The sequence below is a fragment of the Acinetobacter sp. RW6 genome, from assembly GCF_041956835.1.
Classification (GTDB): domain Bacteria; phylum Pseudomonadota; class Gammaproteobacteria; order Pseudomonadales; family Moraxellaceae; genus Acinetobacter; species Acinetobacter calcoaceticus.
Map to the genome: position 1 here is coordinate 1441785 of NZ_CP167121.1, position 57671 is coordinate 1499455.

The 57671-nt window shown below is 38.7% G+C and carries 47 protein-coding genes and 2 pseudogenes (2 of these 49 cut by a window edge); 17 read left to right on the forward strand and 32 right to left on the reverse strand.

Features of this window, described 5'->3' with window-relative positions:
- Positions 1 to 847, reverse strand: partial view of a phage capsid protein gene (locus ACB088_RS06730; protein WP_375038418.1) — the 5' portion only. Its footprint begins 1025 nt before the window's first position; only the first 847 of its 1872 coding nucleotides appear in the window; its start codon is at positions 845 to 847; its stop codon lies off the left edge, out of view.
- A gap of 183 nt (positions 848 to 1030) precedes the next feature.
- Here ACB088_RS06730 and ACB088_RS06735 point away from each other — a divergent pair, with 183 nt between their 5' ends.
- The gene (locus ACB088_RS06735; RefSeq protein ID WP_375038419.1) at positions 1031 to 2188 is read left to right on the forward strand and encodes a catalase family protein; all 1158 of its coding nucleotides are present in this window, start codon (positions 1031 to 1033) and stop codon (positions 2186 to 2188) included.
- A gap of 61 nt (positions 2189 to 2249) precedes the next feature.
- Here the strand turns inward: ACB088_RS06735 and ACB088_RS06740 are convergent, their stop codons facing one another.
- The 3 genes and pseudogenes from ACB088_RS06740 to ACB088_RS06750 form a co-directional block, all read right to left on the reverse strand.
- Positions 2250 to 2558 (reverse strand): hypothetical protein, encoded by a 309-nt coding sequence (locus ACB088_RS06740; protein ID WP_375038420.1) that lies wholly within the window; start codon positions 2556 to 2558, stop codon positions 2250 to 2252.
- 347 nt (positions 2559 to 2905) lie between these two features.
- Positions 2906 to 3361 (reverse strand): hypothetical protein, encoded by a 456-nt coding sequence (locus ACB088_RS06745; protein ID WP_375038421.1) that lies wholly within the window; start codon positions 3359 to 3361, stop codon positions 2906 to 2908.
- 193 nt (positions 3362 to 3554) lie between these two features.
- Positions 3555 to 3988 (reverse strand): annotated as a pseudogene (locus ACB088_RS06750) (GFA family protein).
- A gap of 223 nt (positions 3989 to 4211) precedes the next feature.
- Between ACB088_RS06750 and ACB088_RS06755 the strand changes: the two are divergent.
- Positions 4212 to 5777: a phospholipase D family protein gene (locus tag ACB088_RS06755; protein WP_375038422.1), complete on the forward strand. Its 1566-nt coding sequence runs from the start codon at positions 4212 to 4214 to the stop codon at positions 5775 to 5777.
- Between the two features lie 17 nt (positions 5778 to 5794).
- Here ACB088_RS06755 and ACB088_RS06760 read toward each other — a convergent pair whose 3' ends face one another.
- The 3 genes from ACB088_RS06760 to adeR all read right to left on the reverse strand — a co-directional run bounded on the left by ACB088_RS06760 (position 5795) and on the right by adeR (position 8288).
- Positions 5795 to 6382 (reverse strand): uracil-DNA glycosylase family protein, encoded by a 588-nt coding sequence (locus ACB088_RS06760; protein ID WP_375038423.1) that lies wholly within the window; start codon positions 6380 to 6382, stop codon positions 5795 to 5797.
- A 117-nt stretch (positions 6383 to 6499) separates the two neighbouring features.
- Positions 6500 to 7567 carry a two-component sensor histidine kinase AdeS gene (gene adeS / locus ACB088_RS06765; RefSeq protein WP_375038424.1) on the reverse strand — a complete coding sequence of 356 codons (1068 nt, stop codon included), beginning with the start codon at positions 7565 to 7567 and terminating at the stop codon, positions 6500 to 6502.
- Entirely contained in the window at positions 7557 to 8288 is a 732-nt protein-coding gene (adeR, locus tag ACB088_RS06770) for an efflux system response regulator transcription factor AdeR (RefSeq protein ID WP_127491803.1), read from the reverse strand. Before adeR ends, adeS begins: the two co-directional genes overlap by 11 nt.
- Before the next feature lie 143 nt (positions 8289 to 8431).
- On the opposite strand from adeR, the gene ACB088_RS06775 reads away from it, so the two are divergent.
- Both ACB088_RS06775 and ACB088_RS06780 read left to right on the forward strand, forming a co-directional pair.
- Positions 8432 to 9598, forward strand: a complete 1167-nt coding sequence (locus ACB088_RS06775) for an efflux RND transporter periplasmic adaptor subunit (RefSeq protein WP_375038425.1) — start codon at positions 8432 to 8434, stop codon at positions 9596 to 9598.
- Positions 9595 to 12702, forward strand: a complete 3108-nt coding sequence (locus ACB088_RS06780) for an AdeB/AdeJ family multidrug efflux RND transporter permease subunit (RefSeq protein ID WP_375038426.1) — start codon at positions 9595 to 9597, stop codon at positions 12700 to 12702. Before ACB088_RS06775 ends, ACB088_RS06780 begins: the two co-directional genes overlap by 4 nt.
- Before the next feature lie 83 nt (positions 12703 to 12785).
- Here the strand turns inward: ACB088_RS06780 and ACB088_RS06785 are convergent, their stop codons facing one another.
- From ACB088_RS06785 to pqqA, 8 genes are all read right to left on the reverse strand, one after another.
- Positions 12786 to 13022, reverse strand: coding sequence for a hypothetical protein (locus ACB088_RS06785; protein ID WP_375038427.1), 237 nt, complete (start codon positions 13020 to 13022; stop codon positions 12786 to 12788).
- Positions 13023 to 13263: 241 nt separating this feature from the next.
- Positions 13264 to 13440: a hypothetical protein gene (locus ACB088_RS06790; protein ID WP_003651752.1), complete on the reverse strand. Its 177-nt coding sequence runs from the start codon at positions 13438 to 13440 to the stop codon at positions 13264 to 13266.
- A gap of 577 nt (positions 13441 to 14017) precedes the next feature.
- Entirely contained in the window at positions 14018 to 15070 is a 1053-nt protein-coding gene (locus ACB088_RS06795; protein WP_375038428.1) for a dipeptidase, read from the reverse strand.
- A 17-nt stretch (positions 15071 to 15087) separates the two neighbouring features.
- Positions 15088 to 16242: a pyrroloquinoline quinone biosynthesis protein PqqE gene (pqqE, locus tag ACB088_RS06800; protein WP_375038429.1), complete on the reverse strand. Its 1155-nt coding sequence runs from the start codon at positions 16240 to 16242 to the stop codon at positions 15088 to 15090.
- Complete coding sequence (gene pqqD, locus ACB088_RS06805; protein WP_004792407.1) at positions 16239 to 16523, reverse strand: pyrroloquinoline quinone biosynthesis peptide chaperone PqqD; 285 nt, start codon at positions 16521 to 16523, stop codon at positions 16239 to 16241. Before pqqD ends, pqqE begins: the two co-directional genes overlap by 4 nt.
- Positions 16520 to 17278 (reverse strand): pyrroloquinoline-quinone synthase PqqC, encoded by a 759-nt coding sequence (gene pqqC, locus ACB088_RS06810; protein WP_375038430.1) that lies wholly within the window; start codon positions 17276 to 17278, stop codon positions 16520 to 16522. The genes pqqD and pqqC overlap by 4 nt, the downstream gene beginning before the upstream one ends.
- Before the next feature lie 8 nt (positions 17279 to 17286).
- A complete protein-coding gene (gene pqqB, locus ACB088_RS06815) occupies positions 17287 to 18198 on the reverse strand; it encodes a pyrroloquinoline quinone biosynthesis protein PqqB (RefSeq protein WP_375038431.1) in 912 nt (303 codons plus the stop codon).
- Positions 18199 to 18273: 75 nt separating this feature from the next.
- A complete protein-coding gene (pqqA, locus tag ACB088_RS06820) occupies positions 18274 to 18348 on the reverse strand; it encodes a pyrroloquinoline quinone precursor peptide PqqA (RefSeq protein ID WP_001982218.1) in 75 nt (24 codons plus the stop codon).
- 248 nt (positions 18349 to 18596) lie between these two features.
- Between pqqA and ACB088_RS06825 the strand changes: the two genes are divergently transcribed.
- The gene (locus ACB088_RS06825) at positions 18597 to 20372 is read left to right on the forward strand and encodes a bifunctional metallophosphatase/5'-nucleotidase (protein WP_375038432.1); all 1776 of its coding nucleotides are present in this window, start codon (positions 18597 to 18599) and stop codon (positions 20370 to 20372) included.
- 58 nt (positions 20373 to 20430) lie between these two features.
- On the opposite strand, the gene ACB088_RS06830 is transcribed toward ACB088_RS06825, so the two are convergent.
- Both ACB088_RS06830 and ACB088_RS06835 read right to left on the reverse strand, forming a co-directional pair.
- Positions 20431 to 20832 (reverse strand): transcriptional repressor, encoded by a 402-nt coding sequence (locus tag ACB088_RS06830; RefSeq protein WP_004642804.1) that lies wholly within the window; start codon positions 20830 to 20832, stop codon positions 20431 to 20433.
- A gap of 135 nt (positions 20833 to 20967) precedes the next feature.
- Positions 20968 to 22929: a TonB-dependent receptor plug domain-containing protein gene (locus ACB088_RS06835; protein ID WP_375038433.1), complete on the reverse strand. Its 1962-nt coding sequence runs from the start codon at positions 22927 to 22929 to the stop codon at positions 20968 to 20970.
- A gap of 217 nt (positions 22930 to 23146) precedes the next feature.
- On the opposite strand from ACB088_RS06835, the gene ACB088_RS06840 reads away from it, so the two are divergent.
- Complete coding sequence (locus tag ACB088_RS06840; protein WP_375038434.1) at positions 23147 to 26308, forward strand: multidrug efflux RND transporter permease subunit; 3162 nt, start codon at positions 23147 to 23149, stop codon at positions 26306 to 26308.
- A 55-nt stretch (positions 26309 to 26363) separates the two neighbouring features.
- Here ACB088_RS06840 and ACB088_RS06845 read toward each other — a convergent pair whose 3' ends face one another.
- From ACB088_RS06845 to ACB088_RS06865, 5 genes and pseudogenes are all read right to left on the reverse strand, one after another.
- Positions 26364 to 26558, reverse strand: a complete 195-nt coding sequence (locus tag ACB088_RS06845; protein WP_228275368.1) for a phosphopantetheine-binding protein — start codon at positions 26556 to 26558, stop codon at positions 26364 to 26366.
- Between the two features lie 24 nt (positions 26559 to 26582).
- A pseudogene (locus ACB088_RS06850) lies at positions 26583 to 27233 on the reverse strand (isochorismatase family protein); the annotation flags it as partial.
- A 21-nt stretch (positions 27234 to 27254) separates the two neighbouring features.
- Positions 27255 to 28919 (reverse strand): (2,3-dihydroxybenzoyl)adenylate synthase, encoded by a 1665-nt coding sequence (locus tag ACB088_RS06855; RefSeq protein ID WP_375038435.1) that lies wholly within the window; start codon positions 28917 to 28919, stop codon positions 27255 to 27257.
- Positions 28916 to 30154, reverse strand: a complete 1239-nt coding sequence (locus tag ACB088_RS06860; protein ID WP_375038436.1) for an isochorismate synthase MenF — start codon at positions 30152 to 30154, stop codon at positions 28916 to 28918. Before ACB088_RS06860 ends, ACB088_RS06855 begins: the two co-directional genes overlap by 4 nt.
- Before the next feature lie 44 nt (positions 30155 to 30198).
- The gene (locus ACB088_RS06865; protein ID WP_045432415.1) at positions 30199 to 30969 is read right to left on the reverse strand and encodes an SDR family oxidoreductase; all 771 of its coding nucleotides are present in this window, start codon (positions 30967 to 30969) and stop codon (positions 30199 to 30201) included.
- Positions 30970 to 31236: 267 nt separating this feature from the next.
- Between ACB088_RS06865 and fes the strand changes: the two genes are divergently transcribed.
- From fes to entS, 4 genes are read left to right on the forward strand one after another with little or no spacing between them, the layout of a single operon-like run.
- The gene (gene fes, locus ACB088_RS06870) at positions 31237 to 32439 is read left to right on the forward strand and encodes an enterochelin esterase (protein WP_375038437.1); all 1203 of its coding nucleotides are present in this window, start codon (positions 31237 to 31239) and stop codon (positions 32437 to 32439) included.
- A gap of 29 nt (positions 32440 to 32468) precedes the next feature.
- A complete protein-coding gene (locus tag ACB088_RS06875; RefSeq protein WP_003651732.1) occupies positions 32469 to 32684 on the forward strand; it encodes an MbtH family protein in 216 nt (71 codons plus the stop codon).
- A 12-nt stretch (positions 32685 to 32696) separates the two neighbouring features.
- Positions 32697 to 39851: an amino acid adenylation domain-containing protein gene (locus ACB088_RS06880; RefSeq protein WP_375038438.1), complete on the forward strand. Its 7155-nt coding sequence runs from the start codon at positions 32697 to 32699 to the stop codon at positions 39849 to 39851.
- Positions 39848 to 41098 (forward strand): enterobactin transporter EntS, encoded by a 1251-nt coding sequence (entS, locus tag ACB088_RS06885; RefSeq protein WP_375038439.1) that lies wholly within the window; start codon positions 39848 to 39850, stop codon positions 41096 to 41098. Before ACB088_RS06880 ends, entS begins: the two co-directional genes overlap by 4 nt.
- Before the next feature lie 41 nt (positions 41099 to 41139).
- Here entS and ACB088_RS06890 read toward each other — a convergent pair whose 3' ends face one another.
- Positions 41140 to 41883, reverse strand: a complete 744-nt coding sequence (locus ACB088_RS06890) for a 4'-phosphopantetheinyl transferase (RefSeq protein ID WP_375038440.1) — start codon at positions 41881 to 41883, stop codon at positions 41140 to 41142.
- Between the two features lie 400 nt (positions 41884 to 42283).
- On the opposite strand from ACB088_RS06890, the gene ACB088_RS06895 reads away from it, so the two are divergent.
- Together ACB088_RS06895 and ACB088_RS06900 are read left to right on the forward strand one after the other, a co-directional pair.
- Positions 42284 to 42574: a hypothetical protein gene (locus tag ACB088_RS06895; RefSeq protein WP_375038441.1), complete on the forward strand. Its 291-nt coding sequence runs from the start codon at positions 42284 to 42286 to the stop codon at positions 42572 to 42574.
- Between the two features lie 3 nt (positions 42575 to 42577).
- Positions 42578 to 44182, forward strand: coding sequence for a PepSY-associated TM helix domain-containing protein (locus tag ACB088_RS06900; protein WP_375038442.1), 1605 nt, complete (start codon positions 42578 to 42580; stop codon positions 44180 to 44182).
- Between the two features lie 46 nt (positions 44183 to 44228).
- Here the strand turns inward: ACB088_RS06900 and ACB088_RS06905 are convergent, their stop codons facing one another.
- The 4 genes from ACB088_RS06905 to ACB088_RS06920 all read right to left on the reverse strand — a co-directional run bounded on the left by ACB088_RS06905 (position 44229) and on the right by ACB088_RS06920 (position 47167).
- Positions 44229 to 44849, reverse strand: a complete 621-nt coding sequence (locus tag ACB088_RS06905) for an ATP-binding cassette domain-containing protein (RefSeq protein ID WP_375038443.1) — start codon at positions 44847 to 44849, stop codon at positions 44229 to 44231.
- 4 nt (positions 44850 to 44853) lie between these two features.
- On the reverse strand, positions 44854 to 45546 hold the full coding sequence (gene modB, locus ACB088_RS06910; protein WP_375038444.1) for a molybdate ABC transporter permease subunit: 693 nt from the start codon (positions 45544 to 45546) through the stop codon (positions 44854 to 44856).
- On the reverse strand, positions 45543 to 46328 hold the full coding sequence (gene modA / locus ACB088_RS06915) for a molybdate ABC transporter substrate-binding protein (protein ID WP_375038445.1): 786 nt from the start codon (positions 46326 to 46328) through the stop codon (positions 45543 to 45545). Before modA ends, modB begins: the two co-directional genes overlap by 4 nt.
- A gap of 491 nt (positions 46329 to 46819) precedes the next feature.
- On the reverse strand, positions 46820 to 47167 hold the full coding sequence (locus ACB088_RS06920; protein ID WP_375038446.1) for a winged helix-turn-helix domain-containing protein: 348 nt from the start codon (positions 47165 to 47167) through the stop codon (positions 46820 to 46822).
- A gap of 222 nt (positions 47168 to 47389) precedes the next feature.
- Between ACB088_RS06920 and antA the strand changes: the two genes are divergently transcribed.
- The 4 genes from antA (at position 47390) to ACB088_RS06940 (ending at position 51848) form a co-directional block, all read left to right on the forward strand.
- Positions 47390 to 48805 (forward strand): anthranilate 1,2-dioxygenase large subunit, encoded by a 1416-nt coding sequence (gene antA, locus ACB088_RS06925; protein WP_133746058.1) that lies wholly within the window; start codon positions 47390 to 47392, stop codon positions 48803 to 48805.
- A gap of 2 nt (positions 48806 to 48807) precedes the next feature.
- Positions 48808 to 49299: an anthranilate 1,2-dioxygenase small subunit gene (gene antB / locus ACB088_RS06930; protein ID WP_133746059.1), complete on the forward strand. Its 492-nt coding sequence runs from the start codon at positions 48808 to 48810 to the stop codon at positions 49297 to 49299.
- Between the two features lie 5 nt (positions 49300 to 49304).
- The gene (antC, locus tag ACB088_RS06935) at positions 49305 to 50339 is read left to right on the forward strand and encodes an anthranilate 1,2-dioxygenase electron transfer component AntC (protein WP_375038447.1); all 1035 of its coding nucleotides are present in this window, start codon (positions 49305 to 49307) and stop codon (positions 50337 to 50339) included.
- Between the two features lie 450 nt (positions 50340 to 50789).
- Positions 50790 to 51848 carry an AraC family transcriptional regulator gene (locus ACB088_RS06940; RefSeq protein ID WP_375038448.1) on the forward strand — a complete coding sequence of 353 codons (1059 nt, stop codon included), beginning with the start codon at positions 50790 to 50792 and terminating at the stop codon, positions 51846 to 51848.
- A 57-nt stretch (positions 51849 to 51905) separates the two neighbouring features.
- Here the strand turns inward: ACB088_RS06940 and ACB088_RS06945 are convergent, their stop codons facing one another.
- The 5 genes from ACB088_RS06945 to ACB088_RS06965 are packed head-to-tail and all read right to left on the reverse strand — an operon-like array spanning position 51906 to position 56797.
- Positions 51906 to 52853, reverse strand: a complete 948-nt coding sequence (locus ACB088_RS06945; RefSeq protein ID WP_263031759.1) for a transporter — start codon at positions 52851 to 52853, stop codon at positions 51906 to 51908.
- A gap of 54 nt (positions 52854 to 52907) precedes the next feature.
- Positions 52908 to 53438, reverse strand: a complete 531-nt coding sequence (locus tag ACB088_RS06950) for a flavin reductase family protein (protein ID WP_375038449.1) — start codon at positions 53436 to 53438, stop codon at positions 52908 to 52910.
- A 28-nt stretch (positions 53439 to 53466) separates the two neighbouring features.
- Entirely contained in the window at positions 53467 to 54705 is a 1239-nt protein-coding gene (locus ACB088_RS06955) for a styrene monooxygenase/indole monooxygenase family protein (RefSeq protein ID WP_375038450.1), read from the reverse strand.
- 43 nt (positions 54706 to 54748) lie between these two features.
- Entirely contained in the window at positions 54749 to 55534 is a 786-nt protein-coding gene (locus ACB088_RS06960; RefSeq protein WP_375038451.1) for an SDR family oxidoreductase, read from the reverse strand.
- A gap of 12 nt (positions 55535 to 55546) precedes the next feature.
- Entirely contained in the window at positions 55547 to 56797 is a 1251-nt protein-coding gene (locus ACB088_RS06965) for a dienelactone hydrolase family protein (protein WP_375038452.1), read from the reverse strand.
- A gap of 371 nt (positions 56798 to 57168) precedes the next feature.
- Here ACB088_RS06965 and ACB088_RS06970 point away from each other — a divergent pair, with 371 nt between their 5' ends.
- A protein-coding gene (locus ACB088_RS06970; protein WP_375038786.1) for an OprD family outer membrane porin crosses the window boundary here: on the forward strand, positions 57169 to 57671 show its 5' portion. The gene runs 709 nt beyond the window's last position; the window shows 503 of its 1212 coding nt (coding positions 1-503); the start codon lies at positions 57169 to 57171; its stop codon lies beyond the right edge, outside the window.

The window sequence follows — 57671 nt, forward strand, 5'->3', positions numbered from 1 at the left end:
CGCCCGTCACCAAAGTATCAGGTATTTGCCATTTATTAATATCGCTTTTCCATTTCATTTCAGGATAATGCGACATTCCACAATAATGGTTAACCAAACCTTGATATCCCAAAGTGACCATATTGTTGACGAGGCGCTGCGGGTTTAAATCGTAATGGTCGTCATAGCTGGTACAGATACCATAATTGTGCTGAGGTACAACAACACGGCTCAAATTTAACTTCGCATTTGTTCCTATAACAACTGAGTTGGTTAGTCGAATGTAACCATCTTGGGGCTGACTTAAAGGTGTAGTTGATTGGCCATTATATTGACTGGTAAAACCAGAAAATGAAATTCGCTGAATATTGGTAACGGGAAAGCTATCTGTCGCAGAAAAACCAGCTTTCACCGTATCCCAATTAATATGGATATGCGCTGTACGAGATGAAGGATTATTTGCGTAGTTAAACAAGACAACATATGCAATTTTATCTATGCCATTCTCATTATAGTACACTGTTAAAGTCGGCGTTAAACTTGCATTGTTAAGCACAGGCATAGAAGCCGACAATTCAATATCGAAGTCCCAAATTACCCCTGCATAGCTATATTTGGTTTCATAAGCTAAAAATTTATGATCTTTAGAGTCATAAGAATCCCACGTAATTCCTACCAAGTCGTTTGCCATGCGCGACCTAAAAGATGCTTCAAAACCATTTCCATAATTAGTAATGGCAAAAGACATCGTTTGCGGGCCGTCTATTCTCCAATAAATAGGGCTAAATCGATCAATAAGTGTATTTTGAGTGATTGGATGAGGTGATGAATTAGAATTATTTTGCACATTTTGTCGATTAGTTATCATGTCTTCATTCTCTTAATGTATTAAGAAGTTTTATATTAAATAATAATTCTTATTTTATTGTTCAGATAAGTAACAATGACGTTTAAATTATTTACAGTTAATATTTTTTATAAAGCTCAAAATAAACTTAAACAAGAACTCTTAATATTATCCTAAAATATTTTTGCCCTAAGGAGATAATAAATGTCAAATTTTATGCAGCCTATAAATTTTAGGGTGTTGTTTGTATTTACTCCTCTTGTATTTGCACTAACAGGTTGTAGTGATGCTTTACGTACCCAAACAACTATACCAATAAAGATATCTTCAGAAAGTATCGCTTATCCAGAAGTTGATACCGTTTTAGGGGAAAAGCTACAGCCTAATGAGGAAGTGTTAGCCCAGAACATAGCTCAAGTCATTGAAAAGTCAATTCGTGAACAATATACGGCGGGAAATGCTTTACGTGATGCGCATCCTAAAGCACATGGGTGTGTTCGAGCTGAATTTCATGTCTCAAAAAATATACCTGCTCAGTTCGCTAAAGGCGTTTTTATACCAGACCAAAGTTATCAAGCATGGATTCGCTTTTCCAATGCTTCTAATGACGCTTCTAGTGCTGACATTGACAAAGATGCACGTGGCATAGCGATAAAACTTTTAGGTGTATCTGGAGAGAAAATTTTAGAAAGTGAAAAGCAAGCAACTACCCAAGATTTTATTATGATTAATCACCCTGTCTTTTTTGCGAATGATGCTAAACGATATCTTTCTTTTATAAATGATGTGAATAGCCATAATATGATTAGAAAACTTCATATTCCATTTGCCTTAGGTTTTAAAGGAACAATGAATGCACTCGGAGCACGTAATTCACAAATCGTAAACCCACTCTATGCGCGTTACTGGTCTATGGTTCCCTATCATTTAGGCCTGGGTAATGATCGACAAGCGGTTAAATATTCGGTACGTGCTTGCTCAGTGACAGCAAATAATCTACCTAAAAATCCTAGTCATGATTTTTTAAGAGAGGCTTTAAAAAATACTTTACAGCAAACAGATGCCTGCATGGAGTTCCTTATTCAGCCCCGAACTTCAAGTCAAATGTTAGTAGAAGACTCGATGACAGAATGGGATGAGAAAGCAGCTCCTTTTTATCAAGTAGCGACTATTCATATTCCAAAGCAGAATTTTGATACGCCTGAGCAAAATAAGTTTTGTGAAGATCTATCTTTTACACCGTGGCATGCCCTACCTGCACATAAGCCACTAGGTGCAGTAAACCGAATGCGTAAAGTCATTTATGAAAATATAAGCAGGGTTCGACATGATATGAATTCAGCGCCTAGACAAGAACCTTAAATATATCATCCTTCTCGGTTTAATATTTAAGTCATCTTGTCTTACTAGGAGCAACTTTTTTTTACTTAATGATTTCTTTACTGGTGTCTATGGTGATTCGATCAATGAAATCTGCCAGCCATAAAATAAAGTCATCTTCATTTTTATGTTTTGGAATCAAGCTCATATCTACTCTAATGAGTAATTCAATTTGCACACTAACAATAGCACCTTCGAAGTTCACAAAGTTATATAAAAATTTTAATTCTGTACCAGCAATCGCTTTTTCAATTTCTATAATTAAATTATTTAAGTCTTTAAAGTAATTGCTTGAATGTTTGTTTTTAATATTTTTATTAATTTTTTCTGCTAATAATAAGTATTTTGGCATTTTTATCTCCTTATTAATTATTTATAAAATATAAGTATAAAATTGTAGTTGTAAAAATAAATTTATAATTTTTATTAAGATTGTTGCTGTTTTTTAATTTTAATTGATAAATTATGAATATCACAACTATTTATTGTTTTAATAATGTGATCTGGTTTTAATTTTATTTCGATTAAATTGGTAGGTATTTTAACAGTAGCTAAAAATTTATATTTAATAAACTCTATATTTTTAAAATATTAAACATTTTAAAAATCACTATTAAAAAACCGCCCCAGAAGGCGGTTGCTGAATTTACAGCGATATATAGAAGTGTAGTGGACGATCACTTCTATATTTTTTTAAACTTATTTTTCTTCTTTTATAATTTTAGTAAAGGCATCTGACTTGAAATAATTAATAATCATCTCTCCATCATCACCTGTAGATGAGGACACTTTAGGAGGTTCTTCATAGCTAAACTTAAAATCTGGAGGGATAAATTGTGAGATCGGGGGAAGCTTGGCCTCTCCTCCTGTTGTAATTCTTTCAATAAAACCTGCGAGCCAAAGAATATATTCATCTTTATTTTTATGGTTGGGCATGAGGCTCACATCCAACTTAATCGCACACTCTTCTAACGGCTTGGTTAAGCACTCATCAAAATCTATAAAATTATATTTAAGTTTAAACTTGGTTCCTTTAATTTCCTTACGAATTACACCAACCAAATGATTTAAGGTCTCTGCTGAGCTTTCTGAAAATAAATTTTTGTCCTCAATCTTTTTGTACACATTCTCAGCGATGATTAAATATTGTGGCATCTCTATTTTCTCCCTTTTATTGTCGAGCTACTCACTCAGCCTTTTAAGGAAGTATGATAGATATTATGTTTTCCAATGTAATTGTTATGCTTCTAATTGTAATTAATGTTTTTTTGTGAAAAACGTAAGCATAACCATCCGTAAAAATTAAAGATAACGCAAACTAAATCTCATTTTTATAGGAAAATTTATTCTAATCAAAAAATATGTTTAGCTCATCTAAACTTGGAAGCTGGTTATAAGATTCATCTGCCTCTATTGTGTTCGCCCAGTTTGACTTTGAAAACACGCAAAAATTAAGTTTTTTAGCACAACAATGTCTTGATCTAATAAGCCTAATGGTATCCACATAAAATGTGTATTTCCAACTAGGTTGGGTACTGGCGATCCACATTTACTACAAAATGAAGATGTGAAACCTGTTCTCTTTTTATAAGTACGAATAAGTTCTAAACCTGATAACCATTTAAATTTGTCTTTGCCGACCAAAGTGGCCGCATTTGATCCCGTTCCCGATTGCTTTCGGCAGAGACTACAGTGGCAGTGATAGATAGTCTCTATCTCGTTAGTAATTGAAAATTTGACTTCATGACATAGACAAGAACCCACATGACTCATCTCGAGCATCCTTAAAAAATAATATTGAATATAGCATTAGGTTTAAAACGGTTAAATTTAACTTTATATTTTTAAAAGGCTATGTTTTCTTAGAAATACCTATAAAAATAAGGAATTGCTAGCGTTGAGGCTTGGCAGAATGCATTTATAAGGTTTAATATGAATTTTGACATATAAATTGAATATAAGAATGCTCTGATAGGTTTAACTTGGATGCAGATTAAATGCTTACATGATCAATCAGCTATATAAGCAGTACAGTACTATGGCTTCAAGTGCTTGGGGCTTTACTGATTTACTCTCTTATACAGATACATACGATCCTAATGAGAATGATACAGTGACGAATAGCTTTAATTGGTTGAATGATGAGCAAGCTACAGAAAAAACAGAACAAGGATTAACTGCTTTTGTGGCATTAGATGATGCCTTTATTAGCATAGCTTCTCGTATGTATCTCATTAGAAATGCAAAAGAAAAAATCGATTTACAATATTATATTTGGACCAATGATTTTGTTGGAAACTTAATGTTGCATGAGTTACTAACGGCGGCAGATCGTGGCGTAAAAATCCGCTTACTCATCGATGATCAAAATGGAGTAAAACTTGACGGAGTTTTCAGAAGCCTTCTCCACCATCCTAATTTTGAAATTCGATTATTTAATCCATATAAATTTAGATATTTAAGAATTTTAGACTATATTTTTCGGTTCAAAAAAGTAAACCATCGCATGCATAATAAATTAATTATTGCAGATGGAGCGATTGCTGTAACAGGTGGTCGAAATATCAGTAGTGAATATTTTGATGCAAGTAGTAAGTTTCAATTTACTGACCTAGATATTTTATTTTATGGACATACGGTACAGCATGCCCAGACTGTCTTTAATGATTTCTGGCAAAGCGAGCTAAGCCAAGATGCTACTGAGCTTATTGGAACTTGTGCTGTCCACCACTTACAATCGTTACGACAGCACTATCATGATCTAATTCATGAAAGTGAAAATCATACTCAAACCGAAGATAAGCTTTACGATGCTCAAACCTATTTAAAAGAACTTTTAGAGCACTATCCTATTCAATGGTCAAAAGCGTATTTTGTTGCAGATTCACCTAAAAAAATCTTAGGAGTAGCCTCTAAAGAAGAGATGCTTTATGGGCAAGTCATGAAGATTATGGGTGAACCAAAGCAGCATATAGAATTAGCTTCCGCTTATTTTGTTCCTACACAACAGGGCGCGTATTATTTAAAACAGCTAAAGGTGCAAGGAGTTAAAGTCAGGGTTTTAACCAATTCTTTTGCTGCAAATGATGTGGCGATTGTGCATGCATTTTATAGTCAATATCGAGTTGAAATGCTTAAAAGCGGTGTAGAACTATTTGAGTTTAAGCCATTTTTAGAACGCAGACGTAGAACTTGGTATGAAGTTGTGACTGGAAGCGTTATCCCCGCAAAAGGCAAAAATAAATCGAGTTTACATGCCAAGTTTTTTGACGTAGACGGTAAAGTATTTATTGGTTCATTTAATTTTGATCCGCGTTCGACTTACTTAAACACTGAGGTTGGTCTTGTTATTGAGTCGAGTCAATTACAAGCGCAAATTTCGGTCATGCTCGATCAGCACTTACCTCAAGTTGCTTACCAGCTTAAGTTAAATAGTGAAGGCAAAATTATTTGGTTAGATTATCAATCGAATGGAAAAGTTATTGAATATCAAAAAGACCCAGATACGAGCCTTTTCCAACGCACAATGATTAAAGCCGTTTCATATTTGCCAGTTGAATGGATGATGTAACAGCGCTTCAATTTTATTTATAAGATACCAATCTCTTTAAAGAATTTTTGATAAGCCTCTGCTTTTTTCTCTAACGCCAATGGATAAGCTCTAGAAGAGGATGGTAAGCGGTATAAATTAATATCTCGCCCTGCAAAGCAAGTCGTTGTCGATGTTCCTATAAGTGGTTTTTCAGTATGCTCTGGTAAAACAGAAATTAAGGTATCAGTCGCTTTATCACCTGTGGTCATAATGGTCTGACATAGAGGAATCTGCTGAAGTAAAACAGCAAGATCTGTTGGCGTTACTATTTCAAGAAATTTATCGGCAGCATTGCCCTTCAATCGCTTAATTTGGTAAGCCGTGTCAAAGATTGCAATACCTGTTTCAATTAAGAAGTTTCGTATACGTTCTTCATTAAAATTTTTCTGATTTTCACTTAAAAAGTAAGTTTTGTCTTGAAAAAAGATTAAACCAAAAATTCGCCACATATCATTTTGGAAATTTGGATAGTAAAAATCCATCTTCCATTTATTACGTGGTGGTGGAAAACTACCCAACATTAATAAACGAGCATTTTCAGGTAAAAATGGTTCAAGTGGATGGGTTTCTATCTCAATTGTCATAAAAAATCAGTATTTACTAAAAAACTTTATAAATAAATTAACCTATTTTCGAGTTAATCACGAGTCAAGAAATGCAATTTCTCTTAATTAAAGCGTTAAAGGAGGCCACTAAAGCAATCATTCTTGAGGAATGCTTATTTTAAAAATACTATGTGACTGTTGCTTGAGATAATCGACCTGACCTTTATGGGCAATGACTAGCGCTTGTACAACTGAAAGACCCAAGCCAGTACCGCCTAACTCTTTATTTCTTGATTGTTCTAACCTAAAGAAAGGATTAAATAAATCTTTGCGATGCTCCGCTGAAATGCCCGGCCCTTCATCTTCTATTTCAAGAATCCAGTTACCTTGCTCTTGCCTGGTTGAAACAAGTAGCTTCCCCGGATTTGCATATCGGGTAGCATTATCAAGTAAAGCAATTAAAATCTGTTCAATTCGCCTTTGATCACACTTAACTTCTGGCGCTTCAATGTCAAAAATGACTTTAAGCTGAGCTTTTTCTAATTTTTCTTGAAACATATGCACGACTTTGTGAGCAGTTTCATTAAAATGAATCGTTTCGAGATGAAGTCTAAGCTGTTGGTTTTCAAAAAGACTTAATGTACGTAAGTCTTCGACTAGATTTGACAGGCCTTCAACTTGATTCAGTAAGTTCTTAAATAAGATGGGATCTGCTTCAAAAACACCATCAATAATCCCCTGTAACCTACCCTGCAAAATAGTGACTGGAGTTCGTAACTCATGTGCAATTGCAGCATTCCAGACATGAGCGTTTTCAACTGAGGTTTCGAGCTTTTGAGCCATATCATTAAAATTATCCATGAGCTCAGCAATTTCAGAAGAATGATGCATCGGTTTTTCTACTCGTGCGCTTAAATCTCCATGACTAATTTTCTTTGCAGCATCTGCTAATAAATTAATGGGCACAATAAAACGTTGAGCAAGCTTTATACCTAAAATGATTGATAATGCTGTACCAAACAGAAGCACTGCAAATAACCATATGCCATCTAAATAGTGGAAAAACTCATCACTTTCTTTGAGTTTTTCAAGAGAAATAAGACCCACTTCAATTGCAATATAATACGTGCCGTAGCCTAAAATGAGCGAACTCAATGTAACACTTAGACTGGTAAAGCTCAGTGCAATAATAAGTTGTTTACTAATGCCCGTTTTATTTTTCATGAGGATTGTCCAGCCTATAACCTACACCACGAACATTAATGAGCATATTGCGTAAGCCCAGATCTTCTATTTTCTTTCGTAACTTACTAACGTGGCTATCGACCGTGCGTTCTAATGCATCTCGATCTGGTAAGCACTGATTCATCAGTTCAGAGCGGGTAAAAACTTTATGAGGATGAGGTAACATCAACAACAAAATTTTGTACTCAGTCAGCGTTAAATTAAGTGCTTGTTGTTTGTCATCCGAATAAATATAGGCTGTATGAATTTCTGTATTCACTTCAATATTTTTATAAATTAAGTTCCGGTTAGGCGTTTGCTGATTTTGTTGTGTACGTCGTAGTACCGCTTGCACACGTGCGACCACTTCATTTGGGTTAAATGGTTTTACCACAAAGTCATCCGCCCCAATTCGTAAAGCCATGACTTTATCGATTTCTTGATCTAAAGCAGTCAGCATAATTACAGGTGTAGCAGCTTTTTGCCGAATTTTATTCAGGACTTCCCACCCACTCAATTCGGGCATTTTTATATCGAGTATGACCAGATCAATGGGCTGCGTTGCATGTATTTCAATCGCCTGCTTACCATTCATGGCCCGAACAACACGCATGCCTTCGCGCTTAAGATAATGTTCAATAATATCGCCAATATCATATTCATCTTCTACGACAAGAATAAGCTTATCCTGACAGTTGAACGTAAAGGTTGACTCGAACATATTAATAAAACGCGAGAAAAATTTGATTTATCATACGCGTATTTTTTGGTAAATCTCCACACTTTTTCCACATATTCGTGATTTTCGTTACACACACATCAAAAATAATGTCAGCATCTAGAAGTCCATTAGGTGTTATAAAAGTGCAAAAGCATTTTTTAGTTCCATTCGTTTTATCTTTCAGTCTTGTGTTACATGGTTGTGGTACAGAACAAGCAAGTGATCAAACACAAGTACCTACGGCAAAGGTTACCGTTATTTCAGTTCAACCACAGCCGATTAATTTTAGCGAAAACTTACCTGCACGCGTTCAAGCTTTCAGGACTGCCGAAATTCGTCCTCAAGTTGGTGGCATTATCGAAAAAGTTTTATTTGCTCAAGGTAGTAAAGTTAAAGCTGGACAACCGCTATATAAAATAAACTCAGAGACATTTGAGGCAGATGTAAATAGTAATCGAGCTGGGCTAAATAAAGCGGAAGCGGAAGTAAGTCGTTTAAAAATACAACTCGAACGCTATCAGCAACTTTTACCAAGTAACGCAATTAGTAAGCAAGAAGTAAGTAACGCCGAAGCGCAATATCGGCAATCGATTGCAGATGTTGCCCAAATGAAAGCTCTATTGGCTCGCCAAAATCTTAATTTACAGTATGCGACAGTGCGAGCACCGATTTCTGGGCGTATTGGTAAATCATTTGTGACTGAAGGTGCATTAGTTAGCCAGGGTGATAGCAATACCATGGCTACAATTCAACAAATTGACAGTGTTTATGTCGATGTAAAACAGTCTATTGGTGAATATGAACGCTTAAAGGCAGCTCTACAAAGTGGAGAGCTATCTGCCAACAATCAAAAAGATGTACAAATTTTAAATAGTTTAGGACAACCCTATAACGTCTCGGCAAAAATGCTTTTTGAAGACATTAATGTTGACCCTGAAACTGGCGATGTCACCATTCGTATTGAAGTAAATAATTCTGAAAGAAAATTATTACCAGGTATGTATGTTCGCGTCACTATTGAACGTGCTTCAGTTCCTCAGGCTTTACTCGTTCCAGAGCAAGCAATTCAGCGCAATATGAACGGCGACCCGCAAGTCTACGTGGTAAATGCTAAAGGTGGCGCAGATATTCGCCCTGTAGAATTGGGGCAACAATATGAGCAGTTTTATCTCATCAATAAAGGGCTTAAAGCAGGCGACAAAGTTGTTGTTGAAGGTGTAGAACGTATTCAGCCAAACCAGAAGCTGGCGATTTCCGTATGGAAAGCAGCTTCAGTAGAAAATACGGCGAAGCAAGGGGACACGAAATGATGTCTCAATTCTTTATTCGTCGTCCTATTTTTGCATGGGTGATTGCGATTTTTATCATTTTATTTGGTGTACTGAGTATTCCTAAGTTACCGATTGCCCGCTTTCCGAGTGTTGCACCACCTGAGGTTAACATTACAGCAAGCTATCTGGGGGCTACTCCAAAAACTATTAATGATAGCGTCATTACCCTCATTGAACGAGAAATGTCAGGGGTAAAAAATCTACTCTACTATAGTGCGACAACCGATTCGTCTGGTACTGCTGAAATTACCGCGACTTTTAAACCCGGTACTGATGTCGATATGGCTCAAGTTGATGTACAGAATAAAATTAAGGCTGTTGAAGCACGATTACCACAAGTCGTTCGCCAACAAGGTTTATCTGTAGAAGCATCTTCATCAGGCTTTTTAATGCTTGTAGGCTTAAATTCACCTAATCACCGCTATTCAGAAGTAGATTTGAGTGACTATCTGGTTCGTAATGTGGTTGAAGAGCTTAAACGTGTTGAAGGTGTTGGAAAAATTCAATCCTTCGGTGCTGAGAAAGCAATGCGGATTTGGGTAGATCCAAACAAGTTAGTCTCTTATGGACTCTCAATAAGCGACGTAAACAATGCAATTCGGAACAATAATATTGATATTGCACCAGGTCGGCTTGGCGATAGGCCTTTAATTAACGGTCAATTAATTACCATACCGTTATCCGCTCAAGGACAGCTTGAAAATGTTGAGCAGTTCAAAAATATTAGCCTAAAGAGCAACACTAGTGGTGCCAATATTAAGTTGTCCGATGTAGCCGATGTAGAAATGGGTGCACAGTCATATAACTTTGCCATTTTAGAAAATGGTAAACCTGCAACTGCTGCGGCGGTTCAGCTTAGCCCGGGTGCAAATGCGGTAAAAACAGCGGAAGGTGTCAAACAGAAACTCGAAGAATTAAAAGTAAATTTACCCGAAGGTATGCAATTTAGTGTTCCATACGATACTGCGCCTTTTGTTAAAATTTCTATAGAAAAAGTAGTTCATACATTAATTGAGGCCATGGTTTTGGTTTTTATTGTGATGTATCTATTTCTTCATAATGTTCGCTATACCTTAATTCCTGCGATTGTGGCTCCAATTGCCCTGCTTGGTACCTTTACCATCATGCTTTTAACGGGTTACTCAATTAATGTGTTAACCATGTTTGGTATGGTGCTTGCGATCGGGATTATTGTTGATGATGCTATTGTCGTGGTCGAAAACGTCGAACGGATTATGGCAACTGAAGGTTTAGCGCCTAAAGAAGCAACTTCAAAGGCCATGACTGAGATTACCAGCCCGATTATTGGTATTACTTTGGTGTTGGCAGCAGTGTTTTTACCCATGGCTTTGGCGAGTGGTTCGGTCGGCATTATCTATCGCCAGTTTACTATTACCATGTCGGTTTCAATTTTATTCTCGGCATTTTTAGCGCTCACTCTCACACCCGCCCTTTGCGCAACCTTATTAAAACCAATTGATGCACATCATCAAAAGAAAGGATTTTATGCATGGTTTGATCGTAGCTTTGATAAAGTCACAAAAAAATATGAAGTTCTTCTACTTAAAGTCGTTAAACATACTATTCCGACTTTAATCATTTTTGTGGTGATTACGGGGCTAACTTTTGCAGGAATGAAATATTGGCCAACTGCTTTTATGCCTGAAGAAGATCAAGGCTGGTTTTTAACTTCATTCCAGTTACCATCGGATGCAACAGCTGAACGAACTCAAAAAATCGTCAAAGAATTTGAAGACCATTTAAACGAGCGGTCAGATGTAAAAAGCAATATTTCAATTATGGGCTGGGGATTTAGTGGCGCTGGACAAAACGTAGCACTTGCTTTTACAACCTTAAAAGATTTTAGTGAACGTGATAAATCCACCACTGACTATACAAACTTCATTAATGCAGAAATGGCGAATAGTAAAGAAGGTACAACGATGTCGGTACTTCCTCCTGCCATTGATGAATTAGGTACATCTTCAGGCTTTAGCTTGCGATTGCAAGACAAAGCAAATTTAGGAATGCCTGCCTTAATTTCTGCACAAGAAAAACTTATGGAAATGGCTGCTCAAAACAAAAAGTTTTATATGGTTTATCCTGAAGGTTTGCCCGAAGGTGACAATATTAGCTTAAAAATAGACCGTGAAAAGTTAAGTGCTCTAGGGGTAAGCTTTGCTTCCGTTTCAGATATTATTTCGACTTCAATGGGGTCAATGTATATCAATGATTTTCCGAACCAAGGACGAATGCAGCAAGTTATTGTTCAAGCCAATGCAAAATCACGAATGCACTTAAAAGATATTTTAAGTTTGAAGGTTGCGGGCGCAAACGGACAACTGGTTTCACTATCTGAAGTTGTAACTCCTCAGTGGAACAAGTTGCCTCAGCAATATAATCGCTACAATGGCCGTCCTTCATTAAGTATCGCTGGTGTTCCTAACATGGGGGTATCTTCTGGCGATGCGATGCGAGAAATGGAAAAACTGATTGCAAAGCTTCCTCAAGGAATCGGTTATGAGTGGACAGGTATTTCTTTGCAGGAAAAACAGTCTGAATCTCAAATGGTATTTCTTATTGCTTTATCAATGTTGGTCGTGTTTTTAGTGTTAGCTGCACTTTATGAAAGTTGGTCAATTCCGTTATCGGTTATGCTGGTTGTTCCTTTAGGAATATTTGGTGCAATTTTAGCCATTATTTTAAGAGAAATACCAAATGATATTTTCTTCAAAATTGGTCTGATTACCATTATTGGTCTATCTGCCAAAAACGCGATCTTAATTATTGAGTTCGCAAAAATGCTCAAAGAAGAAGGAATGAGTTTAGTTGAAGCAGCCGTAGCAGCAGCGAAGTTACGCTTACGCCCAATTCTAATGACTTCCCTTGCCTTTACTTGTGGTGTTATTCCATTAGTGATTGCAAGTGGAGCAAGTTCAGAAACTCAACATGCGCTAGGTACAGGTGTATTTGGAGGGATGATTTCCGCCACCATTCTGGCAATCTTTTTTGTCCCAGTATTCTTTATATTTGTGTTGGGAGCAGCAGAAAAATTCTTCTCTAAGAAGAAAATTAGCTCTTAGTTAAATACATTGAGGCGAAACTTATCTGTGTTTCGCCTCAATAACTTAGAAATATAAAACTGTAATAGAAAAGTAAGAATCGATTAAGAGTTAAGGACTTTAAAGACCTTTCCTGTTCTTGGATGAGCAAAGGTATTATCTTGATCTAAATTAATGACTTTATCCGAAATCACAATTTTAGAAAGTGGCAACCAATTTTGCTCTATTCCAGCTTCAACAAAGTTTCTTTCATCAATATTTTCGTAAATTTGTTCAACCACAATTTCCATACCACACATGCTTTTCGCATTTACTTCTTTTAAAATATGGCGCTTTGACATTCTAGTCTCCATTTTTATTATTCGCATCGATAATAATAAAGATTCCTCTGATACAATATGTAAATTTTAATAATGAAAGTGTTTTTTTATTTTAATCATGCTTTTGCAATAATTAAATGAATAGTTGAGTGATTATTTAATTTAAATATTATATTTAAGTTAATCTATTTAAAATAATTATTACTTTTTATTTTTAATAAAAATTAAGGGATTCATTATCTGAACCCCTTTTTATTTAACTCTAAACTTTTACAGCGTTATCAAGCTGACCATCATCTTGATTTTTAGCACTGTCTTTACTAATCACTGAGTCAGTATCGCTATCTGTGTTAAAACTCTTACTGTTTTTTTGCTTTTTCTTGTACACGCACATCCCAATCGCAATACCTGTTCCCAATACTATAATTGACTTTAACATTTTGCACCTCTTCGATTGACGGAGTAATTTTTGAAAAATCAACTTAAATTAATAGCACATAATTTGTTATTTAACGGCTTTCATTTGCTCCGCTTTTGTAAGGTATTTAATTTTTATGTTAATTGAATAGTGTAATAGTTAAAAAAATAAATTTTGATACAAAGTAAAAAGCCTATTCTGTTTTTTGAATAGGCTTTTACTGTATTTCAGGATTAAGCAGTATTATGAATTGCTTTAAAACAATCTTATTATCTTTAAATACACTACAAATGTATTTAATGCTGAACTTTTAGTCAAGATGGGATTGAAGGGTTTTACCAATAATTGGTAGTTATTGTGATGGAAATCACGTTTATATGATTTGGATAAGAAAAAACCCATTTCTACTTCTCGTGAAGAAATGGGTAATGTGAAAACCACAAAAGACCTGAAATACTAAATGTTCTTACATTCAGTAAGGTTGAGTTTAGTGAATTTACCGAATGGTTGACAATTAAACCATTTGTATTTTTTTAGTCATTTCAGCCAATCAAAAAATGCAAATAATTAGTTATGTTCAATATGTTTAGCTCTAAAACTATTCACCCAGAATCCGATAAAGCACGTTTATCCAATTCGTAAAACATAGTTTTTCAATGAGTTCGCTTGAATAGGCTCGCTGTTGCATGCGATGAATAAGTTTATGTAAGCCCATAACATCTTCAAGTTCAGTCCCGATGAGGGCGCCGTCAAAATCGGAACCAAAAGCTACATGCTCTTCGCCAAGTCGATCTATCAAATAATCTAGATGGTCTAAAATTACATCGATGGATGTATTTGCATTACGTTGCCCATCTGATCGTAAAAAAGCGACATCGAAATTTACTCCCACAATACCTTTACTGTCTCGAATAGCTTTAAGTTGATGGTCAGTTAAATTGCGGGCTTGAGGACATAAAGCATGTGCATTAGAGTGTGTTGCTACGATTGGCTGTTGCAATAGATCTACAGTATCCCAAAAAGCCCGTTCATTCATATGAGAAACATCAATTACCATTTTTTTATTGGCACAGCGCTTTATAAAGGCTTTGCCGGCTTGGGTAAGACCAGCTCCTGTGTCGGGTGAGTGAGGAAACTTAGCACTTAAACCATGTCCAAAACGACTGGGCCTATTCCAAAGTGGGCCGATACTACGCAGACCTTTATCATAAAATACATCTAGTAAATCGGGGTTTTGTTGTAAAGCTTCTGCCCCTTCCATATGCAGCACAATGCCCAGTTTCTGCGTGTTTACACAGCTCTGAATATCCTGAACGGATGTGCAAATTTGAATATCCGTAGAACGCTGCGCGAGTTGGTGAGCTATATCGAGTTGCTCTAAACAAATCTGTTCAATTTGCTGTTGCGTAAAATCAGTAGCATCTTGATCAAATAATTTATTGGGATGATGTTGTTGCACATAGCTAAATGGAGGTAAAAAAATGGCAAACATTCCACCAACAAAGCCTGCTTGTTGACAGCGTTTTAAGTCTAGATGGCCTGCTAAACGTTCGTGCAGAAAACCATGTACGGGATCTGCATGATCACTTAGCCATAAACGAGTTAATGCATCATTATGTCCATCAAAAACTGGAATATGGCTAGGCTTCATAAGATTCCCGCTGCTTGCTAGTTATCTGTAATCGTGTGGACTGGAATATTTTGTGTAGCACTTAAAGATTTAGAGTTTCTACTGTTCCGAAACACAAGTTGTTGTAGTGGAGCTGCTACATGACTTTCTGTACGTGCTTGTTCAATCATTTGATGATACGGCGATTTCCCACATACAGGATCAGCATTAGCAGCATCGCCGGTCAACATATAGGCTTGACAGCGGCAACCACCAAAATCTCGGTCTTTATCAGGGCAACTGCGGCAGCCCTCTGGCATCCATGCATCGCCACGGAAATGATTAAATCCAGTTGACTTGTACCAGATATCTGACAATTTATGTTCACGGACGTTTGGAAACGAAATTGGTAATTGCCGTGCTGCATGGCAAGGCAGTGCTACACCATCTGGAGCAACTGTAAAGAAGATTTTACCCCAGCCATTCATACAGGCTTTTGGTCGTTCTTCATAATAATCAGGCACTACAAAAATGAGTTTGCAGGGATGATTTTGCGCTTTTAATTTTTCTCGATATTCATTGGTAATACGTTCGGCACGTGTTAATTGTTCTTGTGTCGGTAGCAAACCTTGACGATTTAAAAAAGCCCAACCGTAAAACTGACAAATTGCTAACTCGACTGTGTCAGCATTGAGCTCTAGGCAAAGTTCAATAATTTGTTCAATCTGGTCAATGTTATGTCGATGAATAACAAAGTTAAGTACCATTGGGTAATCGTATTTTTTCACCAGTCGGCACATCTCATACTTTTGTTCAAAAGCATGCTTTGAACCTGCTAAGGCATCATTTACCACAGGGTCACTAGCTTGAAAGCTCACCTGAATGTGATCTAGCCCTGCTTGTTTTAGATCGGCAATGCGTTGTTCGGTGAGTCCCATGCCCGAGGTAATCAGGTTGGTATAAAACCCTTGTTGGTGAGCATGTGCAACCAGCTCTTCTAAATCTTGGCGTACCAGTGGTTCACCACCAGAAAAACCAAGTTGAACAGCACCCATCTGACGTGCCTGATCAAAAACGTCAAACCACTCTTGGGTGGTCAGTTCATTTTTATGCTGAGCGTAGTCCAATGGGTTTGAGCAATATGGGCATTGTAGTGGACAACGATAAGTTAATTCCGCTAATAACCATAAAGGTAGGCCAACACCTTCTGTCATACTAAATCAATCCAGTGTTGCTGTTTTGCGACCAGCATGTAATCCACTACATCTTGATCAATCTCAGCAATATCACCAAATTTTTGCTTTAACTGAGCAATAATTGCGGAAACATTTTGCTGACCATCAATATATTGCCCGATTGCCCCTGCACTTTCATTTAACTTGATCATGCCTTCCGGATATAAAATCACAAAACCATTTTGAGCTGGTTCGAACTGAAAACGGTAACCTTGTCGCCATGTCGGCACAAGGTTTAAATCAAACTGCTCTTTATTCATTTAAATAGTCCTTTGTGCCAAACCCGTTTGCTAGTCACACTGTGATACGGAGCTTCATTGTGAACATATGCCAGCGTTAAAGCATCTAAAATGCTCCATAAAATATCCAGCTTAAACTGCAATATTTCAAGCATTCGTTCTTGTTGCTCATGAGTCATAAATGAATCAAGCGTAATCGTTAAGCCATGTTCAACGTCACGGCGTGCCTGACTTAAACGTGAACGGAAATATTCATAGCCTTTATCATCAATCCATGGGTAGTGCTGTGGCCACGACTCTAGACGTGATTGATGAATTTTCGGGGCAAAAAGTTCAGTTAAAGAACTACTTGCTGCTTCCCGCCATGAGGCACGACGTGCAAAGTTCACATAGGCATCTACGGCAAATCGAACCCCTGGTAATACCAGTTCTTCAGAAATCACTTGTTCACGACTCAAACCCACAGCTTCTGCTAACCGTAACCATGCTTCTCGGCCACCGCCATCAGGATATTCACCATCTTGATCGATCATGCGTTGAATCCATTCTTGACGGACGCGTTGGTCTGGGCAATTCGCCATAATGGCTGCATCTTTGAGCGGAATATTAATTTGATAGTAATAGCGGTTTGCAACCCAAGCCTGAATTTGTTGTTGAGTTGCTTTGCCTTCATACATCATCACGTGAAATGGATGATAGATATGATAATACTGGCCTTTATCAATAATCGCTTGTTTAAATTGCTCTGTTGTTAAAGCTTCAGGTGTTTGAGTCATGTTTCACCTTAGAGTTCAATCTGCATGCCATCATAGGAAACTTCTACACCATTTGCTTTAAGCTCAGCAAACTGGCTAGAGTTTTCATTTAAAATTGGATTGGTGTTGTTAATATGAATAAGCACTTTTTTAGGTGTACTCAGCTGATTTAAATAGGACAGTGAACCGCCTTCGCCACTAATGTGTAAATGCCCCATTTCACGACCAGTTTTTTTACCAACCCCTGTTTGTTGCATTTCATCATCTGTCCAGAGCGTACCATCAATCATGATGCAGTCTGAACTTTGCATAATCTGCATGATTTGATCGTCAATTTTTCCAAGACCCGGCGCATAGAACAACTGCTTTTGTGTTTTATGATCTTTGATAATTAAGGCAATGTTGTCGCCGTCATGTGGGTCATTCCGATGTGGCGAATATGGAGGTGCAGCACTTTTAATGATGAGTGGAATAAATTCTAAATTTTCAAAACCATCAATTTTAAAAGCTTGTTTAGGGTTAATCTCGTGATATTGAAGACCACCATTCCAGTGTTTGAGCATATTAAAAACTGGAAAGCCGCTCGTTAAATCTTGGTGGACCATTTCTGTACACCACACATTCATCGGGCAACCTTCACGTAAGGTTAAAAGCCCAGTGGTATGGTCTAACTGACTGTCCATTAAAATAACACTCGTTATTCCTGTATCACGCAATTTACGCGCTGGTTGAGCTGCTTTAAATTCGAAAAGCTGCTGACGAATATCAGGTGATGCGTTTAATAAAACCCAGTCTGTTCCATTTTCAGAAACAGCAATTGATGATTGAGTACGAGGTTTGGCTTGGATTGTACCTGTGCGCACACCATGACAATTCGGGCAATTACAATTCCACTGCGGGAACCCGCCTCCGGCAGCTGAACCTAAAACATAAATATACATAAAATTAATATCTTATTAGAAAGAGATAAGCCCTAGAACAAGACTAGGGCTTATGACATATTTGGATGAAGCTGATTAACGTGCTTCGAAGTACATTGTAACTTCAAAACCAATGCGTAAATCAGTAAAAGCGGGTTTAGTCCATTGCATAAATTATCTCCGGTTCATATTAATCTTGTGAAATGAATCACTTGATTAAATCTTATAAGGCAATTAAAAATTTATTCTAAATAAAAAATTGGGGTTTGTAGACAACCTCTAGCTAAGATATTGTTCGATAATTGTGTTTTTTGTCCAAATTTTAATATTTCGAAAATATTTGCTTATTGGACGTTTCATCAAATATTCATACTAAAAGCGTATTTTTTATCCGTCTTAATTGATCAAATGATAAAAAAATGACAAATTTAACAACACTATTTAAAGTAACAACACTTTCTCTGACAATAACGTTATTAGCTGGTTGTAATGACGATGATAATGACATAGCACCCGCCCAAAGAAGCAATCAGACCGTAAATATTTTAGCTTTTAATGACTTTCACGGAAATCTTGAGCCACCTAAGCGTTATGTCGAGGCACCAAATCCAAATGATGCTGCTCAGTCTGTTCGTATTCCTGTTGGTGGGGTGAGTTACTTTGCGGATGCAATTAAAAAACTTAAAGCAGAAAATCCAAATAATGCAGTGGTTTCGGCAGGCGATTTAATTAGTGCTTCCCCACTGACCTCTTCTTTATTTTTAGATGAACCGACCATTGAAGTAATGAATGATATTCAAATTGACTTTAATGCTGTGGGTAATCATGAATTTGACCGTGGTACAGATGAATTACGCCGCTTAAAAAACGGTGGATGTCAGCAATATACCAGCACTGCACCTTGCCAAATTAATAAAAACTTTAGCGGTGCAAAATTTGATTTTCTTGCAGCTAACGTAGCAATGAAAAATGATGCGAGCAAAACGATCTTTCCTGCCTATAAAATCAAAACTTACGGCGGTATTCCAGTCGCATTTATTGGTTTAACCCTTAAAGCGACGCCGAGTATTGTTTCAGCGGCGGGTATTAAAGATGTGGAATTCCGTGATGAAGCCGATACGGTAAATGCTTTAATTCCTGAGTTACAAAAACAAGGAATTGAAGCAATTGTTGTAGTAGTTCATGAAGGCGCAGCTCCGAGTACTAAGTTTAATGAAAAAACTTGTGATGGCTTAAGCGGCCCGATTTTGGGAATTTTGGATAAGCTTAATCCGGCAGTTGATATTGTTGTATCTGGACATACGCATCAATCTTATATTTGTGACTATTCTACAAAAAATCCGGCAAAACCGTTCTTGCTTACCTCAGCTGGACAATATGGCACGCTTATTACTGACATCAAGGTTGAACTTGATGGTAAAACTGGTGATGTGATTAAAAAGGATGCTAAACAGGTTCCTATACAAAGTGAAGCCTACACATCTGGAACAACCACGGTAAGCCTTACAGATCTCTATCAAAAATTTAGTAAAACGCCAAGCATTGAGGCTATTTTAGATAAGTATCGCCAAGCTGTGACAACCATTTCAAGTCGTGTGGTTGGAACTGCAACAGCGGTTGTAAGTCGTACTCAAGTCGAGAGTGGTGAAAGTCCGCTCGGTATTATGATTGCCGATGCTCAGCAAGCGGCTGCCTTAAAAGCAAGTAATCAAGGCTCTGACTTTACACTCATGAACCCAGGTGGTGTACGTGCAGACCTACTGATTAACAGTAGTAACCAGATTACCTTTGGCGATGTTTTTGCGGTTCAACCTTTTGGTAACTCTATTGTGACTTTGAGCTTAACTGGCAAACAGATTAGAGATGTGCTTGAGCAGCAATGGTCTGGTGCAAATGCAAATTCAGCGAGAATTTTACAGCCATCTAAAGAATTCACTTATGAATATGCGGCAAATACTACTGTTTCACCGCGAGCAAGTAACATTATGGTTGCTGGTTCACCGTTGGTTGACAGTAAAGTATACCGTGTGACGGTAAATAGCTTCTTAGCAGATGGTGGCGATAACTTTACGGTATTAAAAGATGGCCAAAACCGTGTAGGTGGTGGTCAAGATATTGATGCTCTTGAAAGCTATGTCGCTAAGAATTCGCCGTTAATTATTCCGGCTACAACTCGAATTAAAGTAATTAAATAATAAGACTCGTCGAATAAAGGACAGTAAAAGCTGTCCTTTATTTTTCTATATAAAGGTTTTATTCAGTATAAAGGTTAAGCTCAATACTACTAATATCTGCTCCAGTATTTGCAAAAATAATCTCCATAACTTCATGAAGTAATTCATTAACTTTCTCATGCTCAAAGTTAGAGGCTTCTGATGTTTTAAGACAAATCAGATTACAGCTCATTTTATCTTTTCTGATTTTGTAGATACTTTTGCTTTTCCCTAAGAATACTCTTTTAATGAGTTTACGATTTTCAAATTCAGATAAAATTCTATAGATCGTTCCTAACGTTATTTTATATTCATTTTTAATTTGAGCATAAATATTGTCTGCGCTTAAACCTTGTGGATTCTGATTTAAGATTTCAAAAACATGTATTCTCGATTTTTTTATCGGTAGTCCGTTTAATAATGATTTTGAAGTTGTCGTCATGATTAATTAGCCTTAATGTTTAGAAGTATAAGATTTATTAAAATTATTTTGTCTATACTTGCTTGAAAATTATGGGTATTTATTAAAAAAACAAAGCCTATTCCCCTATGAATAGGCTTTGAGCTTAGCTTTACCTTAGAAACTATAAGTCGCTTTTACAAAGTAATTGCGACCATACAGTTTGGTATTAAAGGTTTTATTTTTATCTTCAAGATCAACATCAGTCAGGTTTTTTACACCATAATCCAATGTTAGACGTGGCGAAAGTGGTGACGTAAAGGTAACGTCGTAAGTTGTATAAGCCGGTAACTCTTTAGTTGCTGAGTACATTTGTTTACCCACATAACTTACGCCAGCATTTACACGGAAATCTTCAACTGGCGCCCAAGAAATTGAACCATTAGCGAGCCACTCTGGTCGTTCAGTTAAATCTTTACCAGTAGTTTTGTTTTTTGCATCTAAGTAAGTTGCATTTGCTTTCACACCTAAATTATCGGTGAAGTCATAACCACCAGTGAGTTCAACCCCTTTAAGTTCTGCACGGCTTACATTGGTCCAAATTTTTCTAAAATCACCTTCTAAACGAGGGTCTCCATCACTTAGTGTAATCGCCTCAATCAGGTTTTTTACATCATTTTGGAAAACTGTAACTCCAGCATTCCAATTTGGACGGGTCACAATTAAGGATGCTTCATAATTCGTGCTTTCTTCAGGATCTAAGTTAGGGTTACCTCGAATATGGCAACTACCACCACATGAGATCATTGAATAATTGATATCTAGCTGAGCTGGAGATGGAACCTTATATGCCTGTCCTACACCACCTTTAAGGATGACACCTTCTGCTAACTCATATGTTAAATAGGCTTTGCCTGTTGATTTGCCATCAAAGTCATCAAAATCGTCATAACGACCACCTAAAGTTAATGTCAGTGCATCGTTAATGTGGGTATCGTTTTGAACAAATACACCGTAGCTCTTCTGCTGGTTTTTTCCAGTGTCGATATAACTCACAACATCGGTAATTTTCTGGTCTTTATAATCAAAACCTGCTGTGGTGTTATTCATCAGCCAATCAAAGTTAGCGAAAGCACGACCAATTAAATTTTCTTGCTTATATTGACGACTTTGCGGTGCGTCATACTCGCTGTCGTAATCATAAATTTTGGCTGTTTCTTTACCAATATAAGCTTCTGTTTTACCCCATCCCCATTTTCCGCGGTGCGCAATCCCCACATTGGTACGTTTCATTTCTGATTCTTGAATGGAAGTTGCGGCATCTTGGGTCAGTGGTCGTTTATCGTTGTTATAACCCAAATCTAGGTCCAAAGTTTGTTGGTCACTAATATTCCAGCTTAAAGTACCGTTTACGTTTTTCGTATCTTTCTCTACAAAGTACGCGCCATCTGGATCTGGTTTACCATTTCGATACCATGCATCACGGTTATATGCGTCACCGGCCAAAGTAAAACTTAGATTGTCAGTTAAACCGCTATATAAATTAAATCCGTAACGAAATTGATCTTTACCATTTCCACGGTCGGCTCGGTTATATTGCCCAAAGATCGAACCATGAAGCTGCCCATCTTCGGCTTTTTTGGTAATGATATTGATTACCCCACCCATGGCATCTGCACCATAAAGTGATGACATTGGCCCACGAATCACTTCAACACGTTCGATACTATTTAAAGGAATTGCGCTCCAGTCAAAGTCATTACCTCGCCACATTGCTCCGTTCGATGACATGCGTTTGCCATTGAGTAAGATGAGTGTGTAGTTACCCGATGTGTTGAGCATTCCTCGTATAACAATCTTATCTTGCCCACTATTATAGTTATAAACCCCAGCTTGTTTTTGTAAAACATCAGCAAGACTAAGTGCTGCACTACGCTCAATCTCTTCACTCGTGATCACACTAATTGATGCGGGTGCCTTATCAACATCTTGTTCTTTTAATGCTGCTGAAACCACAATAGTTTTAAGTTTTTGAACTGGTTCGTTATTGCCCTGCTGTTCACTATCTGTATTTGCTTGAACGGCGAATGGAAGCAGTGTTGAGATGGCGACCACCAGCGCCTTTTTAGTTAACGTCATTTCTCGGCCCTTATTCTGGATAATGATTACCATGTGATAATTATTATCATTTATGATGTGCCGAGCATCATATACGCATGACTTTTACTGATCAAGATAAAAATAACTATTAGTTATATAATGATAATCATTATTGTTTGTGCTGTAAAAAAGCGTTACCATTACACGTGCGTGTGCCTAAAAACCTATTTAAAACAAGCTTAAAGTAGACATAACAATGCTCTCTCGATTTTTTATATATCACCCTATCTTTGTTTCTGTCATTGCAATCACTATTCTTATTTTTGGTTTTTTTGCCACTTTAGCAATGCCTGTTGAACGGTATCCAAACCTTGCTCCGCCCAGTGTCACTGTTGTTGCAAACTACCGTGGTGCAGCTGCTGACACTGTAGAAGAAAGCGTGACCCAAATTTTAGAACAACAAATCAAAGGTCTGGATAATTTGCTTTACTTTACGTCCTATAGTGAATCATCGGGAACGAGTAGCATTGATATTCACTTTAAAATTGGAACAGATATTGATAAAGCACAGTTACAAGTACAAAACCGAATTAATGCTGCGTTAAACCGTTTGCCTGAGGAAGTTCAAAGACAAGGCGTAAATATATGGAAAACCACGGGTGATATGCTGCTTATTGTTGGGCTATATGATGAAACAGGAAAAGCCAGCAATATTGAGTTGTCTGATTATATGGTGAATCACTTTGAACAACCTTTAAGCCAGTTACAAGGAATTGGTGAGGTTGATGTTTTTGGTTCGAGTTATGCCATGCGAATTTGGTTAAATCCAAATCAGCTTAGAAATTACCAACTTGTGCCGAGTGATATTGAACAGGCGCTCGAAGATTATAATACCCAAATTGCTGCGGGTTCGATTGGTGCAATGCCTTCTGCTTTCGACCAGAATATTTATGCAAAAGTAAAAGCAGGTTCACGTTTAAAAACAATAGATGACTTTAAGTCGGTGGTGGTTAAAGCAAATATTGATGGAAGCCTTGTTTATTTAAAAGATGTCGCGAGAGTCGAATTAGGTGCAGAAAATTATGAAAGCATTAATACGCTTAATGGTTATCCATCGGCAGGCCTAGGTATTTCTCTAAGCCCTGATGCCAATGCAATTGAGACTTCTGCTCTTATTAAAGAAAAAATGGCTCAACTCAGCCAACATTTACCAGCCGGATATAAAATTGTCTATCCAAGAGACAATACCCCATTTATTGAAGAGTCAATTAAGCAAGTCATTATTACTTTGCTTGAAGCAATTGTGCTTGTCGTTATTGTCATGTACCTCTTTTTACAAAATTGGCGCGCGACACTGATTCCAACCATTACGGTTCCTATTGTAATTAGTGGCACATTTGTTGTGTTGTATTTATTTGGAATGAGTATTAACACCCTTACCCTATTTGCACTGGTTTTAGCCATTGGGTTGCTGGTGGATGACACGATTGTAGTGGTCGAAAATGTTGAACGACTTATGCATGAACAACAGCTTAGCGTGCGTGAAGCTTGTTTAATGTCCATGCAAGAGATTAGCGGTGCCTTGGTTGGTATTACACTGGTATTAACTGCGGTATTTATCCCAATGGCTTTTTTTAGTGGTTCGACGGGTATGATTTACCGCCAGTTTTCTATTACCTTAGCGGCAGCTATGTTGTTATCGCTATTTGTAGCCATGACCATTACACCAGCAATGTGCGCAGTTTTATTAAAAAAGCACAATAAAAAGCCAAAATGGGGACAAGCACTCGAGCTTGCTCTTCAAAAAGTTAGATCAACTTTTAGTTTTTTATCCATTCGCCTAATTCAGTTCAAAGTTTTTTCCAGTCTGTTAGTTGTAGGCATAGCGGTTATTTTATTTATGATTTACCGTGGTTTACCTACAAGTTTTATTCCTAACGAAGACCAAGGACTACTTGCTGTTCCCTATAGTTTGCATAATAGTGCTTCGATGAGCCAGACCGAAGAAGTTGGAAAACTCGTCAATAATTACTTCTTTGAGCATGAAGCCAAAAATATTAATACCGTACTTGTGGTGAATGGGCAAAATTTTTCAGGAAGTGGGCCAAATTTAGGTATGGCGTTTGTTTCGCTCAAACATTGGAATGAGCGTAAAGGTGAAGCCAATACGGCAAGTGCTATTCGTGAACGTGCTCAAACTTATTTGCAAAAAAACTTGCCAGCCAAAGTCATGGTAGGAATGCCACCAAGTGTATCTGGTTTAGGACAGTCTGATGCTTTGGAACTTTGGCTTAGAGATGTAAATGGTCAAGGACGCGATGAGTTAATCAAACAATATAAAGCCTTAGAAAAAGAGGCGCGGAACTATTCAGCATTTGAAAATCTAAGTCCCCTTGTGAGTGAAGATAAAGCCGAAGTATTTATTCAACTCGATCAAAATAAGGCAAAAATGCTGGGAATTGATCAGCAAGCGATACGTTCAACACTATCGACCGCTTGGGGTGGAAACTATGTTGGTGATTTTGTTGAAAGAGGTCGAATTAAAAGAATTATTATGCAAGGTGACTCTGAGTTTCGCTCTAAACCCGAAGACTTAGCTTACTGGCATGTACGGAATAATACAGGAGGAATGCTTTCCCTCGCCCATTTCGCTCAAAGTCAGTGGACTGGTGGACCAGAAGCTTTAACTCGCTTTATGGGACTGGCTGCTATACAACTTGAAGCAAATATCAGTCCGGGCTTTAGTTCAGGACAAGCCATGCAAGAACTTACGGATATGGTTGCTAAACAATCTGGCGTAGACGTTGCTTGGAGTGGCCTCTCGTTACAAGAGCAGCAGTCTAATCGGCAGGCTATCTTTTTATATGTCATTTCTATTTTATTTATCTTCTTATGTTTGGCAGCCTTATATGAAAGCTGGAAAGTACCATTCATTATTTTATTAGGTCTACCTTTAGGAATTACGGGTACTATTATTTTTGCCAAGATCTTTAACTTACCTAATGATGTTTATTTTCAAATTGCCCTATTAACGGGTATTGGCCTGTCTTGTAAAAATGCAATTCTAATTGTGGAGTTTGCGACCCAAGCACTCAAACAAGGAAAAAGTAAAATCGGCGCAGCAAGTGAAGCCTTAAAGTTGCGTTTACGCCCAATTTTGATGACCTCCCTTGCTTTTGGTGCGGGTGTTATTCCTTTAATTTTTGCGACAGGTGCAGGCGCTGCTAGTCGTTATGAAATTGGCATGAGCGTATTTGGAAGTGTTGTGTTTGGTACCTTACTTGTACCGCTATTTACGGTGTTTTTCTTTGTTATGATTCATAGTGCGCCAAGTTTTCAGTGGTCAATGAGCAAACTTAGGTTTACTCGAACTTTGAAATTTAACCGCCGTATTAAAAAGGACAATACATCCTTTTAAAAGTTAAAATAAAAAAATGGCAGATATTAAATCTGCCATTTTTTATTGTTTGAATTTAAGCGACTAGCTTATCAATCCACACTTCTAGTGTTGGTTGTTCAGCTAAATCTTCAAAGCTCACCTGAGCTCCGTAAGCTTGCCATTTACCTACCAGTGTCATTAGGCGTACTGAATCAAGCCCAAGCATGAGTAAATCATCATTTAACTGAATGTCTGATGCAGGAATCTGTAGCTGTTCACTTACCGCCAAAACAATCCCTTCTTGGGTTAACGGCGATGCGGCTTGTTCAAGTTCCCACGCACGAGTGACTTGTTGAGTTGTCATGACTTGTGCGCATCGTGTACTGGCATATTTCAAAGCCATATCGTGCTCTTCACGACTAAAGTCAGCAAGTGCATCACCACATAAAAATGGTTGAATGTTTAGCATAAAGGCTTCCACAGCGCTCATGAGACAACCAATATGAGCATAGACACCACAGATAATGAGCTGATCTCGGTTTGACTCACGCATGAGCTGTTCGAGTGGAGAAAATTTAAATGCGCTATATCGCCATTTTGTTAAAACGGTATCATTTTTCTGAGGCGTAATTTCCGGCAAAATTTGGGTAATATTTGGATCATCTTTTAGACCAGTTCCCCAGAAATCAATTAATAACTGGCGATGTTCTGGTGTTTGGTTACCTGGTTGTGCTGTATAGACCACAGGGATATTAAACTTGCGTGCAGTTTCAATCAGTTCTTTAGTATTTTTAATCAATTCTGGAATGGGTTCTTGGGTTTGATCATAAAAGTCTAAAAAATATTGCTGCATATCATGCACTAATAAAACAGCACGATTGGTATGTAACTGCCAATGTGTTTTATTCACCGTAAATTCGTGTGCCTGAGGCATGCTGTAACTGGCAATCTTTGGAATACTCATCAAATTTTTCCTTTTTTATCTTTAAGCAAGAACATTGGTTTTAGTTTCAAGTTGTTGACGCAATCTTTTTTTGTCGATTTTTCCAAAGGCTGTGTATGGAAATTGCTCGATAAATTCCACGCGATCTGGAATTTTGTAGGTCGCAAGGCCATAGTCTTTAAGGTGTTGGCGTACTGACATCGCAAGACGAATTGGGCTTGGATCATCGCTTTGAGATTGCCACGCAACAAAGGCACAGCTTTTTTCACCCATGATCTCATCAGGCATAGCGACCAGAGCTGCTAGGCGAATTTGCGGATGAGTCAATAAAGCTTGTTCAACTTCTTCGGTCGCAATCTTTTCCCCAGCACGATTAATTTGTTCTTTAGAACGGCCTTCGACAACAATGCAGCCATCTTCACGAATACGGACTAAATCACCAGTACGATAAAAACCGTCGGGAGTAAAAGAGCGCTCATTGTGCTCTGGGGCTTGGTAATAACCACGAATGGTATATGGACCTCGTGTAAGCAAATGCCCCACTTGCCCAGCTTCTACTGGTTGATCGTTATCATCTAGCACTAAAATTTCATCATCTTCTGAAATTTTTAAGCCTTGTGTATGGATGATTTGTTCTTTCGTCATATCAAAACGGGTGTAGTTCACAAGCCCTTCAGCCATTCCAAAGACTTGTTGTAAATTAACTTGAAACTCATCAATCAGACGTAAGGCAACCGCATCTGGTAAACGTGCTCCACCGACTTGCAGACAACGTAAAGTCGATAAGATTGGGTCTTGATCTTTTGCAGCTTTATCCATCCAAGGTCGAACTAATGCAGGAACTAGGCAGGCATCAGTTACGCCATGTTTTTTTATTAATGGAAATGCTGTGTCAGGACTTGGATCGGTTCCTAAAACAACCGCTCCGCCTGCATAAAAAATACCTAAAGAACCAGCTGAGCTCATTGAGAAGTTATGTGCCGCAGGTAAAACCATGAGTAAGCGTGATGACTGATTGAGACTGCAAATTTTCGCGCTCTCACGTACGCTATATAGATAGTCGTCATGGGTACGTGGAATAAGCTTAGGAACCCCAGTACTTCCACCAGAAAGCTGTAAAAAAGCAACCTGATCTGCCGTAGTCGGCGAGATGGTCTCCTCCAAAATTTTTGTTTCTTTAAATAGGTCTTGAATGGCAACAAAGTTACCAGCATTTCCAAGTACAAATACATGTCGTAAGCAAGAAGCTGTTTGCTGAAGCTTTTCGGCAAGCTCTCGGTAGTCAAATTTTTGTGCACCAAAATCAGCACAGAAATAAGCTTTTGCTTGAGTTTGTTTGAAAAAACTACTTAATTCAGCGTAGCGATGTGCAGGTAAAGACATTACTGGTAGTGCACCAAGCCGAATCAGTGCAAAGAATAGAATATAGAACTGATAGTGATTTGGCATCTGTACAACTGCCTTGTCACCTGCTCTTAGTCCATATTGATATAAGTGGCTGGCACAGCAATCGACTAAATAATCGAACTCAGAGTAATTAACGGCTTTGTCACCATCATAGATTGCAATATTTTTCGGGTACTTTTGCGCACTTTCACGCAAGAAGTTACTCAAGTTTTGTCCAAGCCAATAACCCTTTTTATGGTAAATCTCAGCGAACTCTGCTGGATATGGCACGGCACCATCCAAATAAACCTGTGTTGTCATATGTTTGATCCCTGAATTGGCAATTGGTTTGGTGAAATCTGTAATCCGTCCAGCACAGTACGGAATTTTGCGGCAGTTTCAGCATGTTCGGCTTGCGGAAGAGAAGCTTCCACAATGCCTGCACCGGCAAATAAACGCGCAATATTCTGATAAATTCGGGCACAACGAACCGTCACCGACCATTCACCATTACCTTGTTCATCTGCCCATCCCATCGTTCCTGCAAAGAGTTCACGATTAAATGGTTCAAGTTGCTGAATTAAATCTTTGGCTACTGAGCTCGGTTCGCCACAAATTGCAGGCGTTGGATGTAAGCGTTCAATTAGATCAAATACATGGGTTTCGGCTTGTTTTAATTCACCAGTAATGTGTGAAGCTAAGTGCCAAAGACGTTTGGTACGAATGAGAGATGGTTGTTTAGGAACATGTAATTGCTTACAAAAAGGTGTGAGCTCATCGGCAATCATTTCGATTACGAGTGCATGCTCATGTTGATCTTTTTGTGAGGCAAGCAATGCTCTAGCATTGTTTTGGTCTATAGTCGGATCATCATCACGAGCCAATGTACCTGCAACGGGTTTACTCCAGATTTTTGTATTTTGCTTTGCAATTAATAGTTCTGGACTTGCACCAACAAACCAACCTTCACTTTGAGGATGCCTTGCGACTGCATAGTTATAACCTTCAGGATTATGTTTAGCTAAGTTATAAAATAAGTCTGAGACTGGAATATTTTTTTCAAATTCAAGTTGTAAAATGCGGGCTAGAACGGCTTTATCCAGTTTCTTTGCCTGCATTTGCTGAACCAGATATTCAACTTGCTGCTGATAATGTTCACCTAACGGGAAATAATCAGCCTTGTTTAATCTTAAAGAACTAAGATCTATATCAGAGTGTGCATAAAGTACCTTCTGACATATTTTTGCATTTTGCATGAGCATTAAATTGACATCTGCTGCCGAGCAAAACGGCAGTCCGCCCATAATCTTGACGTCTTTATAACCGTCGGTAATCGCCTGCTGTAGTTGAATTCGAGCTTCTTGTAGCCAGTCTTTTAAAAGGCTATTTTTAGCGACCTGAATGTCTTGTAATTTCTGATGACTATTAATTGTGTATTCTGGCGTGGTAAAAATAAAACCAGCATCATGTCCACACTTTAGAACCTCTTGAGCAAGTGCAACGTGGCTTTCAGTAAAATTTTCTCGTTGGATAAAATACGGATGCTGTGCCGACATCTCGTGACTCCTTATACCGTTATTTTGTTGTAATGAATGAGTGTTTAAACGCCTAAAGTGGCTCCCCCATCAACCACAATTTCTTGCATGGTAATTTGTGCTGCCTGATCGGAAAGTAAAAAGCTGACCGTATTCGCAATGTCTTCAGGCTGGGCTAATTTTCTTAAAGGAATGCCTGTTCGATATTGGCTTAAATCGCCATCAATTACCGCTGGTGGCGGTGTATTGTCCGTCCACAACTGCTGCTGCATTTGAGTTAAAGTTGAGCCTGGTGAAACAATGTTGAGCCGTACCTGATGAGGTGCGATTTCAAGCGCAAGATTACGACAGTAGTGGCTGAGTGCAGCTTTACTAGTTGCATACATGCCAAGTTGTATACGCGGCATACGTGAACTATTTGAGCTAATCGTGACAATACTCCCCTGTTTTTTCTCACAAAAATGTTTGGCAAGTTGTTGACTAATCGCAATAGGAGCCATGACATTTACCGCAAAAAGTGTTTCCCAGTCTTCTGTTTTTGCTTCAAGCATAGAACGCATAATCAAGACACCTGCGGCGTTCACTAAACCTGTAATGTTGTGCTTTTCTAAAAGATCGGCAATAAGCTTTTGAGTGGCTTGTTGCTGTGTAATGTCCTGTGAAATGCCTTGCCAACGTAAACATTCATCTGATGTCAGGTTTTTACTGATTTCCCATTGTTCTGGGTTTTCCTGCTGATCAATACCGATCACTTGATACCCTTGTTGCAATAATTGCTTTGCAATAGCAGCTCCGATACCTCTTGCAGCGCCTGTGACTACGATGGTAGAGCTCATGTTCTTACTCCCGTCTGATTTGATCACTAAATTGCGCAACATAATTGCAAATAATTATCATTATTATCAAGAGCGATAAATATCAAACATAAGATTACAATCTAAATTAAGTTATTTATTAACCATAATTTCAACTTAAATTATTGTTTTTAATTAATATTAATAAAACTCATCTTTTTTTATTGATTATAATGATAATTGTTTTCATTTACTAATGAGAATCATTCTGATAATTTGACCGCGCTTTCTTGTCGAGATGGACTCAAAATGAAGCCATTTTCTCATCCTTTACATCCACTATTTCAACAATCAAATGTTGGATGTGAAACTTGGTGGAATACCGTTAAAAAATTAGGTAATCCCCTTATTACTGTGCAAACAAATCATAAAACTTCTTGCACTTTTGTTTGGCGTAACCCCAAGCACGAAGAGCGTTGCTTCGTTTATATCGATGTCTATTCACAAAGCCCATCTGTCTATCAAAAGTGGAATCGTTTTAGCCATATAGCTGGGACAGATGTGTACTTTTTTGAAGTGGAACTCCCTGTAGCTTGGGCTGGTAGTTATGTTGTAGTTACAGCTAGTGAGGAAGCACCTCAAACAAGCTGTGCGGCAACGCGACGCTCATGGTGGCAAACCCAGCTTAAACAGAATGCTCAGATTGATTCATTAAGTCATCAGCAGTTTTATAGCGGACACTTGGCTCGTTACATCAACCAAGTTCAACTCGAAAAGACAAAACAATTACCCACCAGCCTTTGCCCTATTACAAAGACATTTCAGTGGTCAAGCGTGTTATGTCAACAAGACTATTTAGTTGATATTTTTATTAGTGGTCAGGCAGTTCAAAAAACATTACCGCTCGTTATTTTTCTTGATGGCCAAGTCTGGAGTCGAGAGCTTTCGATTCTTTCCGAGATTCGCGATTTAACCGATTTAAAAAAGATCCGTCCAGCTGCATACGTATTTATCCATAGTTTAAACAGCCAACAACGTCGACAAGATTATGGTTGCCATGATGTATTTAGTCAGGCGCTTATAAGTGAATTATTAGAAATTCTTTTAGAACAATATTCATTTATTTCAACAACGAACATTACCTTATGTGGTCAAAGTTTAGGTGGTTTATGTGCTTTACATAGCGCACTGCTTTTCCCAAAAGTTTTTACATCGCTGATTTTGCAGTCTGGTTCTTATTGGTGGTCAGATTTTTCTAACAGCGCGTTGGGACGAAACCATACGGGTAACTTTTTAGAACTACTAAATTTATCTCATCCATTACCAAAAACAACTCAAATTTATATCAGTGCAGGCATGTATGAAACCGATATGCGGGACGATGCCCACCAGCTTTATCAACAATTGCAATCATTCAATCAAGTGAGTTTTCGAACTTTTTCAGGCGGCCACGATGCGGTGAACTGGCGTGCAGACTTGCTTAAGGCATTGCAAAAAATTCTTTCACTATAACCATTTGTTTCATCAAGGATAACAATATCATGAGCAACTTACAGGAAAACTATATTAATCCTTTCGATAATGAAAGTTTGTCTTTTCAGGTTTTAAAAAATCAGCAAGGTGAGTTCAGTTTATGGCCGGCCCAACATCAGGTGCCATCAGGTTGGGACGTTCAACATGGTCCAGATACACGGGCTTCGTGTATTGCGTATGTAGAAAAGCACTGGGTTGCAATTAACCCCTTTCAGCAAGCGTAAAGGAGTATTGTCATGAATCAGGCATTAAATAATGAATTTACTTCCGATATTTCACAACCAGCTCGTTTTGAATTGGCATCTACTCAACTCGGTATTTTTCTTGCCGATCACTTAAGTTCTATTGAAGATTTATATACGATTGCCCATTGCTTGGAATTACCAAAATCTATTGATATTTCAATATTTAAGCAAGCAATTCAAATGGGTTTAAATGAAGCTGACACTGTGATTTCTTCATATTCATCGGATCCAGCACAACCGCTTATTGAGCTTAATAACCAAGTACAAATTCGAATCGAAGAATTTGATTTTTGCCATTTAACCCCTCAAAAAGCTCAGCAACGCTTATGGGATTGGATGCCATCTGACCGCCAATGCGCTAAATCACTTAAAGCTGGTGAATCTCAACTGTTCCGTCAGGTGTTATTTACTACACACGATAAAGTGTATTGGTATCAACGTTATCATCACATCATGCTTGATGGTTTTAGCATGATTAACCTCACAAAACGAATAGTTGAGTTATACCAACAATTACAAGCCGGACAAGACCTTAGTTCTTCACCTTTTATTGATGTTAATGATGTCATCTTAGAGCGCCAGGCTTACGAAAATAGCCATCAATTTAAGATAGACCAAGCTTTTTGGAAGGCTTACTGTGAAGACTTGCCTAGTCCTATTAGTTTAAGTACACACCACTTAGCGTCGAAAACAACAGCCCAATTTGTTAAGCACCAGCTGCGTTTTTCTACAGGAATTTTAGAGCAGATTCAGGCTTTAGCAGCGCAATCAAAATTAGCTTTGAATGACATGATGATGTCATTGTCATTACATTATATTTACAAAATGACAGATAAAGCCGAATTGGTTAATGGCATTCCATTTATGCGCCGTTTAGGCTCAAAGGCAATTCGCTCAACATTACCGACCGTCAATGTACTGCCTGTGAAGTTTAATGTTGCTGAAAAAGACAGTTGGGTTAGTTTGGCTCAACATGTTCAAAAACAATTACAACAAGTTCGGCCACATCAAAAATACGATGCTGAACAAATTTTAAGAGATTTAAACAGTATCGACATTCATGAACGGATGTATGGTCCTATTTTAAATTATAAAGCTTTTGACCAAGATCTCACTTTAGATGGTGAAAAGGTCAAAACACATCATATATCAACAGGACCAATTGATGATTTTGAGTTTTCTTTTATTGTTCAAGATCATGAACTCATTATCGAATTACGTGCAGATGCGCAGCGTTATACTCAAGATGAGTTACTCATGCATGGTCAGCGTATAACGCTTCTATTAGAGCAGACTTTATTACAACCAGAGCACCCATGTAGCAGTTTTAATATTACTACACCACAAGAACTTAGTGCGCTCACAAAAAGCGGTATAGGTCCTCGCGTTAACCATCCTGAACAATACAATAATGTTCTAGATATCTTCTATGAACAAGTTCAAAAGTATCCGGAACGTATTGCAATTATTAGTGGTGAACGTCCGCATCTACAACAACTTAGTTTTTCTGAACTTGCAATTCGGGTGAATCAACTTACCCGTTTTTTACAGGAAAATGGCGCAAAGAAACACACGGTTATTGCTGGGGCTATTCCCCGTTCTATCGATTCAGTTGTTGTGATGCTATCGGTGTTAAATTCGGGTGCAAGCTTCTTGCCACTCGATTTAGATTACCCAATCGATCGTATGCAAATGATGTGTGAAGATGCCAACCCATTGTTTGTGCTTACAACACAGGCACTTTCAATCCAATTGCCTCAAAATATTCAGCAAGTACATCTTGACCATATTGATGTTCAAAAGCAGATTCAAAAACAAGAAACGAGTGATATTCCTACCCAGAGTCGTAATTTCGATTTTCAAGATGTGGCTTATGTGATTTTTACATCGGGCAGTACGGGGCGTCCGAAAGGTGTCATGAACACACATGGGTCTCTACTCAACCTGATTTTATCGCATAAACCTACAATTTATTGGCCTGTACTTAATGCCGTAGAGCAGCGTTTTCCTGATCGTTCATTACGCGCAGCACATACACATTCTTTTTCTTTCGATTCATCTTGGCTACAAGTTTTCTGGATGCTATGGGGACAAGAGCTGCATATTTTTGATGAAAACATGCGCCGTGATGCATTTGGCTTAGTTCAGGAAATTCAACAACGACAAATCGATACATTAGATTTACCCCCGTCTTTTTGCGCGCAAATGATTACCAATGGCTTATTTGCAGATGGTAAGCATCACCCAAGCCTGATCTTAATTGGTGGTGAAGCTGCACCTTTAGCTTTATGGCAACAGCTTAATGCTCAGCCAGAGCTTTTTGCACATAACTTATATGGCCCAACAGAATATACGGTTGATACTTTCCGCGCAGAATTAAAGCACACATCACGTCCAGTCATTGGTAATCCAATTGGCAATACGCAGGCCTATGTATTAGATCGTCACTTGCAACGATGCCCAACTGGTGTGATTGGTGAGCTTTATATTTCTGGCTTTGGTATTGCTAATGGTTATTTAGGCCGTGCTGACTTGAGTGCTGCCCGTTTTGTTGCCAATCCATTTGAATATGGGCAACGCATGTATCGTACGGGTGATTTAGTGCGTTGGAATAGTGCAGGTAAACTTGAGTTTATGGGCCGCTGTGATGACCAGATTAAAATTCGTGGTTATCGAGTTGAAATTGGTGAAGTAGAAAATGCGCTTTCCGTTTTACCAAATATTGAAAGTGTTGTCGTCATTGCAGAGCCAATTAATAACAGCCATCGTTTGCTCGGTTACTGTGTTGTCAAAGACATCGAACTCGATGAAAAAATAAGTGAGCAGTTAAGTCAGCAATATTTAAGTCAGTTACGTCAAAATTTACCTGAATATATGGTGCCTTCAGCCCTCACAGTCATGGCTGAATTTCCCCGAAATGTAAGTGGTAAGGTTGATAAAAAAGCCCTACCGCGTCCGAAGGTTCGCAGTCATAGTCGTATGGCAGAAACACCTGAACAGAAGCTTTTATGTCAGATTGTCGCATCTGTGCTGAAACTAGATTCTATTGGGATTGATGACGACTTCTTTATGACAGGTGGTGATAGCATTTCTGCCATCATGGTGTGTACTCAACTACGGCAGCATGGTTACAGCTTAAGACCAAGTGATGTATTCCAATTCAAAACAGTTGCTGCTCTGGTACCCCATCTGACACGTTTAGATGAGCAACAAACGGCCATTTCAAAACCGTTATTTTCAGCAGACCTAGAACAAAAGGTTCAAGAAAAATATGGAAAACATAGCACGATTCTGCCTTTACTTCCTTTGCAAAAAGGCATGCTGTTCTTATCTCAAGTAGAAAATAAATCGAATTATAATGCCTTTACTCGTCTTAGCTTAAATGGAGACATTGATCCTGTACGTTTGCAGCAAGCGCTGATTACCGTACTAAAACGTCACCCTCAATTAGGTGGACATTTTGATAGCGAATTAGCAGAAGAACCTGTTTTTATCTATCCATTACACCCTACTCAAGCTTGGCCAGTTCAGTTTTGTTCGGTCACTCCCGATTTGCTTGAGCAAACTATTCAAGAGGTATTACAGCAACCGATTCACCTCGACCAACCTTATGGTCTGATTCGGGCAACTTTGATTCAACATGCTCCTGAACAATCAGAACTATTGATTATGGTGCATCACCTGCTAACTGATGGCTGGTCAACTCCACTGTTCTTACAAGACTTTATTAAAGCCTATCAGCAAACTAACCAACAACTGCCAGTGCTTAAACATAGCTATGAAACGGTGATTAAAGCCTTATCTGGACGTGACCATGAAACCTCAAAAGTAATATGGCAACGTGATTTAGCTGATTTGCAACCACTTATTTTATTTAATCAACCACAGCAAGCTGTACAGGAAACTTCATATCGTTTAAGTGCTGAGTTGGGTGCGAAACTTCAACACAAATTACGCCAACAAGGCATCACGCTAAATGTCTTCATGCAAATGATTTGGGCAATGACTTTAAATATTTATGCTCATCGTGAAGATATTGTGTTTGGCACACCTGTTTCTGGGCGTTCAGCACCTATCAATGGTTTAGAGCAACAAATCGGATTGTTTTTAAATACGATTCCGGTACGTGTAAAGTTGAACATGCAGCAAACACTTTGGGAACAATTAGCTCAGTTACAGCAATTGCATGTTGAACATTTAGAACACGATGGTTTAGGACTAAGTGTAATTCAGCAATTGATGACTCAAGGCAATCTTTTCGATAGTTTGTTAGTCGTAGAAAACTATCCAGATAACCAATATTTACAGCAAAAACTTGGCGATGCGGCTATTTCTAAGCTCACAAATCGCGGTTATAGCCATTACCCGCTTGCGTTGTTAGTCATACCTGATCATCAAATTGAATTACTACTCGAGCAACGTGGTGTAATCGATCAGCCTGAACATTTCCTTGAGCGAATGGTTCAATTTATTGAAATTGCATTAAATGAACCAGAAACGGCTTTAGGCCACTATCGCTTACAATTGGCTGAAGAGCGTGAATTAATTCAGAAAACAAATCAAACTCAGTATTATGTTCGCCCAACAACATTACAGCAATTACTCAGAGAGCAAGCTCGAATTACTCCTGAACAAACAGCGTTATGTGATGAAACTCATCAGCTAAGCTTTAGTGAAGTACGTTTTCAAGTTTGTGCCTTAGCACAGCAATTGCAAAGTGCGGGTGTGCAGGCTGGAGATATTGTTGCCGTTGCCCTACCAAGATCGCTCAAACTGAGTATTGCGATTTTAGCAGTGATTGAAGCAGGTGCAGCATACTTGCCACTCGATTTGCAACACCCGACTGAACGTATCAAGTTTATGTTGCAAGATGCTAAATCTAAACTTTTGATTGGTGAACAAAAAGATCTAACCGCTATTGCTCAACCATCAATAGCCACCTTTGCTTTCGATCAATTGTTTGATGAAACAAAAGTTGATTTAAGCAGCTATAAAACTACAGTCATTACCCCACAACATCCGGCATATTTAATCTATACCTCTGGTACAACTGGCCAACCAAAAGGTGTGATGGTTTCTCACCAAGCGATTGTGAACCGTATTTTATGGATGCAATCAGAGTATCCACTCTCAGCAGCCGATACGATTTTGCAAAAAACGCCATGTACTTTTGATGTTTCTGTATGGGAATTTTTCTGGTCATATTTGGTAGGTGCTCGATTAGTTATGGCCCCTATAGATGCACACCGTGACCCATTGGCATTATTAAATCTCATTCAAAAATATCAGGTAACCACATTACATTTTGTACCATCAATGCTGGCTGTCTTTGAAAATGCTGCCACAGAAATTTTGTCACTTGCTCAAAGACAAAGTTTGCCAATTCGCCGAGTATTCTGTAGTGGTGAAGCTTTACCAACGGCTTTAGCAAAATCATTTACCCAACACTTTAGTTGTGAGCTACATAACTTATATGGCCCAACGGAAGCTGCGGTAGATGTGAGCTATATGGATGCAACACTGGGATTACACCCGGAAGAAAGTAGCGTTGCAATTGGCTATCCAGTCTGGAATACCCAGCTTTATATTTTAGATCAATACTTACGTCCTGTTCCTGTTGGAGTAGATGGTGAGCTTTATTTAGCAGGTCATCAATTGGCCATGGGTTATTTGCATCGAGCAGACTTAACGGCAACACGTTTTGTGGCAAACCCATTCGCAGCAGGTCAACGCATGTACCGCACTGGTGATATTGCCCGTTGGCATGCAGACGGCAGTATTCAATATATAGGCCGTGCAGATGATCAGCTAAAGATACGGGGTCAACGTATTGAACTTGGTGAAATTGAGCAACAGCTACGTTTAGCAAGTGGGTTAGATGATGTGATTGTCCACCCTATTGTTTCTGAGCAAAATAAAGCAGACTTTCAACTAGTTGCTTACTTGCAAACAGCGACATCTGTTGACATTGATCAATTAAAAAAACGCTTAGCTAAACAGCTTCCTGCTTATATGTTGCCAACACACTATATTTTAGTTGAGCAATTCCCATTAAGTCATAATGGTAAGCTGGACCGTAAAGCACTACCGCGGCCACAACTTGATACATCAAATACAGAAAAACAGTACGCCACAACTGCCTTTGAATATGAACTCACTGGTATTTTCAAGAAAATCTTAAATACAGAACAAAATATTGGCATAAACGAAGATTTCTTTGCCATTGGTGGACATTCCATTTTAGTAATGAAGCTTGCAATTGAAATCCGAAAAGTATTTAAGCGGACCATTCCAATTGGTCAGTTAATGAGTCATGTCACGATTCAACGTTTAGCGGCTTTGCTTCTTACACAAGAACGTTTGGAAGAAGTTGAACAAACTGGTATGCAACCTATTTTACCCATCCGTTCTGGCTCTGGGCATCCATTGTTCTGTTTCTTCCCAGGTTCTGGTTCGGCATGGCAATACACTGTGCTTAATCGTTATCTACACCCTGATTTACCTATTATCGGCTTGCAGTCACCTCGACCAGATGGACTTTTGGCAAATAGCGCAGATATGGATGAGTTGGTTGAAAAACAACTTGAGATTATTCGCCAGCAACAACCAACCGGACCTTATACCTTATTAGGTTATTCACTTGGCGGCACTGTAGCCTATGCGGTTGCAGCAAAGCTAACTGAACAAGGTGAAAAAGTTGATTTTCTGGGCTTGTTAGACACTTACCCTGCCGAAATTCATCAGTGGTTAGATTTATCTGTAGAAGAAATGAATGCTGAAGCTGAACAGGAACAGCTTCAATTCTTCAATGATATTCTGGCCGATGCAGATACGGCGCTAAACGAAGAAACACGCCGTTTACAAGAGGATATTTTTGCAAACTATCGCGATGCAGTACGTTTGCTAAAACCTTATAAAATGCCACGTTTTAACGGTGAGCTACACTTGGTTGTTGCTGAAAAAGATTTACTTCCATATATCCAACCAGAACAACAATGGTCTCCTTTAGTTAAAAAGCTCAATATTGTTCGCCTAAGCGATGCAGACCATACTGATTTATTGTCTCCGCAGCAGCTTGAAACCCTTGGCCCAATTTTAAATCGCATGATTTGTCAGGCACGCGATTTAGAGGAGCAAATGCCATGAGTTTTAAATCAATATTGACCGATTTTAGTCTTTTAAAACGTAATACTCATTTTCGACATGTATTTATTGCACGCACTTTGTCACTTCTAACTATTGGCATGCTTGTGGTTGCTATTCCAAAACAAGTCTATGATTTAACTGGTAGTTCGTTAAATGTTGCTGTTGCAATGGCCTTTGAAGGCGTTGCCATGTTTATTGGTCTGTTACTCGGTGGTTTGTTGTCAGATCGAAAAGATAGAAAATGGCTGATTTTACTGGCGCGCAGTGTCTGTGGTTTAGGTTTTGCGGGGCTTGCGATCAATGCCATGTTTGAACAACCTTCGCTCTATGCTATTTATTTCCTTTCAGCATGGGATGGCTTCTTTGGTGCACTAGGTGTAACCGCAATGATGGCGATCATGCCTGTGATTGTAGGGCGCGAAAATATTGTACAAGCCCGTGCAATTAGTATGGTATCCGTACGACTTGCTACCGTTATTTCACCTGCAATCGGTGGTATTTTAATTGCGGTCAGTGGCGTTGCAACCGTGTATTGGGTCTCAACGGTAGGTACCTTGCTTACCGTGTTTTTATTGATGGGGCTACCTGCGCTTAAACCACAACATGCAGCTAATGGTGAGAGTCCTCTTCGCCAATTAGTCCAAGGGTTTAAATTCGTTTTTAAAAACAAAGTGGTTGGTAGCACCATTTTAATTGGAACATTGCTTAGCTTTAGCAGTGCTATTCGCATTATTTTTCCACAAATGGCAGATGAAATCTTTCACGGCGGTGCATTTGAGCTCGGTCTTATGTATTCAGCCGTACCTTTAGGTTCAACCCTAGGTGCCTTACTCAGTGGATGGACAACACGTTTACTCAGACCCGGCTTAGTCATGCTCTACACCTGTTTAGGCGTCTTTAGTTGCATGATTATGATTGGGCTTTCACCATGGTTAATCGTGACTTTGCCAATTTTATGTGTTTTCGGATATTTGATGTCGATTGCCAACTTGCTTCAATACAGCATTGTGCAAGGACATACGCCTGATGAATATTTAGGACGTATTAATGCAATCTGGCTTGCTCAAGATGCATTAGGCGATTCGATTGCCACAACAACTTTAGGACTTTTAACGCGGTTTTTACCAATATCAGGAAGCATTCTCTTCTTCGGCATATTAAGTTTTGCGGTAGGATTTATGTTCTTGTTCAATTCTCAAGATATGCGTGAAACGGGGTTTCAAGATCCTAAATTACAAGAAAATTAAGCCATAGCTTAAAAGAAGGCAATTCGTTGCCTTCTTTTGTTTCAAGCAGAACTATAAGCTTGAAAAACCCAAGTCATAATGTGGTCTTGTTCCACTTTCCAGCCGCCTTGATAGTGTTCTAAGAGTTGATGGCGATTTCGTATTTCTGATGTAAAAGCCAAAGTTAATGTTTGGTTTTCAAAATCAATATCGACTACCGATGCTTCTAAAAAGTCGATGTATTGTTTAGCAATAGGATATACAGCTTTATATAAGCTTTCTTTAACAGAAAAGATTAAGCTCACAAATTGAGAAAAATCAAAAAATTCAGAGGCTTTAATCTTCCAAAGTTCAAGTTCAGAAGGCGTTAAAATAAGATGTGCACTCTCTTGAGCAAATTCAGAGCTTACCCAGTGCTCGATATCAATTCCTAAATAACCGGCTTTGTCAGATAGCGCAACAATCAACTTATTTTGTGAATGACTAATACTACCCAAAACATGAGTTGGCCAGAGAGGCAAATGTTCGTGCATAAAAGTTATTGGTTGATCTAAACCAAAATGATGACTTAAAACAGCCTGAGCCAGTATCCTTCCACATAAATATTCATGTTGACGTTTAGGATGCGCTTGAGCAATTTTTTGGGGATGCTCTAATTGCTGATCTATATGTAAATGCAGTGTTTTTGATAAGTCTAAACCATAACAATAGAACGGAATTTTAAATAAAATTGGTTTAGAAATTTCGAAAATCAACCCACAAAGAGATTCAGGAATATATAAATAATCACTTACAGCATTTGACATCAAATAAAGAATTTTTAACGAGTTATCTCCTATCTTATCGCATGGCAACACATCGATAAATAATTATATTTATCATTTGATAATAATTATTATTTACTTATACTATTGGATAAATTTTCCCCTTAATTTATTTAAAAATATTGATCATGAAACTTATAGGACTTTTTTTGACCCTGTTGGGAGCGGTCAGTGTCTATTGTAGTCATAGCAACCAAAACCTGTTATCTCAACATCTTCCCGCTCTATTTAAGTATTTAGGCCTCTTGTTTTTAGTCATTGGATTAATTGCACTCTTTGCCAGCTTACCCAAAGTTGTTGCCGCTTTTTGTTGGTTCATGCTTATCATTTTTGCATGGTCGTTCCTTCCTTTTATGGCGCTTTTTAAACGGAAACTGGTTTCATGAAAGCTAAAATTCAGTCTCCTATTCAGCCAGACTGGTGGAGTAAAACCTTTGCTGGTGGTGTTCTAGGGTTAAGCCTTGCCATTGCTTTTGGCAACCTGATTGTTTTATTGGGTCAGTCTTATATTTCGATGGATCTTTTGGCCCAATTAGGCATGTGGAGTGTTCCTTGGGTTTGGATGCCAATTATGTTTGGCACCTATTTCTTTGTGACAGGAAGACAAGCAATGGTTTATTTATTTGTTGCCAACGTACTGGCTTATAGCTGTGTGTTTCTAATTCGGGGTTAAACAATGAAAGTACGTTCAGACATCATGAAATTAGCAAAAAGCATGCATACTTGGGTGGGTGTATGTGCAGGAATTTTGCTCTTTATCTGTTTCTTTGCTGGCGGGCTCAGCATGTTTCAGCACCATATTAGTAAGTGGGCTACGCCAACACAGCAAGTTTTACCGAAAGTCTCACCCTATCAATATAATGAACTCATTCAAAAAGTACAGACCGCCTATCCTGCTGCACAAAAAAACTTCACACTAAATTTATCGTCCAATGAATTTCACTATGCACCCATTACTTGGAGTGAACATGAACGTGGAGATGGCTTTAATGCTGCTCAGTCCACGTGGATGGCCAGCTTAGATGAAAAAGGCCAGTTAATCGTTGCTCAAGAAAACTTATCTAAAGCAGGTTGGCTGATAGAACAGCTACATGAAACAGCAGGCATACCGGGCATGGCAGGCCATCACGGATTGGGTCTCTATGTGATGGGTGTGGTTTCAATTTTATATTTTCTTGCCTTACTTTCAGGGGTGATCATACTTTTACCGACCTTGGTAAAGGACTATTTTGTCATTCGCCCCGGTAAGAATAAAAAGCGCTTTTGGTTAGATGCGCATAACGTAATCGGAATTACCAGTCTACCTTTCCATATCATTATTAGTATTAGCGTGATTGTCTTTGCTTTTCATGACTTTTTTTATGATGCGATTGGACAACTTGCACTCAAAGGACAGCCTGTTTTTCAACGTTCTCCCCCAGCGCTTATTCAACCTAAACAAACACAGATTGATGTGCAGCAAATATTAGCTCAAGCCAAAAAAGTAGCACCTGAATATTCAGTTGACTATATCCAGTTCAGTAGCCTAGATAAACCTGAAAAAGCCAATGCACGTATTGCCCTCTATAGTTCAGATCAGATGTTGCGCGGTGCAAATCATGACTTTATGCGTATGAATCCTTACGCAGTTGAGCACTTTAATCATAAAGGCATTAATACGCAGACTGATGCCGGTAATAAGTTAATCAATGCAATGTTTAGTCTACATTTTGGTAGTTTTGGTGGTACGGGCGTACGTTGGATCTATTTTGTTTTAGGTGTTGGTGGTGCTTTCTTATTTTATACGGGCAACATTCTTTGGGTTGAAACTCGTGCACGTAAGCAAAAGCGTGCTGAAGATCCTGTTCCTGTTCAGCGTAAAGATGTGGTGTTCCTTGCGAACTTAACTATTGGTGCCTGTTTAGGATGTGTTTTAGCTGTAGTGGCCACCATGTTGGCCAGTCGTTGGCTTTTTGCAGCATTCAATATTGAAAGCATGAATCACCTCTTTATGTATGGTTATTATGCAATTTTCATACTGACTTTGATTTACACCTTTGTCATTGGTTATGCAAAAGCTTTACCTCAACTCCTGTTAACCTTGGTTTTGGTGTTATTTGCGATTCCGCTTACATCCCTTTTAGCTTACTTAATTCCACAAAGTGGTTTATGGGTTCATGGTGGAGAAATTTTGCTGGTTGATTTCTTGGCTGTCATTTTTGCTTTCGCCTTCTGGCGTTTTTATCAACAAGCCCAAGATCGCTTGAAAGCTGCTCCACTGGGCAGTTTATGGGCTAGCTAACAACCATAAATCGACAAGACTGAAATAATGTGTGAAATATGAAAATTTATAAAATCCACATTGTTTCAGTCAGTTGTTTAATCTCTTGAATATCATGACTCACATAAATCATGGGAATTTTTATTTCCTGTTTTACTTTTTGAAAAAAAGGAATAATTTCAGCTTTATGTGCGGCATCTAATGCTGATAAAGGTTCATCAAGTAATAACAGCTTAGGTGAATACAACAATGCCCGTCCGAGCGCTACTCGCTGTTTTTCACCACCTGAGAGCTTGATTGGCATACGTTGTAGCAAGTGTTCTAACTTTAATAATTCAATAATGTAATCAGCCTCAAAGTGACGTTCTTGTTGCGCAAGATGTTTGAGACCAAATAATAAGTTCTGCTTTACCGTTTTATGCGGAAAAAGTTGTGCATCTTGAAAAACCAGTCCAACATGGCGCTTTTGTGTGCTCAAATTAATTTTTTGATTTGAATCAAACCATGTTTGGTTCTGTATTTTAATGAGTCCACTACGTGGTGTATTTAATCCTGCAATAGCATGTAAAATTGATGTTTTACCGGAACCAGATGCACCGAATAAACCAATAACTGAAGCATCTGACTGGAAACTAGGTTCAATATGAAATTGACCCATTTGTAGCTGAAAGTGGCAATCAATCAACATAATATTACCGCCCTAAGCGCTTTTTTTGATAACGATGAAACCACTGTGCAAACCATAGCGCTAAAAAAGCCACACTTAAAGATAAGACAATCAGCCTTTGAATCGCAGTCTCAGTATCGGGTTGTTGCATCAGGCTATACATGGCCAAAGGTAAGGTTCTTGTTTCATCAGAAATATTACCTACAAAGGTAATGGTGGCCCCAAATTCACCCAAACTACGACAGAAACATAAAATGGCACCAATTAAAATACCACTGCTAGCGAGTGGTAAAGTGACATGAAAAAATGCACCTAAAGATGAAGCACCTAGTGTCTTTGCAGCCATTTCTAAACGTTGATCGACCAGCTCAATTGCGAGTCGAATTGATTGCACTAAAAGTGGGAACCCCATCACTGCCGAAGCAAGAACTGCCCCTTTCCAGTTAAATGCGAACTCTAATCCTAAAGGTGCTAAGTATTGCCCAATAATGCCGCGGTTTCCAAAGACTTGTAATAGCAAATAACCCGGCACAACTGGAGGCAGTACCAATGGTAAAAAGACCAATGTTTCAATGAATGACTTACCCCAAAACTCTTTACGCGCCAATACCCATCCTACAAAAATTGCAGGAATAATACTGACGACAAGACAACTTGCTGCAACCTTACAAGAAAGTTGCAGAACACTGAGCTCTTCTGGGGTTAAAGAAAACATCATGGTTTTGCTGGAACCAATACACTAAAGCCATATTTTTTAAAAACGACTTTAGCTTGATTGCTTTGTAAAAATTGATAGAACTTTGTTGAGTTCGAATTCTTTTTGACAAGCCCTACTGGATAAATAATTGGCGTGTGAGTATTTTCAGGAAATACACCCACCACAGTTACATCTTTACTAATGGCAGCATCTGTTGCATATACAATTCCTACCTGACATTCACCACGCGCAACAAAGTTTAACGCAGCACGCACATCTTCTGTTTCAACTAATTTTGGCTCAATACGATTCCACCAACCTAAATTTGTAAATGCTTGTTTTGCATATTTACCAACGGGCACACTTTTAGTATCCCCTGTACAAATCTTTCCTGTAAATAATTTATTCGGATCGGTAGTTTTATCCAATTTAATCTTTAATGATCGTCCTTTCGGGGTAATCAGTACCAATCGATTACCTAATAAATTTAAACGATCATTTGCTGCGACTAATTTTTTATTTTGTAGATAATCCATCCACTGTGTATCGGCTGAAATAAAGATATCGGCTGGTGCCCCAGCTTCAATTTGTTTAGCTAATGTCGATGAGCCTGCATATGAAGTTTTGACTTCTATATTATTTTGTTTTTCGTAAATTTTTTCTAAATCGTTAATCGCGTTGGTCAAGCTTGCTGCTGCATAGACAGTCACTGCTTCAGCCTTTACAGAGAGACTGATTGATAACCCAAGACTTATGATTGAACTGACTATAGCGATTCTTTTTATCTGTACAGGACTTACCATTGTTTTTCCTTTTTTATCGATTTCTACAGCGATATATATCCTAGAATATAGCGATATACGTAGATCATGAAAAGCAGAAATCAGTTAAATATTAGAGGACCTAAATGCAGGTAGATGGTGCATTTCTCATTTTAAACTTCATTTTGGTGCAATATGCTGAAAGTTTATCTATCGAGATACTCTATTTTTAAAACCCATTTTCTTTTAGTGTCGGTTAATAGCTTGATTAGTTTTATGGTCATCACCATGCCAAGAAGCACATAGCGATGACCATAAAGATCTGTAAAACAGATCAGTCGTTTATGCCAACCACTTTTTTAGATACACAATAAAAAACGCCTATTCCCGACCACCTTTTACGATAGTACAGAATAGACGCCATTGTCTGTGTAACTGAAAATTGCAGCAGTGCTTTTTCAGCGTGCACTTTTTATTAAGCAAAAGCTATACCAAATTAAAAGATTCAGTCACTAAAAAGTCTTTTAATTTAGCTATTTTAAATAGCTACTCATAATTTGATAATCATGTTCTAAGGCTTGTCGAGCATTGATTTCCATTTGACGATAATGTTGTAAGACTCTCAAGCCTAAAGCTGTGACTGCTGCCCCACCACCATGTGTTCCACCCGTTTGAGTTTCAACTAAGGCTGTTTCGAAGCAGTGATTCATCGTGTCTACCAACTGCCATGCACGGCGGTAGCTCATATTCATAGATTTTGCAGCTTGAGAGATCGAACCAGTTCTCTCAATTGCCTCAAGTAAGTCTGCCTTTCCAGGACCAAATGCAATATTTCGCTCTGAAAGAATTCTGATTTGTAATTTTAATTTGTGTTCTTTCATAGGCTTAACTCACAAGGTTTCACTTTATGCTCTTTAGGATTATAGGGAAGTTTAAGAAGATAAGACACCATACAAATTTAGAATCCTCATTACTCCCTTGAAAATAATTTTATTAAAAAATCAAAACTGCACAAAGTGGATAAAGATCTGGAAAAAACGGATAGAGGTAAAGGCTTAATCGCGGTTCAATCAGTTAAAAGCTGAATGAATAGGATTGAGCAAATGACCTCATCTAATTTAAAACAATGGAATGATTTTGTAGATGGATGTATCGACTTCCGTCCTAAAGATGGCGTGTTTCGTATAGCACGCAATATGTTTACCGAGCCTGAGCTGTTTGATTTGGAAATGGAATTCATTTTTGAAAAGGTTTGGATTTATGCATGCCACGAAAGTGAAATTCCAAACAATCATGATTTCCTCACTGTCCAAATTGGTCGTCAGCCGATTATTGTGAGCCGTGATGGTAAAGGCGAATTACACGCCATGGTCAATGCTTGTGAGCACCGCGGCGCGACATTAACACGCGTTGCTAAAGGCAATCAGTCTACGTTTACTTGCCCGTTCCATGCGTGGTGCTACAAGTCAGATGGCCGATTGGTCAAAGTGAAAGCACCGAGTGAATATTGCGAAGATTTCGATAAATCAAGCCGTGGCTTAAAGCAAGGCCGTATTGCTAGCTATCGTGGTTTTGTATTTGTAAGCCTCGATACTCAAGCAACAGATTCACTAGAAGACTTTTTGGGCGATGCAAAACTGTTTCTTGATTTAATGGTTAACCAATCCCCAACAGGTGAACTCGAAGTATTACAAGGCAAGTCATCTTACACCTTTGCAGGTAACTGGAAGCTACAAAATGAAAATGGCCTAGATGGTTATCACGTCAGTACCGTTCACTACAACTATGTATCTACAGTCCAACACCGCCAACAAGTGAATGCATCAAAAGGTGCAGAACTTGATACGCTTGACTATAGCAAGTTAGGTGCGGGTGATTCCGAGACTGATGATGGCTGGTTCAGCTTTAAAAATGGTCATAGTGTGCTGTTTAGTGATATGCCGAATCCAACAGTTCGTCCGGGTTACAGCACCGTTATGCCTTATTTAGTCGAAAAATACGGCGACAAATATGCTGAATGGGCAATGCATCGTTTACGAAACTTGAACTTGTACCCTAGCCTATTCTTTATGGACCAGATTAGTTCTCAGCTTCGTATTATTCGCCCTGTGGCATGGAATAAAACTGAAGTCATCAGTCAATGTATTGGTGTTAAAGGTGAATCTGTGGAAGCGCGCCGTAACCGTATTCGTCAGTTCGAAGACTTCTTTAATGTATCAGGCCTTGGTACACCAGACGATTTAGTCGAATTCCGTGAACAGCAAAAAGGTTTTCAGGCACGACTTGAACGCTGGAGCGATATTTCTCGTGGCTGTCAGTCTTGGGAATATGGCGCGACCAAGAACTCGCAAGATTTAGGCATTCAACCAGTCATTACTGGCTGTGAGTTTACCCATGAAGGGCTCTATGTAAATCAACATGGACACTGGCAACGTCTAATGCTCGATGGCTTAAACAAGAAAGCGCTGAAAATGCAGGATATTACTTTCGAAAACAATGCCGTAATGGATGAGGTATAACCATGTCACAAGAACTATATTTTGCTGTATCTCAGTTTTTGTACAAAAAAGCAGAACTTTGTGATGCTTATGACTGGGATGCCTATTTAGAACTTTACGATGAAGATAGTGAATATCATATTCCGCAATGGATTGATGACCATAACTATGTTCAAGATCCGAATCAGGGCTTGTCTTATATTTATTACGCAGACCGCACTGGACTCGAAGACCGTGTATTCCGTATTCGTACTGGTAAAGCAGCTTCGGCAACGCCATTACCACGCACTTTACACAGCATGAATAACATTCGAGTTAAAACACTTGATGATGGCCTAATTGAAGCAAAAGTTGCATGGCAAACGCTGTATAACCGTCAAGGTTTAGAAGGCTGTTTTTACGGACACGCTACTTACCTTTTACGTCAAACAACAGATGGTTTCCGCATTCGTCGTCAGCACAGCATTTTGCTTAATGACAAGATTGATTCCGTTTTAGACTTCTATCACGTTTAAGGGGAATGAAAATGGGACATTCAGTTGCACTCAACTTTGCCGATGGCAAAACCTTTTTTATTTCGGTAAATAACGACGAATTGTTGCTTGATGCAGCAGTTCGCCAAGGAATTAACCTACCACTAGACTGCCGTGAAGGTGTTTGTGGTACCTGTCAGGGACAGTGTGAAACTGGTATTTATGAACAAGAATATGTTGATGAAGATGCATTAAGTGAGCGTGATTTGGCTGAGCGTAAAATGTTAGCTTGCCAGACACGGGTAAAATCGGATGCAGCTTTTTATTTCGATCATGATTCTGCCATTTGCAATGCTGGCGATACTTTAAAAATTGAAACCAAAGTTACCGCTGTTGAGCTGGTTTCTGAGACAACAGCAATTTTGCATCTTGATGCAAGCAGTCATGCTGAGCAACTTCAGTTTTTGCCGGGTCAATATGCTCGTTTGCAAATTCCAGATACTGAAGATTGGCGTTCTTATTCTTTTGCAAACAGACCAAATGCAACCAATCAATTGCAATTCTTAATTCGTCTATTGCCAGACGGTGTTATGAGCAATTACTTGCGTGATCGCTGTCAGGTGGGACAAAACCTATTCATTGAAGCACCTCTAGGTAGTTTCTATTTACGCGAAGTACAGCGACCATTGGTTTTTGTTGCTGGTGGAACAGGATTATCAGCTTTCTTGGGAATGCTTGATAACTTGGTTGATCAACCAAACTCACCTGCAGTTCAGTTGTACTACGGCGTAAATAGTGAAACTGACTTATGTGAACAACAGCGTTTACACGCCTACGCAGAACAGTTACCAAACTTTAGTTATCACCCAATTGTGACTAAAGCAACCGATGCTTGGCAAGGTAAAGCGGGTTATATTCATGAGCACTTAAATAAAGATCAACTGGCTGAGCAAGCTTTTGATATGTATTTATGTGGTCCACCACCGATGATTGAAGCCGTAAAAAATTGGTTAGATGAACAATCTTTGCAAAACTATCGTATTTACAGCGAGAAGTTTTTACAGAGCAATACCCCACGTTAAAAGTATAAATAATTTAAAAACCACTAAAACCTGAAATGATTCAATATACTCTGTAAGGGGTATATTGAATTTTTACATTTAAATTAAAAGTTTTTATATATCAATAATATAAAATAATAAATTCCGACAAAATAAATTGACCGGCGCACTCTGATTTGCTATAAATTTTGATAGATCTTAAGGAATAAGATCACGATGAGATTAACTTATAGCGCCTTTTATATCCCTCTATTCTATTTCTCAAATTTATTAAATTGATGGACAAAATCCGAATTAAAAATTTGAGAAAATCACATTAATTAGCGGTTAAATTGGTCTGTATTTTGCTTATATCTTATTGTAATTTGCGAGTAACTTAATTTTTTAAGTGCCGTATTTACTTGCTGCAAAGCGAAGTTTTAGAGCTTCTACAACACAAGTAAATACAGGAGTGAGCCAAAAGGGATAAATATGAACCAAGCCAACTCCCCAGAACTCAGTGGGCGTCATTTTCAAAATGAGTCTATTTTTACTGATCATAATTTGGTATTTGATCACCAAGATTTAAGTGAAACCTGCCGAAATGTTGGGCAGATTTTTAAACCGCATGATCTTAAAATCTCTCAACAGAAGCGAGATTTCAGTGCAACCATGCACCATGTTAAAACAGGTGCCCTGTCTATTAGTCGCTTGGAATATGGCGCAGATGTCATTATTGAACCAGATCACCTTGATAACTTTTACTTAATTCAAATTCCAACTCAAGGCTATGCAGAAATCGAGTTTGGTTCACAAAAGTTTATTTCTTATTCTCAAGTTGCTTCTCTTATTTCCCCTCAGCAATCTTTACGTATGCGCTGGCACGCGAACTCACCGCAGCTCATTCTAAAAGTTTCAAAGGATGATTTTACTTATCATTGCCGTCAGCACATTGCCGATTCAGATAACAACTTACTCATTTTTGACCCAAAATTAGACTTTTCTACACAAAGTGGAGCCTATTTTTTACAGCTCGTTAGAACCTTGATGGATGCTTTAGCATGCGAGCAACATCCGCTTCATCATCCTCTAGCCTTTAAACAATTTGAGTCAAACCTGTTTAATGCACTGATTTATGGTCAACCTAATAATGCATTACATAAAATTGATCATTATAAAGAAAAAACGGTCTCTCCTTATTTCGTGAAGCGCACAGAAGCCTATATTAAAGAACATTTACATGAGCCGCTTAACGTCGAAATTTTGGCTGAACATGCAGGTGTGAGTGTTCGAACGTTATTTACCGGTTTTAAAAATTATTTGGGGACCACCCCAATGTCTTATCTAAAAGAATTACGTTTTGAACAAGCCCATTTAGAGCTCATGCACAATGAAAATCTATCGGTTACTGATGTGGCATTTAAATGGGGATTTACCCATTTAGGCCGTTTTTCACAAGAATATAAACGTCGTTATGGTGAGTTACCTTCTTCTACTCGCCGCTCTGGTCAAAGTGAAGGCTCAGGCTTAATTACTTCAATTTTTTCTTAAACTCAAAATACATAAAAGCCTTTTATATTTATTGATATAAAAGGCTTTATTTATGACTTAGAAATGATGGACATAGCGAACTTGTAGTCGTGTTCCCTCTGGGCGATTTTCAGCATCTTGCTCAAAATAAGCATTTGCAACTAAATGATCATTTTTAGAAAAACTATACATCGCGCCTGGACCAATCGCCCAGACTTGTTCACGTCGACCTTTGACTTTTTCACCATCAACTTCGGTATCTGTCACTTGTTTTAGCCAATAGCCATTTAGTCCTAAGCGGAACTGTTCAGTAATGGCATAGTCCGTTGCAAAGTTTGCATGAATTGCTTGCCCTGCCTGCATATCATTTGCACCTGCGAACGCATAGCTTGGGTCATCATTTTTAAAGTTATAAAGATAATGAATACGTGTTGAAGCCGTCCATTTTGGATTAAACCAATACGTTGCAGCCCAATAAGGATCAAATGAAACAGCGTTATTACTTGGATTAATATCTTTTTGCCGATCGTATTCGCCAGTAGGTAAATTCACCTGAAACTCAAAACGATGCACAAACTTAGGCCCTTGTGCTCCCATAACTGGATCAAACTGAATAAAAGGCCCAATCATAATGTCCCCAAAGCCACTTTGGGCTTTAATTGCAGCATTATTCAAGCCATCATCCATGTCCATTTTGCTGACAAAGGGAATTAAAAAATTCATGCCTAGACTGGCTTTATCTTTTACTCGGACATTCGATAAATAACTAATTTGTTCAACCAGTACTTGATAATTTAAATCAGTTTTAGGTAAACCTAATTTTTGTCCATTGGCATCGACCAGTTTATTGCTATCGTAATTTTGAAAGTAGGTTTGAGCATACCAACCGGGTCCTGCGGGTAAACCGCCATCGAGAAAGCTGGTCATACCTAAGTTTACGGTCGGTAAATCATAGGCATGTGTAACCAATGGCAAACCCAGCAATGTCCCTGCTAAAAATCCATGCTTAATTAAAGTGCTTTTCATCTTCTTATTTCCTATAAAAAAAATCACGACCGGATTGATCGTGATTGTGGTGAATTAATGTGCTAATTCTGGATGCTCAGCGGCAATCCGATACTTTCCTGCGTGGAATACCAATGGTTCACCTTGGCGTTGTTGGTATTGTTCAATTTGACCAATAAAAATCAAATGATCCCCACCTTCATACTGATTTACATTGCGGCAAACCAAGGTTGCCAGTGCATCGGACAAAATTGGAACGCCTGCATTGCATTGTTGATGGGCAATACCTGCAAATTTATCTTCAGCACCTCGAGCAAAATGTCCCGAAAGCTGATGATGCTCTTGTGCCAACATGTGAATAGCAAAATATTCAGCTTCTACAAAATCAGACAAACTTGGAGCTGTTTTTGAAAGGCTCCACAAAATTAATGGTGGATCTAAAGACAATGAGGAAAAAGAGTTTGCTGTCATTCCTATTTTCCGACCATCTTTACCACGGGTTGTAATCACTGTAACCCCAGTTGCAAACTGACCAAGTAAATTACGAATCTCTCTTGGGTTTTCAGCATTAATCGCTTGTAAGCCTTGAGTTTCAATTGTGTCCATTTTTAATTCTCCCTTTGCTGTTTTGCCCTTAGGCCACTTTTGCTGTGGTTTTTGAAGCTAAGAATGCTTGAGCCTGATTTGCATCAAACCACCAAGGGGCAAAAGAGCGCGGGTCATCAAAGTTATTAGCCATAATTGAAGCAATGCTTTGGTTTTGGCTTGCAGCTGCTAATAGTTCAACAACATGTGGCTGCGGTGGTACTAATAGGCTATTGGTCCAAGCCACCACTTTTTCTGCATAAGCCCAATAACGTTCAAAGGTTTGAACCATCCATTGTTCGCTAAAATGTTGATTATCATTGGCTAAAATGGCATCGAAATAGATCTTGCTACACTTAGCAGCATTGTTTGAGCCCTGTCCAGTAATCGGGTCATTGACTACCAATGCATCTGCCATACCAAAAATTTTCTTGCCAGAGGGTAAGGTTAAAACGGGTTTGCGTACGGTTGGTGGGAAACGCCCTGCCAAATATCCACCTGCATCGGTTAACTCAACATTTGTGCAACGTTCATATTCCCAAGGCACAAATTTCTTGAGTAAGTCCAAACTACATTGCAGGTGCTGTTCAGGTGTTTTGACATCTTGCCAGCAGTCGATTGGCCCGTTTGGAATGCCTTCAAAAACCATGATGTCGCAAGGACCATTCACGGTGAGTGCCGGAAATGAAAAGTATTCACCGACTTCGGGAATAATGTTAAAAGTCACACGTGAATAAGGTGAAATTGACTTCATGTTTTTGACGTAGGTCAATGCCAAAGCACGTTGAGGCTTATCAAAAACGCTACGTGCATCATCACGCTCAAATTGTTTAACGACTTCGCCTTTACCAGCAGCGAGTAATACGAGTTCATATTCGTTTGCGAGTTGTTCTAACTCTTCAATACCCACATCTTGAATCACTAATTGACCGCCACAGCGTTCAAACTCTTCCATCCAATATGGCATTTTGACGCGTTGATCAACCGATTGAGCGTAGCGCTCAAGACGAGCACTCCATTCAAATGCTTTATCACCATTTTCAGGATTAACTAAAGCCAGCCCAATGCCTTCCACCGCTGGACATTGTTCTTCCCAAAAATTTAAACCTAAGTCACGTTCAGTTTGTAAAGCGGTATGAAACATACACTGGCTTGACATGACTTTACCTTGACGGATTTCATCGGCAGTTCGGTTTGTGATCATTGTCACGTCGTAGCCTGTATCTAATAAACCCAAACCAAGCTGTAAACCAGACTGTCCTGCTCCAACAATTGCAATACGGCGCATAATCTTCTCCATAATTTTCTAAATGTGCTTTTAAAACGCTGAGCTATTCGGCTAAACGTGGAATAGCGGGCTGTGATCCTTCAGGGCCCATCACTGAATACCCACCGTCGACCGCATAATCTGCTCCGGTGACAAAACTCGCAGCGGGTGACAATAAAAACAAAACAACATTGGCGACTTCTTCGGGATGACCCAATCGGCCTAGTAAGTGATAATCGGCTGCCACGCTATCGGCTTTTTCACGGTTATTGCCACTGACTTCTGAAATGACACGAGACCATGTCCAACCCGGTGAAACGGAGTTGACGCGAATACCATCGGCAGCAAAATCCATTGCCATGCTTTGTGTGAGTTGACGTATCGCGGCTTTAGACACTGGATATAACCAGCGCCCTGTTTGTGCCACTTTGGCCGAGATTGAAGTGAAGTTAACGATCGAACCTTGCTGCTTTTTTAGGTCATTGTAGAAAGCACGGCTCAGTTCAACTGTAGAGACCAAATTAATATCGAGTGCTTGTAACCAGTCCTGCCGTGAGGATTTAAAACCGTCATCTAAATATGTACATGCTAGATTGACCAAGTAGCTCACTTCACCTAAATGTTGGTGAATATCCGCTACAGCTTGTTGAATAGCCGCATCACTGGTTAAATCGGTTTGAATAAACATCACATCATGGTTAAAGCTTTCTGCAATCGCTTTGCCTTTGGCATCAATATCTAAAATAGCGACATGAGCACCTGCACTAACTAAGGCTTGTACAACTGCTTTACCAATGAGTGTTGCACCACCGCTCACCACAGCGACTTTTCCTTTTAAATCTATATTCATTGTAGATCCTCCTTAATTGACTGGCTTGCCTTCACTACTTGACCAAGATGGCATCAAGGTATTTGAAGGAAGATCTTCATCAAGAAGTTTTCGTGCTGTTTCGACACCTGCAACTGGCAAGCCTGTTGGGTCTAATAAACCAATTTGAACAAGCACCGACGCTTGGTCCCAGTAAATATGCTCATGGCACAACTTTGAACCTCTGAACTGAATTACACCCAACATTGGAATTTCGACATATTTACCAGTTGGCTTTACACCCGGTAATAACCAGTCAATTTCTGCGTCGTGGGTAAAGCTCATAATGAACTCGTCTACCACTTGCGTTGAGCCAACCGTACGAGAGATTGAAGTAATCTTCATATCTTTCGGGTTTTGGTGAACAAAATGGTACTGATAAAAACGGGCAAGCTGACTGTGGCCTACACCACCCGTTAAGGTAGGAATATGGTTGACATAAGGTTCTGCGACCATCGTTGCCATGGTTGCTGGTACATCACGTGTATCAAACTCATGACGAATATGCTCTTCCCATAGTGCAACTAAGTCATATTTCGGTCCAATCGTTTCATGTAGCGCGGTTACTGTACGCTCGTGCGCAAAGCGCGCTGAAGGTTTGTGATAATGATTGCTTTTTGGACGTGCAAATGCATGGTCAACCCCTTCATAAACATAAGCTTGTACATTTGAATATTGGTGTGCTGCATCGGCAATCGCTTGTCTAGCATCTGGCGGCGTAAATTGGTCAAGTTCTGCAATATGTAAAACCAAGCGCCCTTTTACGTTGGCTAACTCATCTAACGCTTTTTCAATGCCTACACCGTAATAACCTACAGCACATGCCACTTCCGAAAGTCGACAACCTGCAAGATATGCAAGCTTTCCACCCAAACAGTACCCCACCACACCAAGGCCTTTAGAGGTGTCACATTCTGGTCGAGTCTTTAAAAAAGATAAGGTGTCTTGAATATCTTCAACACCGAAGTTTTCATCATATTGCTGATAAAGCTCGAAAGCCTTTTGAAAATCTTCAGGTGTGTAACCCAGTTCGATATTAGGTGCTACACGCCAAAATAAATCAGGAACTAAAACGGTATAGCCTTCTTCTGCAAGAAAATCTGCCTTTTCCCGCATGGCTGCATTCACCCCAAAAATTTCCTGACAAAGTACGACGCCCGGCCCTTTTCCTGTTTCTGGTGTCACTAGATACGCACTGAACTGTTTTCCAGATGCAGTTTTAATTTGAACGGTTTGACCAGCCATAGTGTCAACTCCTGACATTGTTATGGCTTTATCTTCTATCCGAATATTTTTTTAGACTGTCCAAAAGCTGCAAGCACTATCCAATCTGTGCGCAATTATAAAAATTAATCAAACTGGATAAAACACTAAAAATAAGAAAACTAATAAATTTCATAACTTTAAATCAAAAAATGAAATTAATACTTTTTATCTAATTTGGAAAAAATGGATGAAGATTAGGACTTATTGGATAGTGACTGCTGGCTAAAAATAGTTCAATCAAAGTCATGTAATTAGTTTGATTACATAAGAAAAACTCAGTCATTTTTCTAAATTAAGGCACTTTATTTATGCATCGACCAAAGCCAATTTATGGACACAACAAAACGTTAATGCTCATCAATATTTTATGTTGTAGTGCATTTTCTACTCAGGCTTATTCAGCGGATGAAGAATGGAAATTTACATTAAAAAATGCATATATAGATAGAAACTATGACAACCCAGATGTAAAAGACACGGGTAGCTGGTCCCAATCAGTTTCTCTATTTTATAACTCCAATATGCATGACACGCCGTTAGAAATTGGCGGCACTCCGATTCAAATTGGCGCAAATGCTTCAGCACAGTATGCGGTTCGTTTAAGCCAAGATAAACACGTTGCAGATACAGTATTACCTTTTGATAAAGCAACTCAGTCCCAAGCACCCGATTATTTAAAATATGGTGCGACATTAAAGTTAGGCTATAACAAGACGCTACTGAGCATTGGCGAATTATGGCTAGATTTACCCGTAACCACCGTAGATGCAAGCCGACAACTCCTGACGTCTTATTGGGGAACTAATCTTAAGAGCCAGCTAAACAATAAGCTTTTTGCTGAAATTGGTCGAAT

Coding starts and splice junctions, on each gene's coding strand:
- ACB088_RS06955 (WP_375038450.1), bottom strand. CDS start 54,705: ATGCGCCGTATTGCAATTGTTGGAGCAGGACAGTCTGGTTTACAGCTT.
- ACB088_RS06830 (WP_004642804.1), bottom strand. CDS start 20,832: ATGACGACAACTTCAAAATCATTATTAAACGGACTACCGATAAAAAAA.
- ACB088_RS06920 (WP_375038446.1), bottom strand. CDS start 47,167: ATGAAAGAACACAAATTAAAATTACAAATCAGAATTCTTTCAGAGCGA.
- ACB088_RS06760 (WP_375038423.1), bottom strand. CDS start 6,382: ATGACAATTGAGATAGAAACCCATCCACTTGAACCATTTTTACCTGAA.
- ACB088_RS06790 (WP_003651752.1), bottom strand. CDS start 13,440: ATGTTAAAGTCAATTATAGTATTGGGAACAGGTATTGCGATTGGGATG.
- ACB088_RS06940 (WP_375038448.1), top strand. CDS start 50,790: ATGAACCAAGCCAACTCCCCAGAACTCAGTGGGCGTCATTTTCAAAAT.
- ACB088_RS06855 (WP_375038435.1), bottom strand. CDS start 28,919: ATGACAACACAGGTTTATTTGGATGGTGCCGTGCCATATCCAGCAGAG.
- pqqB (WP_375038431.1), bottom strand. CDS start 18,198: ATGTATATTTATGTTTTAGGTTCAGCTGCCGGAGGCGGGTTCCCGCAG.
- ACB088_RS06740 (WP_375038420.1), bottom strand. CDS start 2,558: ATGCCAAAATACTTATTATTAGCAGAAAAAATTAATAAAAATATTAAA.
- ACB088_RS06865 (WP_045432415.1), bottom strand. CDS start 30,969: ATGAGCTCTACCATCGTAGTCACAGGCGCTGCAAGAGGTATCGGAGCT.
- ACB088_RS06840 (WP_375038434.1), top strand. CDS start 23,147: ATGCTCTCTCGATTTTTTATATATCACCCTATCTTTGTTTCTGTCATT.
- ACB088_RS06945 (WP_263031759.1), bottom strand. CDS start 52,853: ATGAAAAGCACTTTAATTAAGCATGGATTTTTAGCAGGGACATTGCTG.
- ACB088_RS06735 (WP_375038419.1), top strand. CDS start 1,031: ATGTCAAATTTTATGCAGCCTATAAATTTTAGGGTGTTGTTTGTATTT.
- modA (WP_375038445.1), bottom strand. CDS start 46,328: ATGGTAAGTCCTGTACAGATAAAAAGAATCGCTATAGTCAGTTCAATC.
- adeS (WP_375038424.1), bottom strand. CDS start 7,567: ATGAAAAATAAAACGGGCATTAGTAAACAACTTATTATTGCACTGAGC.
- ACB088_RS06905 (WP_375038443.1), bottom strand. CDS start 44,849: ATGTTGATTGATTGCCACTTTCAGCTACAAATGGGTCAATTTCATATT.
- ACB088_RS06960 (WP_375038451.1), bottom strand. CDS start 55,534: ATGAATATAGATTTAAAAGGAAAAGTCGCTGTGGTGAGCGGTGGTGCA.
- ACB088_RS06900 (WP_375038442.1), top strand. CDS start 42,578: ATGAAAGTACGTTCAGACATCATGAAATTAGCAAAAAGCATGCATACT.
- ACB088_RS06780 (WP_375038426.1), top strand. CDS start 9,595: ATGATGTCTCAATTCTTTATTCGTCGTCCTATTTTTGCATGGGTGATT.
- adeR (WP_127491803.1), bottom strand. CDS start 8,288: ATGTTCGAGTCAACCTTTACGTTCAACTGTCAGGATAAGCTTATTCTT.
- antA (WP_133746058.1), top strand. CDS start 47,390: ATGACCTCATCTAATTTAAAACAATGGAATGATTTTGTAGATGGATGT.
- ACB088_RS06755 (WP_375038422.1), top strand. CDS start 4,212: ATGATCAATCAGCTATATAAGCAGTACAGTACTATGGCTTCAAGTGCT.
- modB (WP_375038444.1), bottom strand. CDS start 45,546: ATGATGTTTTCTTTAACCCCAGAAGAGCTCAGTGTTCTGCAACTTTCT.
- entS (WP_375038439.1), top strand. CDS start 39,848: ATGAGTTTTAAATCAATATTGACCGATTTTAGTCTTTTAAAACGTAAT.
- ACB088_RS06895 (WP_375038441.1), top strand. CDS start 42,284: ATGAAAGCTAAAATTCAGTCTCCTATTCAGCCAGACTGGTGGAGTAAA.
- antB (WP_133746059.1), top strand. CDS start 48,808: ATGTCACAAGAACTATATTTTGCTGTATCTCAGTTTTTGTACAAAAAA.
- antC (WP_375038447.1), top strand. CDS start 49,305: ATGAAAATGGGACATTCAGTTGCACTCAACTTTGCCGATGGCAAAACC.
- ACB088_RS06835 (WP_375038433.1), bottom strand. CDS start 22,929: ATGACGTTAACTAAAAAGGCGCTGGTGGTCGCCATCTCAACACTGCTT.
- pqqE (WP_375038429.1), bottom strand. CDS start 16,242: ATGACAGAAGGTGTTGGCCTACCTTTATGGTTATTAGCGGAATTAACT.
- ACB088_RS06860 (WP_375038436.1), bottom strand. CDS start 30,154: ATGTCGGCACAGCATCCGTATTTTATCCAACGAGAAAATTTTACTGAA.
- ACB088_RS06950 (WP_375038449.1), bottom strand. CDS start 53,438: ATGGACACAATTGAAACTCAAGGCTTACAAGCGATTAATGCTGAAAAC.
- ACB088_RS06795 (WP_375038428.1), bottom strand. CDS start 15,070: ATGAAGCCTAGCCATATTCCAGTTTTTGATGGACATAATGATGCATTA.
- ACB088_RS06825 (WP_375038432.1), top strand. CDS start 18,597: ATGACAAATTTAACAACACTATTTAAAGTAACAACACTTTCTCTGACA.
- ACB088_RS06965 (WP_375038452.1), bottom strand. CDS start 56,797: ATGGCTGGTCAAACCGTTCAAATTAAAACTGCATCTGGAAAACAGTTC.
- ACB088_RS06785 (WP_375038427.1), bottom strand. CDS start 13,022: ATGTCAAAGCGCCATATTTTAAAAGAAGTAAATGCGAAAAGCATGTGT.
- ACB088_RS06875 (WP_003651732.1), top strand. CDS start 32,469: ATGAGCAACTTACAGGAAAACTATATTAATCCTTTCGATAATGAAAGT.
- ACB088_RS06890 (WP_375038440.1), bottom strand. CDS start 41,883: ATGTCAAATGCTGTAAGTGATTATTTATATATTCCTGAATCTCTTTGT.
- fes (WP_375038437.1), top strand. CDS start 31,237: ATGAAGCCATTTTCTCATCCTTTACATCCACTATTTCAACAATCAAAT.
- ACB088_RS06745 (WP_375038421.1), bottom strand. CDS start 3,361: ATGCCACAATATTTAATCATCGCTGAGAATGTGTACAAAAAGATTGAG.
- pqqD (WP_004792407.1), bottom strand. CDS start 16,523: ATGAATAAAGAGCAGTTTGATTTAAACCTTGTGCCGACATGGCGACAA.
- ACB088_RS06880 (WP_375038438.1), top strand. CDS start 32,697: ATGAATCAGGCATTAAATAATGAATTTACTTCCGATATTTCACAACCA.
- pqqC (WP_375038430.1), bottom strand. CDS start 17,278: ATGACTCAAACACCTGAAGCTTTAACAACAGAGCAATTTAAACAAGCG.